General features: G+C 33.4%; 66 protein-coding genes (2 of these 66 running past the window's edge). 33 read left to right on the top strand and 33 right to left on the bottom strand.

Annotated elements, in window-relative coordinates; genetic code table 11:
• Nucleotides 1-533, top strand: the 3' portion of a protein-coding gene (locus CBF36_RS02830) for a glycosyltransferase family 8 protein (RefSeq protein WP_125956434.1). Its footprint begins 301 nt before the window's first position; 533 of the gene's 834 nt are visible here — the last part of the coding sequence; its start codon lies off the left edge, out of view; it ends in the stop codon at nt 531-533.
• Between the two features lie 38 nt (nt 534-571).
• On the opposite strand, the gene CBF36_RS02825 is transcribed toward CBF36_RS02830, so the two are convergent.
• From CBF36_RS02825 to CBF36_RS02815, 3 genes are all read right to left on the bottom strand, one after another.
• Nucleotides 572-1,777, bottom strand: a complete 1,206-nt coding sequence (locus tag CBF36_RS02825; RefSeq protein ID WP_125956432.1) for an amidohydrolase family protein — start codon at nt 1,775-1,777, stop codon at nt 572-574.
• Between the two features lie 132 nt (nt 1,778-1,909).
• Nucleotides 1,910-2,611 carry a nicotinamide riboside transporter PnuC gene (gene pnuC / locus CBF36_RS02820; protein WP_125956431.1) on the bottom strand — a complete coding sequence of 234 codons (702 nt, stop codon included), beginning with the start codon at nt 2,609-2,611 and terminating at the stop codon, nt 1,910-1,912.
• The gene (locus CBF36_RS02815; RefSeq protein WP_125956429.1) at nt 2,604-3,335 is read right to left on the bottom strand and encodes a nucleoside phosphorylase; all 732 of its coding nucleotides are present in this window, start codon (nt 3,333-3,335) and stop codon (nt 2,604-2,606) included. The genes pnuC and CBF36_RS02815 overlap by 8 nt, the downstream gene beginning before the upstream one ends.
• A gap of 183 nt (nt 3,336-3,518) precedes the next feature.
• Between CBF36_RS02815 and CBF36_RS02810 the strand changes: the two genes are divergently transcribed.
• Complete coding sequence (locus tag CBF36_RS02810) at nt 3,519-4,064, top strand: NADPH-dependent FMN reductase (RefSeq protein WP_125956427.1); 546 nt, start codon at nt 3,519-3,521, stop codon at nt 4,062-4,064.
• Between the two features lie 366 nt (nt 4,065-4,430).
• Here the strand turns inward: CBF36_RS02810 and CBF36_RS02805 are convergent, their stop codons facing one another.
• A complete protein-coding gene (locus tag CBF36_RS02805; RefSeq protein WP_125956425.1) occupies nt 4,431-4,904 on the bottom strand; it encodes an S-ribosylhomocysteine lyase in 474 nt (157 codons plus the stop codon).
• Between the two features lie 326 nt (nt 4,905-5,230).
• Between CBF36_RS02805 and CBF36_RS02800 the strand changes: the two genes are divergently transcribed.
• The 12 genes from CBF36_RS02800 to CBF36_RS02745 all read left to right on the top strand — a co-directional run bounded on the left by CBF36_RS02800 (nt 5,231) and on the right by CBF36_RS02745 (nt 13,183).
• Nucleotides 5,231-6,742, top strand: coding sequence for a metal ABC transporter solute-binding protein, Zn/Mn family (locus tag CBF36_RS02800; protein WP_125956424.1), 1,512 nt, complete (start codon nt 5,231-5,233; stop codon nt 6,740-6,742).
• Between the two features lie 14 nt (nt 6,743-6,756).
• The gene (gene rpmG, locus CBF36_RS02795) at nt 6,757-6,909 is read left to right on the top strand and encodes a 50S ribosomal protein L33 (RefSeq protein ID WP_125956422.1); all 153 of its coding nucleotides are present in this window, start codon (nt 6,757-6,759) and stop codon (nt 6,907-6,909) included.
• 13 nt (nt 6,910-6,922) lie between these two features.
• Nucleotides 6,923-7,192: a 30S ribosomal protein S14 gene (rpsN, locus tag CBF36_RS02790; protein WP_125956420.1), complete on the top strand. Its 270-nt coding sequence runs from the start codon at nt 6,923-6,925 to the stop codon at nt 7,190-7,192.
• A gap of 21 nt (nt 7,193-7,213) precedes the next feature.
• Complete coding sequence (gene rpmF, locus CBF36_RS02785) at nt 7,214-7,381, top strand: 50S ribosomal protein L32 (RefSeq protein ID WP_125956418.1); 168 nt, start codon at nt 7,214-7,216, stop codon at nt 7,379-7,381.
• Between the two features lie 12 nt (nt 7,382-7,393).
• Nucleotides 7,394-7,774: a hypothetical protein gene (locus tag CBF36_RS02780; protein WP_125956416.1), complete on the top strand. Its 381-nt coding sequence runs from the start codon at nt 7,394-7,396 to the stop codon at nt 7,772-7,774.
• Nucleotides 7,775-7,780: 6 nt separating this feature from the next.
• On the top strand, nt 7,781-8,752 hold the full coding sequence (locus tag CBF36_RS02775; protein WP_125956415.1) for a CobW family GTP-binding protein: 972 nt from the start codon (nt 7,781-7,783) through the stop codon (nt 8,750-8,752).
• A gap of 5 nt (nt 8,753-8,757) precedes the next feature.
• Entirely contained in the window at nt 8,758-8,874 is a 117-nt protein-coding gene (locus CBF36_RS02770; protein WP_125956413.1) for a putative metal homeostasis protein, read from the top strand.
• 115 nt (nt 8,875-8,989) lie between these two features.
• The gene (locus tag CBF36_RS02765) at nt 8,990-9,325 is read left to right on the top strand and encodes an antibiotic biosynthesis monooxygenase (protein ID WP_125956411.1); all 336 of its coding nucleotides are present in this window, start codon (nt 8,990-8,992) and stop codon (nt 9,323-9,325) included.
• A 27-nt stretch (nt 9,326-9,352) separates the two neighbouring features.
• On the top strand, nt 9,353-10,081 hold the full coding sequence (locus tag CBF36_RS02760) for a hypothetical protein (RefSeq protein ID WP_125956410.1): 729 nt from the start codon (nt 9,353-9,355) through the stop codon (nt 10,079-10,081).
• Between the two features lie 54 nt (nt 10,082-10,135).
• Entirely contained in the window at nt 10,136-10,795 is a 660-nt protein-coding gene (locus tag CBF36_RS02755) for a DUF2238 domain-containing protein (protein WP_125956408.1), read from the top strand.
• Between the two features lie 750 nt (nt 10,796-11,545).
• Nucleotides 11,546-12,262, top strand: a complete 717-nt coding sequence (locus tag CBF36_RS02750; protein ID WP_243637958.1) for an amino acid ABC transporter permease — start codon at nt 11,546-11,548, stop codon at nt 12,260-12,262.
• 39 nt (nt 12,263-12,301) lie between these two features.
• Complete coding sequence (locus CBF36_RS02745; RefSeq protein ID WP_125956406.1) at nt 12,302-13,183, top strand: transporter substrate-binding domain-containing protein; 882 nt, start codon at nt 12,302-12,304, stop codon at nt 13,181-13,183.
• 60 nt (nt 13,184-13,243) lie between these two features.
• On the opposite strand, the gene CBF36_RS02740 is transcribed toward CBF36_RS02745, so the two are convergent.
• Nucleotides 13,244-14,146, bottom strand: coding sequence for a prenyltransferase (locus CBF36_RS02740; RefSeq protein WP_125956405.1), 903 nt, complete (start codon nt 14,144-14,146; stop codon nt 13,244-13,246).
• 128 nt (nt 14,147-14,274) lie between these two features.
• On the opposite strand from CBF36_RS02740, the gene CBF36_RS02735 reads away from it, so the two are divergent.
• Complete coding sequence (locus CBF36_RS02735) at nt 14,275-15,255, top strand: polyprenyl synthetase family protein (protein ID WP_125956403.1); 981 nt, start codon at nt 14,275-14,277, stop codon at nt 15,253-15,255.
• Nucleotides 15,256-15,308: 53 nt separating this feature from the next.
• Here the strand turns inward: CBF36_RS02735 and lrgB are convergent, their stop codons facing one another.
• The 6 genes from lrgB to CBF36_RS02705 all read right to left on the bottom strand — a co-directional run bounded on the left by lrgB (nt 15,309) and on the right by CBF36_RS02705 (nt 20,617).
• A complete protein-coding gene (gene lrgB / locus CBF36_RS02730; protein WP_125956402.1) occupies nt 15,309-15,995 on the bottom strand; it encodes an antiholin-like protein LrgB in 687 nt (228 codons plus the stop codon).
• The gene (lrgA, locus tag CBF36_RS02725) at nt 15,995-16,423 is read right to left on the bottom strand and encodes an antiholin-like murein hydrolase modulator LrgA (RefSeq protein ID WP_125956400.1); all 429 of its coding nucleotides are present in this window, start codon (nt 16,421-16,423) and stop codon (nt 15,995-15,997) included. The genes lrgB and lrgA overlap by 1 nt, the downstream gene beginning before the upstream one ends.
• A 152-nt stretch (nt 16,424-16,575) precedes the next feature.
• Nucleotides 16,576-17,301 (bottom strand): LytR/AlgR family response regulator transcription factor, encoded by a 726-nt coding sequence (locus tag CBF36_RS02720; protein ID WP_125956533.1) that lies wholly within the window; start codon nt 17,299-17,301, stop codon nt 16,576-16,578.
• Nucleotides 17,302-17,318: 17 nt separating this feature from the next.
• Nucleotides 17,319-19,088, bottom strand: coding sequence for a sensor histidine kinase (locus tag CBF36_RS02715; RefSeq protein WP_125956398.1), 1,770 nt, complete (start codon nt 19,086-19,088; stop codon nt 17,319-17,321).
• Nucleotides 19,089-19,209: 121 nt separating this feature from the next.
• Nucleotides 19,210-19,767 (bottom strand): signal peptidase I, encoded by a 558-nt coding sequence (gene lepB, locus CBF36_RS02710; protein WP_125956397.1) that lies wholly within the window; start codon nt 19,765-19,767, stop codon nt 19,210-19,212.
• Nucleotides 19,768-19,849: 82 nt separating this feature from the next.
• On the bottom strand, nt 19,850-20,617 hold the full coding sequence (locus CBF36_RS02705) for a MerR family transcriptional regulator (protein WP_125956395.1): 768 nt from the start codon (nt 20,615-20,617) through the stop codon (nt 19,850-19,852).
• A gap of 125 nt (nt 20,618-20,742) precedes the next feature.
• On the opposite strand from CBF36_RS02705, the gene CBF36_RS02700 reads away from it, so the two are divergent.
• A complete protein-coding gene (locus tag CBF36_RS02700; RefSeq protein WP_125956393.1) occupies nt 20,743-21,795 on the top strand; it encodes an AI-2E family transporter in 1,053 nt (350 codons plus the stop codon).
• A gap of 42 nt (nt 21,796-21,837) precedes the next feature.
• On the opposite strand, the gene CBF36_RS02695 is transcribed toward CBF36_RS02700, so the two are convergent.
• The 6 genes from CBF36_RS02695 to yfmF all read right to left on the bottom strand — a co-directional run bounded on the left by CBF36_RS02695 (nt 21,838) and on the right by yfmF (nt 27,315).
• Nucleotides 21,838-22,374, bottom strand: a complete 537-nt coding sequence (locus CBF36_RS02695; RefSeq protein ID WP_125956391.1) for an HdeD family acid-resistance protein — start codon at nt 22,372-22,374, stop codon at nt 21,838-21,840.
• Nucleotides 22,375-22,495: 121 nt separating this feature from the next.
• Nucleotides 22,496-23,074, bottom strand: coding sequence for a CDP-diacylglycerol--glycerol-3-phosphate 3-phosphatidyltransferase (gene pgsA / locus CBF36_RS02690; protein WP_125956389.1), 579 nt, complete (start codon nt 23,072-23,074; stop codon nt 22,496-22,498).
• Between the two features lie 20 nt (nt 23,075-23,094).
• On the bottom strand, nt 23,095-23,994 hold the full coding sequence (locus CBF36_RS02685) for a helix-turn-helix domain-containing protein (RefSeq protein ID WP_125956388.1): 900 nt from the start codon (nt 23,992-23,994) through the stop codon (nt 23,095-23,097).
• A 29-nt stretch (nt 23,995-24,023) separates the two neighbouring features.
• The gene (gene ymfI, locus CBF36_RS02680) at nt 24,024-24,749 is read right to left on the bottom strand and encodes an elongation factor P 5-aminopentanone reductase (protein WP_125956386.1); all 726 of its coding nucleotides are present in this window, start codon (nt 24,747-24,749) and stop codon (nt 24,024-24,026) included.
• 7 nt (nt 24,750-24,756) lie between these two features.
• On the bottom strand, nt 24,757-26,028 hold the full coding sequence (gene yfmH, locus CBF36_RS02675) for an EF-P 5-aminopentanol modification-associated protein YfmH (protein WP_243637961.1): 1,272 nt from the start codon (nt 26,026-26,028) through the stop codon (nt 24,757-24,759).
• Nucleotides 26,029-26,052: 24 nt separating this feature from the next.
• Nucleotides 26,053-27,315, bottom strand: a complete 1,263-nt coding sequence (yfmF, locus tag CBF36_RS02670) for an EF-P 5-aminopentanol modification-associated protein YfmF (RefSeq protein WP_125956383.1) — start codon at nt 27,313-27,315, stop codon at nt 26,053-26,055.
• A gap of 267 nt (nt 27,316-27,582) precedes the next feature.
• On the opposite strand from yfmF, the gene mscL reads away from it, so the two are divergent.
• Complete coding sequence (gene mscL, locus CBF36_RS02665) at nt 27,583-28,041, top strand: large conductance mechanosensitive channel protein MscL (protein WP_125956381.1); 459 nt, start codon at nt 27,583-27,585, stop codon at nt 28,039-28,041.
• 30 nt (nt 28,042-28,071) lie between these two features.
• Here mscL and CBF36_RS02660 read toward each other — a convergent pair whose 3' ends face one another.
• The 11 genes from CBF36_RS02660 to CBF36_RS02610 all read right to left on the bottom strand — a co-directional run bounded on the left by CBF36_RS02660 (nt 28,072) and on the right by CBF36_RS02610 (nt 38,504).
• Entirely contained in the window at nt 28,072-29,043 is a 972-nt protein-coding gene (locus tag CBF36_RS02660; protein WP_125956379.1) for a ribose-phosphate diphosphokinase, read from the bottom strand.
• 91 nt (nt 29,044-29,134) lie between these two features.
• Nucleotides 29,135-30,547 (bottom strand): bifunctional UDP-N-acetylglucosamine diphosphorylase/glucosamine-1-phosphate N-acetyltransferase GlmU, encoded by a 1,413-nt coding sequence (gene glmU, locus CBF36_RS02655; RefSeq protein ID WP_416340688.1) that lies wholly within the window; start codon nt 30,545-30,547, stop codon nt 29,135-29,137.
• A gap of 42 nt (nt 30,548-30,589) precedes the next feature.
• Nucleotides 30,590-31,423: a pur operon repressor gene (gene purR / locus CBF36_RS02650; protein WP_125956376.1), complete on the bottom strand. Its 834-nt coding sequence runs from the start codon at nt 31,421-31,423 to the stop codon at nt 30,590-30,592.
• 114 nt (nt 31,424-31,537) lie between these two features.
• Nucleotides 31,538-32,362: a metal ABC transporter permease gene (locus CBF36_RS02645; protein ID WP_125956374.1), complete on the bottom strand. Its 825-nt coding sequence runs from the start codon at nt 32,360-32,362 to the stop codon at nt 31,538-31,540.
• Nucleotides 32,335-33,015: a metal ABC transporter ATP-binding protein gene (locus CBF36_RS02640; RefSeq protein WP_125956373.1), complete on the bottom strand. Its 681-nt coding sequence runs from the start codon at nt 33,013-33,015 to the stop codon at nt 32,335-32,337. Before CBF36_RS02640 ends, CBF36_RS02645 begins: the two co-directional genes overlap by 28 nt.
• 131 nt (nt 33,016-33,146) lie before the next feature.
• Entirely contained in the window at nt 33,147-34,004 is an 858-nt protein-coding gene (gene ispE / locus CBF36_RS02635) for a 4-(cytidine 5'-diphospho)-2-C-methyl-D-erythritol kinase (protein ID WP_125956371.1), read from the bottom strand.
• A 127-nt stretch (nt 34,005-34,131) separates the two neighbouring features.
• Nucleotides 34,132-35,202 (bottom strand): ABC transporter substrate-binding protein, encoded by a 1,071-nt coding sequence (locus tag CBF36_RS02630; RefSeq protein ID WP_125956369.1) that lies wholly within the window; start codon nt 35,200-35,202, stop codon nt 34,132-34,134.
• Between the two features lies 1 nt (nt 35,203).
• Nucleotides 35,204-36,037 (bottom strand): ABC transporter permease, encoded by an 834-nt coding sequence (locus CBF36_RS02625; protein ID WP_125956368.1) that lies wholly within the window; start codon nt 36,035-36,037, stop codon nt 35,204-35,206.
• Entirely contained in the window at nt 36,034-36,846 is an 813-nt protein-coding gene (locus tag CBF36_RS02620) for an ABC transporter permease (RefSeq protein WP_125956366.1), read from the bottom strand. The genes CBF36_RS02625 and CBF36_RS02620 overlap by 4 nt, the downstream gene beginning before the upstream one ends.
• 14 nt (nt 36,847-36,860) lie before the next feature.
• Nucleotides 36,861-37,946, bottom strand: a complete 1,086-nt coding sequence (locus CBF36_RS02615) for an ABC transporter ATP-binding protein (protein ID WP_125956364.1) — start codon at nt 37,944-37,946, stop codon at nt 36,861-36,863.
• Nucleotides 37,947-37,961: 15 nt separating this feature from the next.
• Nucleotides 37,962-38,504 carry a helix-turn-helix domain-containing protein gene (locus tag CBF36_RS02610; protein ID WP_125956531.1) on the bottom strand — a complete coding sequence of 181 codons (543 nt, stop codon included), beginning with the start codon at nt 38,502-38,504 and terminating at the stop codon, nt 37,962-37,964.
• Between the two features lie 196 nt (nt 38,505-38,700).
• Between CBF36_RS02610 and CBF36_RS02605 the strand changes: the two genes are divergently transcribed.
• Entirely contained in the window at nt 38,701-39,696 is a 996-nt protein-coding gene (locus tag CBF36_RS02605; protein ID WP_125956363.1) for a YhdH/YhfP family quinone oxidoreductase, read from the top strand.
• Nucleotides 39,697-39,744: 48 nt separating this feature from the next.
• On the opposite strand, the gene CBF36_RS02600 is transcribed toward CBF36_RS02605, so the two are convergent.
• Together CBF36_RS02600 and CBF36_RS02595 are read right to left on the bottom strand one after the other, a co-directional pair.
• Nucleotides 39,745-41,187, bottom strand: a complete 1,443-nt coding sequence (locus tag CBF36_RS02600; RefSeq protein ID WP_125956361.1) for a M20 family metallopeptidase — start codon at nt 41,185-41,187, stop codon at nt 39,745-39,747.
• Nucleotides 41,188-41,214: 27 nt separating this feature from the next.
• On the bottom strand, nt 41,215-42,501 hold the full coding sequence (locus CBF36_RS02595; protein WP_125956359.1) for an anaerobic C4-dicarboxylate transporter family protein: 1,287 nt from the start codon (nt 42,499-42,501) through the stop codon (nt 41,215-41,217).
• Nucleotides 42,502-42,861: 360 nt separating this feature from the next.
• Here CBF36_RS02595 and CBF36_RS02590 point away from each other — a divergent pair, with 360 nt between their 5' ends.
• The gene (locus tag CBF36_RS02590; RefSeq protein WP_125956357.1) at nt 42,862-44,064 is read left to right on the top strand and encodes a chloride channel protein; all 1,203 of its coding nucleotides are present in this window, start codon (nt 42,862-42,864) and stop codon (nt 44,062-44,064) included.
• 29 nt (nt 44,065-44,093) lie between these two features.
• Here the strand turns inward: CBF36_RS02590 and murB are convergent, their stop codons facing one another.
• Nucleotides 44,094-44,993 carry a UDP-N-acetylmuramate dehydrogenase gene (murB, locus tag CBF36_RS02585; RefSeq protein WP_125956355.1) on the bottom strand — a complete coding sequence of 300 codons (900 nt, stop codon included), beginning with the start codon at nt 44,991-44,993 and terminating at the stop codon, nt 44,094-44,096.
• Nucleotides 44,994-45,157: 164 nt separating this feature from the next.
• Here murB and CBF36_RS02580 point away from each other — a divergent pair, with 164 nt between their 5' ends.
• The gene (locus CBF36_RS02580) at nt 45,158-45,916 is read left to right on the top strand and encodes an exodeoxyribonuclease III (RefSeq protein ID WP_125956354.1); all 759 of its coding nucleotides are present in this window, start codon (nt 45,158-45,160) and stop codon (nt 45,914-45,916) included.
• Between the two features lie 12 nt (nt 45,917-45,928).
• Nucleotides 45,929-46,714 (top strand): type VII secretion protein EssA, encoded by a 786-nt coding sequence (gene essA / locus CBF36_RS02575; protein WP_125956352.1) that lies wholly within the window; start codon nt 45,929-45,931, stop codon nt 46,712-46,714.
• Nucleotides 46,715-46,760: 46 nt separating this feature from the next.
• Here the strand turns inward: essA and CBF36_RS02570 are convergent, their stop codons facing one another.
• Together CBF36_RS02570 and tsaE are read right to left on the bottom strand one after the other, a co-directional pair.
• On the bottom strand, nt 46,761-47,282 hold the full coding sequence (locus CBF36_RS02570) for a GNAT family N-acetyltransferase (RefSeq protein ID WP_125956350.1): 522 nt from the start codon (nt 47,280-47,282) through the stop codon (nt 46,761-46,763).
• Nucleotides 47,275-47,754: a tRNA (adenosine(37)-N6)-threonylcarbamoyltransferase complex ATPase subunit type 1 TsaE gene (gene tsaE, locus CBF36_RS02565; RefSeq protein WP_125956348.1), complete on the bottom strand. Its 480-nt coding sequence runs from the start codon at nt 47,752-47,754 to the stop codon at nt 47,275-47,277. Before tsaE ends, CBF36_RS02570 begins: the two co-directional genes overlap by 8 nt.
• A 197-nt stretch (nt 47,755-47,951) precedes the next feature.
• Between tsaE and CBF36_RS02560 the strand changes: the two genes are divergently transcribed.
• The 12 genes from CBF36_RS02560 to CBF36_RS02505 all read left to right on the top strand — a co-directional run.
• Entirely contained in the window at nt 47,952-48,800 is an 849-nt protein-coding gene (locus CBF36_RS02560; protein WP_125956346.1) for a MerR family transcriptional regulator, read from the top strand.
• Between the two features lie 582 nt (nt 48,801-49,382).
• A complete protein-coding gene (locus tag CBF36_RS02555; protein ID WP_125956344.1) occupies nt 49,383-49,667 on the top strand; it encodes a BMC domain-containing protein in 285 nt (94 codons plus the stop codon).
• Nucleotides 49,668-49,684: 17 nt separating this feature from the next.
• Nucleotides 49,685-50,689, top strand: a complete 1,005-nt coding sequence (locus CBF36_RS02550) for a DMT family transporter (protein WP_125956342.1) — start codon at nt 49,685-49,687, stop codon at nt 50,687-50,689.
• Nucleotide 50,690: 1 nt separating this feature from the next.
• Entirely contained in the window at nt 50,691-50,969 is a 279-nt protein-coding gene (locus CBF36_RS02545; RefSeq protein ID WP_125956341.1) for a hypothetical protein, read from the top strand.
• A gap of 44 nt (nt 50,970-51,013) precedes the next feature.
• Nucleotides 51,014-51,310: a BMC domain-containing protein gene (locus CBF36_RS02540; RefSeq protein WP_117972437.1), complete on the top strand. Its 297-nt coding sequence runs from the start codon at nt 51,014-51,016 to the stop codon at nt 51,308-51,310.
• A 16-nt stretch (nt 51,311-51,326) separates the two neighbouring features.
• Nucleotides 51,327-51,650 (top strand): BMC domain-containing protein, encoded by a 324-nt coding sequence (locus CBF36_RS02535; protein WP_117972438.1) that lies wholly within the window; start codon nt 51,327-51,329, stop codon nt 51,648-51,650.
• The gene (locus CBF36_RS02530) at nt 51,651-53,072 is read left to right on the top strand and encodes an aldehyde dehydrogenase family protein (protein ID WP_125956339.1); all 1,422 of its coding nucleotides are present in this window, start codon (nt 51,651-51,653) and stop codon (nt 53,070-53,072) included.
• A 26-nt stretch (nt 53,073-53,098) separates the two neighbouring features.
• The gene (gene cutC, locus CBF36_RS02525) at nt 53,099-55,639 is read left to right on the top strand and encodes a choline trimethylamine-lyase (protein WP_125956337.1); all 2,541 of its coding nucleotides are present in this window, start codon (nt 53,099-53,101) and stop codon (nt 55,637-55,639) included.
• 27 nt (nt 55,640-55,666) lie between these two features.
• Nucleotides 55,667-56,605 carry a choline TMA-lyase-activating enzyme gene (gene cutD, locus CBF36_RS02520; RefSeq protein WP_416340689.1) on the top strand — a complete coding sequence of 313 codons (939 nt, stop codon included), beginning with the start codon at nt 55,667-55,669 and terminating at the stop codon, nt 56,603-56,605.
• Nucleotides 56,606-56,629: 24 nt separating this feature from the next.
• Complete coding sequence (locus CBF36_RS02515; protein ID WP_125956528.1) at nt 56,630-56,974, top strand: BMC domain-containing protein; 345 nt, start codon at nt 56,630-56,632, stop codon at nt 56,972-56,974.
• Nucleotides 56,971-57,408 carry a EutP/PduV family microcompartment system protein gene (locus tag CBF36_RS02510; RefSeq protein WP_125956335.1) on the top strand — a complete coding sequence of 146 codons (438 nt, stop codon included), beginning with the start codon at nt 56,971-56,973 and terminating at the stop codon, nt 57,406-57,408. The genes CBF36_RS02515 and CBF36_RS02510 overlap by 4 nt, the downstream gene beginning before the upstream one ends.
• 29 nt (nt 57,409-57,437) lie before the next feature.
• On the top strand, nt 57,438-57,492 hold the 5' portion of the coding sequence (locus tag CBF36_RS02505) for a 1-propanol dehydrogenase PduQ (protein ID WP_243637957.1). Its footprint extends 1,088 nt past the window's final position; only the first 55 of its 1,143 coding nucleotides appear in the window; it begins with the start codon at nt 57,438-57,440; the stop codon falls past the right edge of the window.

Below are 57,492 nucleotides of genomic sequence, written 5' to 3'. Positions count from 1 at the left end.
AACGAGTTCTTTATCTAGACCCTGATATCCTAATATTAAATTCATTAGAAGGATTATGGCGTTTAAATTTACAAGGTAGTTTACTGGCTGCTGCAACTCACAAAGGTGTTACCAATATTAGTTCAGGGATTAATAACATCAGATTAAATACAGATCATGATTATTATAATTCAGGTGTCATGTTGATAGATGTGGATAAAGCAAGAGATATTATTAATATAGAAAGCATTAACGATGCTATTGAGAAGTTTGGGAATTTGTTATTGTTACCAGATCAAGATGTATTGAATTATTTATACGGTAAGTATATTAAAGAAATACCTGAGGAGCATTGGAATTATGATGCGAGAAAATACATGAGTTACTTAGCACGTAGTCGTGGAAATCATGACTTATTTTGGATGATGACTAATACAGCGATTCTGCATTTCTGTGGAGAGTCAAAACCATGGCAGAAAAAACATGACACACGATTTACAGCATTATATTTAGACTATTTAAAGGATTGTCGATTGTCTGTATCAAATATATAAAAGAGCTGAAAACAATCACTGTTTTCAGCTCTTTTATGCTATTCTTTTATAGGTATTCCCTTATAAAAACTAGCGGTGATAGGTGATTTTCTAGCCACAAATTCAGCAGAAGAATTCGCAGTAGTGAGTAGATAAGTCGCATCATCATTGACGTTAGGCCAAACAAGTTGACCATGTTCATCTAACGTTGTAATCCCATCTGTCATTAATCCTAAGAGTTGTGTTAAGTCCTCTTGATTTTTTATATTGAATAACTCGCCTAAGCGTGCCATTTTTTCTTGAAGTGAGCCATCACCATAAGGAGACCAACAATCATAAATATTATCACAACCTAAATGAACTTTTACGCCATATGACAGTAATTCCATAATCGGTGGGATAGTATTTGGGGTAATTGGCACACTGGTTACAATATGTACACCCTGTTCAGCAAGCTCTGTAAAGACCTGTTTTCTTTCTTCCCCAACAAAATCATTTAAACCAAATGCATGGCTGATAAATACGTTATCTTGCATATGATATTTTTTTGTTAATCGAATGATTTCCTTAATGGTGCTTTTTCCTGCCTCTTGTCTATCATGAACATGAATGTCAATGCCAACGTGATAGGTGGTAGCCAAACGAAATGTCTCCGCTAATGACGCTTTGTAGTCTCCATCTAGTGAATAAGGATCCACACCACCAACGAAATTAGCTCCCTTTTTTAGTGCTTCTTCAATTAGCTGACTACTGTTTGATCTAAGTAATCCATGTTGTGGAAAAGCTACGATGTCAATAGGGGTATTAACTTGATTTCTTAACTTAACAATAGCATCAAAGTAACGAAGTTCAGTGGCGGGCTCAATATCAATATGTGAACGAAACGAGGTGACACCATTTGCCACTTCAAGTTGATATAAATTATTAGCACGTTCACTAATGGATTTGTTTAAATTATCTAAAATAGGAATTTCTGTTTCAAAACGTTCGACAAGATTTTTTGCTGGAGTCACAGGAGTCCAAGGAGTTCCTAACTTACTTTTATCAAGATGACAGTGTTTTTCAACCAGTCCAGGAAGAAGTAATTGATGATTGGCATCCATACTATTTTCATTTTCTAAAGTCATCTCTTGTTGGGGGATAATATCGACAATTTTGCCATCTATAATGTGAATAGCAGATAATTCTGTTTGTGTTCCTTTTACCCAGTCTTTTTCTTTGATAAAATTTGTTTCAATTAGCACATTGGTTAACCAATAATTCATAAAATCACTCCTCTAGTTATTAGTGAAACTCTTTTCTATTTAAACGTACACTATTTTTTATAAAAAGACTAAATAAATGCCCATTAAAAATACACCTAAATCATATACTTGAGTTAGGTGTATAGTATAGAATTAATCTGTTTCATAGTCATTCCAAACTTTATTAGCGTAAATACTATTAAATAAAAGTGCAACTTGTAAGGCAATTTGTGACAGATAAATTCCCAAAGAACCAATATCAGATTTTCCTGTCCATGAATTAAAAGCTAACAAGGTCCAGTAAAATACATTGGCAATATTGACAAAAATCCATAATGACCAGTTTTCTTTGTATTTAAAAATATAAAGGGTTTGGGCGATGAGGGAAATCACAAGATTGGCACTATCAATATATGGCAGTTGACCACCAAAATTTCCAATCACTAACCAACCAATTAACCAAGCGATAATACTACCAATAAATAGTAATTGTTTCGTCTTTGGTTTAAATTGATGGACAGCTTCATCATTTCCCCATAAAAACCAGCCGATGGGTTGAGAAATGACATAAATAATATTCATCACAAATGATCCATAAGCATGACTTTGCCAAGCAATATAAGTCATAGCCAGACATTGAATAATCCCAAAGAAGAAAGTAATCTTTCTCCCTTTCATCCCGTAAACTAAACAAATGACACCTGCAACGCCACTAATCATGCCAATCACTGAATCCGGTGAGAGTAAGAATACAATAACTTGAAGTGCCAATAGTACAGACACATATTTGATTTCAAAAGGTTTCCAACCAACGAAAAGTTGATTGACTAACCAAGACTGTTTTTTTTCAGACATGTTTATTATCCACCTCATGTAAAATTTTTAAGGCTAGTTTGATTGATTGTAATTCTCCAAGAGCTACCATTTCTTCTTCATTTACAAGGTTATTAACCCCTTCATTTAAGTCTTCTTCATATAACACGACATTATTTAGAATAGATAATGCCCGAATATTTTTTAAACTAGCTAAAACATAGAGGGCACTACTTTCCATATCAGCTCCTAAAATACCAAAGTGTGACCAAAAGGCTTCATTTTTAGCGTTATCTTCCATATAAAAGCCATCATGTGAGCGAGTAATACCAAAATTAGCGTTAGGAGCAAACTGTTGAGCTAAGCTTAATAACGTTTCATTTGCAATAGCAGGAAAATCACTTGGAACATATTTTTTAGTTAGTCCTTCATCTCGCACAACTCCTGTTGGAATAATCAATTCTCCTAGGGGAATATGATGTTGCATTGCGCCACAACTTCCAACGCGAATAATAGTATTTATGCCAATATTAATTAATTCTTCTACCACAATAGCTGTAGAAGGTGCACCAATACCAGAAGAAATAACTAAGATAGGAGTTCCTTTGTAGTCTCCTTTAATTGAAATATAACCTCTATTTGAGCTAAGATTTTCTACGTTTTCTAAACAAGAGGCGATAATTGCCACACGTTTAGGATCTCCCACAATAATAGCTTTTGTTAAATGATCTATTTTTTCTAATTGGATATGTGCCTGTTTCGTCATGAATTTATTCCTTTCTTCTTTTGTTTATTATGTTTTTCTTTAGGTAATATAATACACTAAAATGATTAAAAGATATATTATTTTTTGTGTTGAGACAAAATAATTGCGTAAAAAAAAATGAGGTGTTACTATAATAATATAAAATATACTTACAAATTGTAAGCTAACAAGGAGACGATTATAATGAAAAAATATGGTGTTATTGTAGGTTCAACAAGAAAAAATTCTTACTCAGAAGCAGTTGCAAAAGCGATTGTAAAAGGTTTACCTGAAGATGCAGAGGTAACGTTCATTAAAATTAGTGATTTACCTTTATATAATCAAGATTTAGATGAAGATTCACCAGCTGAATACACACGATTTAGAAAAGAAGTTGCTGCTCAAGATGCGTTTATTTTTGTCACTCCAGAACATAATAGAAGTATTTCAGCTGCATTAAAAAATGCATTAGATGTAGCTTCAAGACCATGGGGACAAAATGTATGGGCAGGTAAACCAGCTCTAGTTGCTTCTCAATCAATTTCAGGCATATCAGGTGTCTTAGCACATCACATTTTAAGACAGTCATTAGTATTTTTAGATATGCCAACTATGCAACAACCAGAATTATACATTGGCCATTCTGATCAATTATTTGATGAAAATCTAGAACCAACAAATGATTCAACAAAAGAATTTTTAGCAAGTGCAGGAAAACAATTTAGTGAATTTGCAGCAAAATTTGCTTAATTAAAGAGGAATGAAGAGGCTGACCCAAAAGTCTTAAAATAGAAAAAATCCCATGAAATCCGTTAATTACAACGTTGTTTTCATGGGATTTCTATTTTATTAGTTGAATGATTTTTATTTAAAAAATTACTTTTTGGTCAGCCTCGTTTTTTATTGTCTTTAAGGGTGGTGTTGTGTCATAAAAATATATGGAAACATCTAAAATGATGTTTGTACATTAATGCTAATGCCATCAATTACCATTCTGTTTATGTTACCTATTGTATCGTATTGGGTTGTAGATGAAGAATCTATTACTATGATAGTCATAAAAAAATATTAGATAACCTTACCAAAGTGAGATAGGTTATCTAATAGAGGACTATTTTAAACAGGTTTACGCTCAAAGGCATCTGTACTGATTCCTTGATCTAATACAGTCTTAGCCCACTCTTTTGCAGAAAACAATGAATGGTCTTTATAGTTTCCACAACTTTTAGCATCAGTTCCTTGAACATCTTCCCAAGAAATCTCTTCTACAATTTGAGTTAATGTCTCTTTTAAAGCTTTTGCTACAACATCAGCAGGATAGCTATCCCATACAATTAAGTGAAAGCCAGTTCGACAACCGAATGGTGAAATATCGATGATTCCATCTAATCGATCTCTTAATAAATCAGCTAATAAGTGTTCTAAAGTATGAATAGCACCTGTAGGCATTTCTCCTTTATTCGGCTGAACAAATCGTAAATCGTAATTTGTGATAGAATCTCCTTTTTTCCCATTTTCTGTTGTAATTACTCGAACGTATGGTGCGATAACCTTGTTATGGTCTAATGTGAAACTTTCTACTTCTGCCATTTATATCATTCCTTTCATTATTATAAAAAGTAGTTTTTAGAGGGTAATTCAAGGATAACCTTTTTTTGAGTAGTGTCAATAAGGTGCTGAAAAATCCGCTAAAAATCTATTTTTTCAAAATAAGTTAATCACATTTTTTAGGAAAATAATTTTTTATCATCGTAAATAAAGAGCATTTTCTTTTTGTTGCAGATATGTAATCAACTACTGAATATTTTAAAAAGATAAAAATCTAGTTGACAATAAAAAAAATATTTGATAACATTCAAAAATACAAAACGTAATTATTACGATTTAAAAAAATAAAGTGAGGTAGATTAGTTAAAATGAAAAAGCAATGGTTGTGGGGATTATCACTTATAGCGATTAGTGTGTTAATAGGAGCGTGTTCTTCTGAAAAAAAAGCAGAAAAAAATGCTGATAAATTAAAAGTCATGACGACATTTTATCCTATGTATGAATTTACAAAAGAAATTGTAGGAGATGAAGGAGATGTAGATATGCTTGTATCAGCAGGTGTTGAAGCACATGATTTTGAACCATCTGCAAAAGACTTAAAAAAAATACAAGATAGTGATGTGTTTGTTTACAATAATGAAAACATGGAAACATGGGTTCCGTCTATTCAATCCGTATTAAAAGAGGGTGGCGTTCATGAAATTAAAGCAACTGAGAATATGGTATTGCTTCCTGGAAATGAAGAAGAGGAGCATGATCATTCTGAAGAAGGACATTCCCATGAGTTAGACCCACATGTTTGGTTAGCTCCAAGTTTAGCGATGAAAGAAGTTGAAGAGATTAGAGATCAATTAATTAAGCAATACCCAAATAAAAAAGAAGTGTTTACAACGAATGCTTCCAATTATTTGGAGAAGTTAGCCCAATTAGATACATCATATAAAAATACGTTAACGGATGCTAAGCAAAAAAGTTTTGTCACACAACATGCTGCTTTTGGTTATTTAGCGTTAGAGTATGGTTTAAAGCAAGTTCCGATATCTGGACTATCACCTGAAGAGGAGCCATCTCCAGCAAGATTGGTAGAATTAAATAAATTTGTTAAAGACAATGATATTAAATATATTTATTTTGAATCTAATGCAACAGACGCGATTGCTAAAACATTGGCCAAAGAAACAGGTGTGGAATTATTGGTATTAAACCCTTTAGAGGGGCTAAGTAAAAAAGAGATTGAAAATGGTGAAAATTATGTCACTGTTATGGAGAAAAACCTAGAATCTTTGAGTAAAACAACTGGTACATCATCAAAAAATATTGCAGTAAGTGAATCTGAAAAAACAGTCCAAGCAGGATATTTTGACGATAACCAGATTGAAAAACGTCCTTTGAGCAATTGGAGTGGAGAATGGCAATCTGTTTATCCGTTATTAAAAGATGGCACTCTAGATCAAGTATTTGATTATAAAGCTAAAATCAAACAAGATAAATCAGCGCAAGAATATAAAGCCTATTATGAATTAGGTTATAAAACAGATATAAAAGAGATTGATATAACAGACTCAACGATGACTTTTATTAATGAAAATGGTAAAAAAATGAGCTCTGAGTATAAATATGTTGGTTATAAAATATTGACTTATGAAAAAGGCAATCGAGGTGTCAGATATTGCTTTGAAGCTATTGACCCGAGTCAAGGCGCATTTAAGTATGTACAGTTTAGTGATCATGAGATAACAGATACTAAATCAGCTCATTTCCATTTATATTTTGGTAATGACAGTCAAGAAGCGTTATATAAAGAATTAGAAAATTGGCCAACTTATTATCCAAAAGAATTAACAGGAAAACAAGTGGCACAAGAGATGATGGCTCATTAGAAAGGAAGATACACATGAGGACACCAATTATTTTAGAATGTGCGGAAACAAAAGAAAGACTTTATCTAACTAGTAAAAACAAACGGAATACGCCGGATAGATTAGAATTAAAAAAATATTCCCCTAAATTGAGAAAACATGTAATATTTAGAGAAATGAAAAAATAAGGAGACGAGTTAATTGGCAAAAAAATCAAAAATAGCAAAATACACTAAACAAAAGCAATTAGTTGCAGAGTATGCGGAGCTTAGAAAAGAATTAAAAGCGAATAAAGATTATGAGGGATTGCGACAACTCCCTAAAAATGCTAATCCTAATCGTCTTAAGCTAAGAGATGAGATAGATGGTCGTCCAAGAGGATATATGCGTCAATTTGGTTTATCGCGGATTCATTTTAGAGAATTGGCACATAAAGGCCAACTACCAGGCGTTAAAAAAGCCAGTTGGTAAGAAAGTAAGGAGGAGTAGACAATGGCAGTACCTAAACGAAAAACATCAAAATCAGCAAAACATGCAAGACGAACTCATAAAAAATTATCATCTTCCTCAGTATCCTACGATTCTATATTGGGAGAGTACAAAAGAAGCCATTATATTTCACCTGATGGGTATTATAAAGGAAGGAAAGTTATTGGTTAGGAGGACTGTCAGATGAATATAATTTATCCACCACTTGTTGAAGAGAGTTTATCTTATCATTTTTCAGATAATAAAATTGTATTAGAAGATAAGGTACTCATGTATCAGTCCATGATTGAAGCAGGTGTGATTGATGAACAGGGATTTCCCACAAAAGAAGCACTAGAAAAAGGTTGGGTGAAGGACTTTTATGAAAAAGAACAGTTATCATTTGACGATTTTTTAGCTCTTTATCCAATCTTTAAATCTTATGATAAACGCAATTTTCACTTGATTGATGGGTTTTGGGAAATTAGCCATTCTTTCAAAGAAACATTGATAAAAGATATTCAGTCGGAAAAAATGGGGTATGATGATATACTACAAATTACCGAATACTTATCAGAGAGGTAGAATTTTATGGGGATACCAATAACAATTATTTCTGGCTTTTTAGGTTCAGGAAAAACAACGCTAATCAATCAAGTGATAAAGGGTAGTGGACTGTTACCAAATGAAGTTATTATTATTGAAAATGAGTTTGGTGAAGCAGGAATTGATCATGAGCTACTTATTCATTCAAAAGAAAATATCGTTCAAATGAATGGTGGTTGTATTTGTTGTAGTTTGAGAGGAGATTTGTTAAATGCATTAACAGCGACATTAGATGTGTTTGTAAAGCAAGGATATCCGATAAAACAAGTCATCATAGAAACCAGTGGGATATCAGATCCTCAACCGATTATTCAAACGATTGTCGCCACTCCTAGTCTACAACCTTATTTCTATTTAGATAGTGTGATAGGGGTAATTGATGCAGAAAATATTGAAGTTAATCTCTCTCATCATGAAGCAATGAAACAAATTATGATGTCAGATAGACTATTAATTTCTGAAAAAGGGGTGGCTAATTCAGAAAGTATTGAGCAAATAAAAAAACAAATGGCAGAAGTAAATCCATTAGCTGATAGTCATCTATTTTCATTAACTATGACAAATGAGAAATTGGCTGAACTAGTATTAAACAATCAGTTATTTAGTCAGTCAATTGATACAATTCATGATGAACATCACCACCATCATCATGAATTTGAGTCACTCATTATAGAAGGAAAAGGCAGTATCAAAGAAAGTTCATTACATAATTGGCTATCTTGGTTAATGATGACTTATCAAGAATCAATTTATCGGATGAAAGGATTTTTAAATATAGAAGACCAAGACTTTCAAACAGAAGTTCAAGGTGTGAATCAACTATTAAATTTTAATTTAACGAATCGATTAACAGAAATACATGATAATAAATTAGTCATTATTGGTAAAAATATTGATAAAGAAAAAATTATGGAAGCATTTCAATTAATTATGATTGAATCAAATGAAAGGAAATAATAGTAATGGAAAAAACAGATGTGTCGAGTGCCTATAGACGACTAAGTAGTCCTAATATCAAAACAAAAAAACGTGCACTAAAAATTATTAAAGAGGCTAAACGAAGTAAGCGTAGTAAATAGAGAGGAACGTCTTGAGAATATCAAGGCGTTTTTTAGTTGATAATAATTCTCAATTTTAAAAATATGTGTTAAACTCTAAAAAATATCCATTAAAAATAAATTGGAGGTAATTATTATGTATAGCGTAACCAATACTATTCATATAGAAACACCCTTTGCAGAAAATATGATTCAACGATTTACATCAAGTCATACAACGAGTGCGATGGAGAAGGTGGATGGCTTTATTCAGTTTCAGTTGATGACGCGTGTCTTACCAGAAGATGAAAATGTAACAGAATTAGTGGTGTTAAGCTTATGGGATTCTAAAGAACAACAAAAAGCTTGGGTAAAAAGTCAATCTTTTAAAGATGTTCATAAGAAAGAAGAGTCAACAGGAATAACAAAGGAAAAGCCAAAACGTCAAGGTTTTATAAAAAATAGTATTGCTGAATATGATGTATTGGTATAATATAATCATCTTTTAAGAAAGAACGTGATGATATTGTACGAAGAATTAATCAGAAAACAATTTGCAATTGATTTTGGTTGTTATCAATATGACTTTTCTGAAAATTTGTTTGTTACATCTAAACCTGGTGTCAATGCCAGACATGTTGCTAAAGGAAAAGCAAATATTGTGATGTATGGCAATCATTTATTTGTCCGAACGGAAGATGAAGAATTAACAAATAAGTTAGAAAAAGAATTTAGTAATCTGCCATCTGAATGGTTTTTTGAAATAAAAACGATTAATCGACTAATTGAGTTATTAAAAGAATATGACATGTCGATAAAAAATATCAGCCCTTTTTTTATTCCAAAAGAACCAATAAAGAGTACGGCAATCGACCAGTTTAAAGTATTACGAGAACAAGATATTTTAGCGTTTAAAGAAGATAAAAGAATAAAAATGTCTTTTGGGTATGACCTTAGTTATCCGGATAGATTAGGTCTAGCTTATTATGCAAACAATCAACTAATCGGGTTGTGCGGTGCTAGCGAAAGTGGGAAGTACACCTGGGATTTAGGAATAGAAATATTAGATAATCATTATGAAAAAAAGGGACTGGCAACAAGTTTGATCAGTGAGTTAATATCACTTATTCAAGAAGAGAACAAAGACATTGTTCCAGTTTATTCTACAGCATTTTCTCATGTTAAGTCGATGAATGTAGCCATTCGTTCGGGATGTGTAATAGGTTGGAGTGAAATATTAATAGATTAATTCTTTTTTTTTATTTATCGTGGTATAATCGATGGATAAAAAAGGGGTGTTTTAATGAATGATATGAAAAAAAATCAGCGAGTGTTAACGCTAATAGGTGTCCTTGTTTTATGTTATAACATTTACGAATTAATTATTTCAAAATTTTCTGTTAACCAAAGTGTGACACTAATCATTGAGGCGATGGCAGGGATTGTCTTAATTTATTTACCTAATATCATTAAAAAAATATTTAAAATTGTTTTTCCAGATGGGATTATTTTGTTTTATTGGTTTTTCTTATTGATTTCAGTCTTTTTAGGTACGTGCTTACACTTTATGTCAATTATTTCTTTTTGGGATAAAATTTTGCACTTTATTAGTCCAATGATTTTAACGATTACAGGATATGGTATTATTGCAGCTTTATTAAAGAAAGCAGATATATCTGACGTTAGTCCCTGGCTATTTTTAGTAATGGGATTCTCATTTGCTGGTGTATGTGGCGTTTTCTGGGAATTTTGGGAATTCTTTTGTGATCAATTTTTTAGTATGAATTTGCAACGCTATAATGCTTCAGGAGGCGTTCCACTTGTTGGAAGAGCAGCCTTAATGGATACAATGGGGGATTTATTAACAAATACTCTCGGCTCCTTAACTTTAAGTGTGATTGCCATGAAGAAAAGTCATCATCATCCAGAATGGTTTAATCATTTTAAGATTAAAAAAATATAGATTTGTTCGTAAAACGTATTATTTAAGTGGATGGTAGGATTCGAACCTACACCTCAGTAAATAGAGACTAATCAGTTGAGTAGTTTCTTTGAGTTATAACACCAGGTTCACCCACGAGATTAATTGATAAGATAATTGTATCTATTATATAGTGGAAAGTCACTCCGTCAAAAGTAGGATATTAAATATGCTCATAGTTGTACCACAAATTGGTTAATGGTTATCCAGTTTGTGGTATTTTAGTTTGTAAGCATTTCGACTATACTAGGTTCATAGATAAGACAAACACAGCAAACAGTAGCCGCTGATGTTGATGTTGTGATTATCGTTAAATCTATCTTCCTCCTAATAGAAGAATAGAATATATTAACCATTTACAGTTACTCCCTTTTCTGTAAGTGGTTTTTGTTTTTTTACAATAGAATAAATAATCAAATATTGGTTATTAAAAGACCAATTAACGGCATTTATTAATGGAATATTTTTTACTATACTAGGTTTATAGATAAGATAAACACAGCAAACAGTAGCCACTAATGTTGGTGTTGTGATTATCGTTAAACCTATCTTCCTCCTAATAGAAGAATAGAATAGATTAACCACTTACAGTTACTCCCTTTTCTGTAGGTGGTTTTTTTATATAAAAATATTACATTTTACATGTATAAAAATTCATAAAATGGTTGCTTTTTTTATTATTATGCATTATTATACATAGAAATAAGAATTTTTTAAAAAAGGAGGGGTATTATGCATATTATTTTGGAGATGGGAATCAATTTAGATTTTGGTAAAATGGTAAAATGGATTCCAACATTTATAGATGGAATGATTGTAACTATTACATTGTCGTTATTAACAGTAGTTTTTGGAACGATTTTAGGGTTAGTCGCAGTCATGTTAAAACAATCATCAAAAAAAATATTAAATATTTTAGCTAATATTTATACAAAAGTCATTCGAGGAACGCCATTATTAGTACAATTATATATTTGGTTGTATGCTTTTCCACTTATAGGAATCACACTTCCGGCGATACCAAGTTTAGGGGATACATTTGGGACAAGAGAATTTTTAACGGCAATTGTGGCATTAGCTATTAACTCTGGTGCATATATATGCGAGTTATTACGTGGAGGACTTGAGGCGATTGATAAAGGTCAAATGGAAGCAGGTAGATCACTTGGATTAAGTAAAAAGCAGACGATGAGATATATTATTATCCCACAAGCGATTAGGGTTATACTACCAGGTTTAGGAAATGAATTTGTGGCGATGATAAAAGAGTCTTCGATTGTGTCAGTTGTAGGTATTTTTGATGTTATGTATACGAGTAATATTGTTAAAGCTGCGACCTATTCAATTTTTGAACCATTAATTATCGTAGCATTTATCTATTTTATATTGACATCTATACTAACAGATTTAATGGGAAAACTAGAAAAGAAATTAAGTGTTTATGATTAGTTGTTCATTTAATGGATATTAATAATAGGAGATGATAGGATGAAAAAGTTAGGGAAATTAGTCAGTATGATGATACTCGTAGGGATACTTGTTGGGTGTTCTAATAGTAGTCAGTCAGAAACGTCTGCTACAGATAGCAAAAAAAATACAGGAGAGAATCAATTAGAACAAATAAAATCTCGTGGTAAATTGGTGATTACAACGTCGCCTGATTTTCCACCAGCTGAATTTTATATAGTAAAAGATGGAAAAAAAGAAGTAGTTGGAAATGATATTGCCCTTTCTCAAGCAATTGCTGATGAGATAGGTGTTAAATTAGAAATCAAAGCGACTGACTTTAGTAGTGTATTAGCAAATATTCAAACAGGAAGTGTTGACTTTGGTATTTCATCATTTGTTGGAACAGATGAAAGAAAAGAAGTTATGGATTTTTCTGATGGCTATTTTCAAGAATCATCTGATGGGTTTCAAGGGATTATGATGACCAAAGAAAATGCAAAAAAATATAAAACGTTAGATGAGTTAAAAAAAGCTAAGTTAACTGTCGGAGCTCACTCAGGCTCTATTCAATATGAGCTAGCTAAAACAATTACAGATGAAAATAAAGTCAAACATTATGGGACTACTGATGCTACCATTTTAGCTCTTAACTCAGGGGATGTGGATGCACTAACCGTTTCAAGTTCGAGTGTTGAGCCAATGCTTGATTCATTTCCTGATTTGACTATCTTGCCTCAAGATTCTTTTGATTTAGATAAAGAAGGGAAGTATTCATTAAATGTTATTGGTTTTCCAAAACAACATAATAATACAGAGTTAATTGAGATAGTTAATCGTGTCATTAAGGAAAATAAAGATAATGGAAACATTGCAAAATGGCGTGATGAATACACCAAATTATCCGCCGAAGCAGTCGAATAATAAAAACAAAAAAACATTGATAGCATAAGTAAGTCTTATGTTTCAATGTTTTTTATTATACTAGAACCATAGGCCAATAAAAAATAGAATGACTTGAAATAAAGCAATCATACCTAGATTTTTAATAGCTAATGGAAATGTTTTTGTTTTGATTTGCTTTTTTGAGTATATCAGTGTGTTTTGCCAGATTTTTGGGAAAACAATCCAAATACCAAGTAAAGTGATAGGAACAATATGTAATATCACGCCAATTGTGGCAAAAACAAATGATAAAATGACTAGTGTTTTAAATAAAGTGACAGCTCGTTTTTTACCAATATAGAAAACGAGTGTATGACGATTATTTAAAATATCTTCTTCCATATCACATGTATTGTTAGCTAACATCAAGTTTGAAATAGCTAGAGCTGTAGGTAATGATAAGATAGCCACATTTATAATAAAGTTCCAATTAAATGGTACAATATCAAATAGATTGAGATAAACACAAATTAAAGGAATGACGATACCCATTGTGATTCCAGATGTGATTTCACCAACAGGTAAACTAGAAAGTGGTTTTGGACCAGCAGAATAGCTAATTCCAATAAAATAGCTAAACATCCCTAACCATAAAATGACCCAATTTGTTTGTGAGGCAAGATACACACCAATGAGGGCAGAGATAATAATTAAACCTAACATGATATTACGTACAAGAGTGAGTGATAAATTTTCTCGTCCGATAATATTGGTTTCTTCTTTATAATTATGATGATCTGTTGCATGATGATAATCCATGTAATTATCCAAAATATCAACAGCCATATTAAATAATAGCATTGAGATAAAAAATAAGAACATGTATAATGGTTTAACTTGTTGATAGTGATACCACGAGTATAAAAATCCCATAATAAATGGGAAAACGCTCGCTGCTTTTGCTTTTAGCTCGATTAATTCGGCAAATACTTTAAAATTCATTCGTAAACTCCTTCACATTTTATCCACTGTTTATTATACTGTTAGAGTAAGGTTTTTTCAAAAATGAGTGATTGAAATTTAATGATTACTTGTTTATTGTACATTATATAAGTTTATAGGAGGCCGCTATGACTGTTCATCCATTGTGGGAGATATATCCTGCTGTCCAAAAAGATTTGATTGAAACAAAGCGTGTCATGGAAAAGTCAGTTAAAATTAGAAACAAAGAGATTACTGCAACACTGCAATTATTTTTTGGTGCTGGTGGCAAATTATTACGCCCAGCATATTTTTTATTGTTTTCAAAGTTTGGCACAATAGAGTCAGATAAAAAACGTTATCGTATGGCAGCCTCATTAGAAATACTCCATGTTGCAACGCTTATTCATGATGATATTATTGATGATTCTCCAGTACGCCGCTCAATGCCGTCTGTTCAAGCATTGTATGGTAAAGACATTGCTGTTTATACAGGGGACTTTTTATTTACAGTGTACTTTCATTTATTGACTAACGCGACAAATGATTTAAAAACCATATCGTTAAATGCCCAAAGTATGAAACGTATCTTAGTTGGAGAATTAGATCAAATGAATTTACGCTATAATACGGATATTACAGTGAAACAATATTTTCAACATATTAAAGGTAAAACGGCTCAGTTATTTGAGTTTTCTTGCTATGAAGGAGCGCATTATGCTCATGCTCCTAAGACAATTCAACTACAGGCTAAACGAATTGGGTATAATATTGGAATGGCATTTCAAATTATGGATGATATTCTTGATTATAAATCGACAGAAGAAGACATGCAGAAACCTGTTTTTGAAGATATGAAAAATGGCTATTACACGTTACCACTTATTTTAGCAATGAATGAAAATCGTGCAGCATTTTTACCCTATTTAGAGAAAAAAACAGACTTGTCTAACCAAGAGATGAAGGAAGTCCAAACGTTAATTGAAACATATAAAGGTATTGAAAAAGCAGAAGTCATTGCAGAGCGTTTCACTAATAAAGCTTTAACAAGTATCAACAAATTACCAGATAGAGAAGAAAAAGATATTTTGTATCATGTGACAGAAGTATTATTAAATCGAAATAATTAAAAACATCATCTAACTTTCAAGTAGGGGAAGTTAGATGATGTTTTTTTATCTGGTTAAGCGAGTTGTAGTAAACTTGCAGAAAGAGGGACAACGATGACAGTAATGACTCCCACTAGAATCATAGAAATACTCGCCATGGCAGCTTCTGTTTCACCAAGTTCAATTCCAACTGATACTCCTAAAGCATGTCCGGCAGATCCAAGAGCTAGACCTTTGGCAATAGGGTTGTTAATATGAAAGAATTTTAAAGCCATCTTACCAGTTGCGTAAATGATAACAGCATTGAAGATCACCGCAAAAGCGGTTAAAGACACAATCCCATTCATTGATTCAGAAATTGGAACAGCAATAGCTGTTGTTGCTGCTTGCGGTAGGAGAGAGACCATCATTTGTGGATGCATACGAATTAATTTTCCCACAGCGACAATACTTGTGACAGATACAGCTGATCCAATAGTGATGGCAGCCACAATTTCCAACCAATATTTTTGTAATAGCTCTCTTTTTTTATAAAGAGGAATAGCAAAGGCAATGGTTGCAGGTTCTAAAAAGAAGCTAATCACATTACCACCTTGATTATATTGCTCGTAATTAATACCTGTTACTTTTAAAATAATCACACCTAAAATCATGGCAACAAATAGTGGTGTGAATAAGAAAAATCCTTTTGTTTTTTTGAATAAAAAGGTTCCAATTCCAAAAGCAACGAATGAAATAACAATCCCAATGTATGGAGTCATTATCTTTGCACCTCCTCTAAATGTTGTTTTTTAAGAAATGCCAATTTTTTCTCTTTAGAACTAGATTTTTCTTTAACTCCTAATAGGTAAGATGCACTCCAACCAGTAATAGCAAGAATGACAAAGGTTGCAATAAAAATGACTGCTAAAATTGGTACACCGTAAACTTTTAAAATATCTAATGAGTTGTATAAAGAAATACCAGAAGGAACAAATAGGAAAGAAATAATACCAGTTAAACTTGTTCCTAGTCCTTCAACTTGCTCTAGCTTCACAACATTAGTGCTTAATGCGACAAATAGAAGAATTAACCCAATAACAGATGCTGGCATAGGGATAGGTAAGATGAAGGCAATTCCTTTAGAAATGAGCATAATGGCTGCAAAAATAAATGCTTGGTGTAAGAATGAATAAACTTTTTTTTCCATTTGTAAAACTCCTTTTCACTGATTCATTTGATACATTGAGTATAGGTTAGAAGCGCCGATTTGTGTGGCATTTGACGTGAAACGTAAAAATGTAAGCGTATAATACAAAAAATCACTCCCAAAATGCATGAAGCAAAAAGGAGTGATTTTATTTAGGATAAGCCAATCATTTCTTTGAATGGTTTGACGTAGGATCTGCTGACAGGTACTTTTAATCCATTATCTAGTGTGACTTGTAATGTATTGTTAAACCATGGCTGAATTTCTTGGATTTTTGTCGTATTTAAAATAAAACTTCGATGCGTTTTGATAAAAATATCTGTTGGTAATCGTGTTTCGATTTTACTTAAACTACCGCTAGTTTGATAGGTTTCATTTTCTGTATGGACGCTGAGTTCTTTATCTTCAACAGAAACTAAATAGATATCTTTTGGATGAACTAAGAAAATACGGTCTTCACCTTGTATAGGAATAGCGTCAATTGACTCTGTTTTCTTTTTGGGAGAGGTGTCAGAAACCTTAATGATAGAAATGGCTTTATCAAGCGCTTCATGGACAATAGCCTCATCAAATGGTTTTAAAATATAATCCATAGCATTGACCTTAAAAGCTTTTAATGCATAGTCATCGTAGGCAGTAGCGAAAATTAGATAAGGAGGTTTCTTTAATTTTTTTAATTTAGTAGCTAGATCAAACCCACTTTCATCGGTCAAATGAATATCTAAAAAGATAATATCTGGTTTTTTATCCATTATTTGCTCCATTGCTTCTTCAACAGAATCAGCTTCGGCAGTGGAGGAAATACTAGGATGTTGCATCACTAAATAAGCGAGTTCCTCGCGAGCAAGAGGTTCATCATCAACAAGTAAGACATGTATCATAAATTATCATTCCTTTAAATTAAAGTGGTTGAATTGTTTGTTTCGATTAGTGGCATAGTTAAAGTAAATACTGCACCACTATCTAAATTATTCTGTACATTAAACTCAGCTTGTTCACCAAACAAATTAGTCATCCGTTTTGAAAGATTTTCTAGTGCTGTGCCAGTTCCTTTTTTTGACACAACAGCTTCTTTTCCTAGATGAGTTAATCTCTCATCAGGGATACCTAAGCCGTTATCTTTCACACTGATAATCAATTTTTCTTGTTTTTTATAGATTGAAACGTGAGCATGATTCTTTTCTTTTCTTGATCCAAAAGCATGTTTGATGGTGTTCTCCACTAAAATTTGGACGGCATATGGAGGAACAACGTAGTGCGTCAAGGTATCATCAACATCAAAAGTAACCGTGTAGCGATTTGGAAATCGTGCTTGCTCTAGTGACAGGTAGGCATCTACTTGTGCTAATTCCTGTTTTAAAGGAATGAGTGTTTGTCTTGCGCCTTGCAAATTTCCTCTAAAATAAGTACTTAACTGAAGTAAGAGTGTTCTAGCTTTGTCACTATCTTTTCTCATTAATGCAGAGATGGTATTGATTGCATTAAAGAAAAAATGTGGATTTACTTGTGCTTGTAATGATTTAATTTCTGCTTCTTTTAATAACTTGGATTGCACTTCTGCTTCACCTAACTCGATTTGTGTGGAAAAAATAGTACCCAATCCCTTGGCAAGTTGTTCTTCTACATGAGTAAGTTGACTAGCATCAGTAAAATACATTTTTAACGTTCCTACAATTTTTTTATGAACAAATAGAGGAATCACAATCGCCGCTTCGAGAGGGCAATTTGGATTTGAACACCCAATATGTTCTTTATGATGAACGATAGAGAGCTTACCATGTTTCAATACATCTTTTGATAACTCAGTAATTACTTCTAGTTCAGGAATATGGTGATCACTGCCCGCACCATAATGAGCAAGTATTCGGTGAGTATCTGTTATACTAATCGCGCTCACCTTAGTATAATGTTGAATAATAGTTGCAACTTCTTGTGCTGAGTGTTCATTTAAACCTTCCCTAAAGTAAGGCAGTGTCGCAGCAGCTAACTCTAATACATCGTGTGTTTGAACGGCTTTAGCTTGCTCTTCTTGTTGTAAGGTAGTAGTCAAAATAGATAAGAATATAAATGTTCCAGTACTATTTAATATAATCATAGGAAGGGCAATAAAGCTTACTAAGTTCATCCCTTGTTGTAAACTTCCACCGCTAAACAACATAATAAATAACATTTGAACTACTTCCATAAGAGCTCCAATAAGAGCTGCTTGAGTCGCAGTAGGAAACTGTCCCTTTTTGGTTAGTTTTTTTCCAAGCCAACCTGATAAAAAACCAACTAGAAGAGAGGAGGGAATATAAAATAGACTGTAATGACTCCCTTGAATAAAACGATGGGTTCCAGCAATTAACCCCACCATCCCACCGACAAAAGGTCCTCCAACAATACCTGAAACCCCAATAGCTAATGTTCTTGTATTAGCTATTGAGACATTATCATGTAGATTCGTTAAAATGCTACTAGGAACAATTTGATTGTCTTTGATTTCAATTCCAGTAAAATTTGAAATAATGGCAAATAGGCTAAAAATAATTGCAAGCTGTAACTTAGATTGATATTTGTCCCGACTTAATAGTATTTTTTTAAAGTAGGGGACGTTTACTAATAAAAAAGCAAGCAGAATAATTAATCCGACACGCTCCATCATTAGGATAAATAATTCCACCATAATGTTAAAACTCCTTTAATGATTTAGTCATAGTGTAGCATAAAAAATTTTCAAAAAGAGGAAACATAACACAAAAAAAAACGCATTGATTGAGAAATTCTCTTTCAATACGTTTTTTAAATTATTTAACCATACCCCATTTACTAGGTGGCCAAAAGGCAATTTTTGACTTGCCGATAATATTTTCTTTTGGAATAAATCCCACTTCAGGGAAACGACTATCTTTTGAATTTTGGCGATTATCTCCCATTACAAAATAAGTATTTTCTGGGACTGTGTCCTTACCAGTTACTGATTTTAATGTAAAATCATACGTTAAGTTGTCATTAGGATTTGTTTCTTTTAAATCAGCTTTTTTTTCATCTAAGTAAGGCTCGTCTACTTTTTCTCCATTAATATATAAGACATCGTCTTTGTATTCAACAGTATCACCAGGCATTCCGATAACACGTTTGACGTAATTTTTTGATGGGTCATCTGGGGCCACTAAAGAGACAATGTCAAATCGTTTTGTGTCACCCATTTTTAAAGCGATATTTCTTTCGCCATCTACAAGTGTTGGCATCATTGATTCTCCACTAACTGTCACGGGAGTAAATACAAAGACACGTAGTAACACAAGTGCGATAACTAAGAAAATATACCAGATTAAATCCTTAATCCATGTTGATTTAGTCATAATAAACCTCCTATTCATTTAGTTCCTATTTCGCAGAATAGATAACTAACAAGGATTATTATACGATAGATTAAACAGAAAGTCATTTAATTAATGTGTAGTAATAGACAATTTCTTTTAAGAATATTAAGCTATTTTTTGAAATGTGTTTAGTATAATACTTAGTAAAACGGTCATCTGCTAGATACATATCAAGCATTTGTCTATGATAGTCAGGAGAGTAAATAGGGCTAGCAAGTGATAACCATTCTTTATGTGATAAAAAAGCGTCTTTTGCTAATGGATGAGTAACATCAGTAATGGATTGTTTTTCTAAGTCATTTAATTGAATAAAAAGCGTTTCTTCTACTTTTTTTAGTTTAGAATAATCTTCCTCAGATAAGTTCATCCAGTTATTATTATATTGTTCAATGGTTTCTTCATCATAGTTTTGCTGTAATTCCTCACCATATATTTTCTTGTTGTCTTGTAGTTGTTGTTGTTTAAATGCAGTAAATTTTTCTTCATTTGTCATAGTAATTTCTCCTTTATAGTAATGAATGGTTTGGTCTAAAGAGTGAATTAAAGTCTCTAGTTGTTCTTTTTGTGTGACAAGTTTATCAAAATGCTTAGATAAGGAATCAACTACTTGAGTAGTATCTGTTGATATAAGTAACTTAATTTCATCTAATGGAAAATTGAACTGCTTATAAAATAAAATTTGTTGAAGTAAATCAAGTTCTTTGTCATCGTAAAAGCGATAGCCATTCTCAGCTATACTAGCAGGTTTTAATAAATCAATACTGTCATAGTAGCGTAATGTTCTTGTTGTGACTCCAGATAATTTAGCTAATTCAGTTATCGAATACACTGTATTTCCTCCTTTCAATAAGTAGTATATGGCTTGACGTTGCGTCAAAGTCAATAAATGAAATACTATCTTTTAATTTGTTTTTATCGTAGAATAAGTTATATAACGTTCAGTGGGGTGAGAATATGGTTGACTTGTGGCGACGCATGAAAGCAAATGATAGTGTTCGACGAACGATAGTTTTATTAATCATTTGTTCAGGATTATATTTGATACGTAATATACTTAGTTTGATTTTATTAACGTTTATTTTAACGTATTTAATCATTCGAGGAGTAGAGGGCATACACCATTTAACCAAACTACCTAAAAAGTTAGTTGCCGTAGTGATGTATTTATTGATTATCATTTTTTTGTACTTCTCAATCACAGTATATGTACCAAAATTATTTAATCAAACCATTCAGATGATTGAAGAGGTATTTACATTTTATCAAAAAGCCGATACTAATAATAAATTATATGAATGGATTGCTAAAAATGTTGGATTTAATGAAATAAAACAACAATTAACAACAGGTGCTAAGGTGGTATTTACTACTATTACAAGTATTGGATCGATGGGAATTACGTTTGTGATGTCTTTGATATTGAGTTTCTTCTTTATTATTGAAAAAGACTGGGTGACAGAATTTGGTCAGGCTTTTTTCAAAAGTAAAATAGGATTATTTAGTCAAGATGTTGCTTATCTAGGTAAAAAGTTTGTTAATACGTTTGGTGTTGTCATTGAGGCACAATTTATTATTGCGATAGTCAATACTATATTAACTATCATAGGATTAATTTTTATGAAATTTCCGCAAGACCAATTACTTAGTTTAGCATTGATGATATTTATATTAAGTTTGATACCGGTAGCTGGCGTCATTATTTCTTGTATTCCGTTATCACTTATTGCTTACACGGTGGGTGGTATTCAGGATGTTATCTATATTTTGATTATGATTATGATTATTCATGCAATAGAGTCTTACTTATTAAATCCTAAATTAATGAGTAGTAAAACAGACTTACCTATTTTTTATGTTTTTGTGATTTTGATGTTTTCAGAGAAGTTTTTTGGAGTGTGGGGATTGGTCATTGGAATACCAGCCTTTGTTTTCTTACTTGATTTATTAGGTGTTAAAGTAGATCATAAGAAACCACCAGTTATTCCACAAATAAATCAACCTAAATAAAAAAGCGTTGTTTTCTTTTTTCAAGAGAACAACGCTTTTTATTTAAAATACATCAGGGTTTTTATAGTTCCGTAATTTAATTGCCGTAATAAGTTCTGAAATACCTGAGAGTGCTAGAACAATACCAAAGAATTGAAATAGAACAATCAAACTACTAAATGGTTTAAACAAGATGACAATACCTGCTATGAGTAAAGCAACCCCATAGATCAACATAGGAACATAGCTAATATTGACATATTGCCTTAAATTTAATGCACGAGAAATGCGTGTTGCCCCACCAATGATAATTAAAATACCTAAGAATACAGGTAAAATGCTAGCAATTGGTTTAGCAAACAACCAAATAATCAAGGCAATAATGAAGTAAAAAATGCTCATAGATATTTGGTTGTTTTGTTTGTTTTTTAGTGAACTGATTAGGTTGATAATTCCTAATAAAACATTGTACCCAGCAATTAAATAAACAGCCATGTTAAACAATTGGTTTGGTCTTAAGACAATTAAAATACCTATTAATAAATAGATAATTCCCCGTGAAAAGGCATGACGTTGGATGGAACGAAATAGTGAAGACATACAATCACTCCTTAATTAGATTCGTTTAGTGTTATTATACGTGTGTTTCAAAAAAATAACCAATAAAAAGATAAAACTACCCTACTTCATGTTATTCCTTATCAGAAGTAGGATAGCCTCATTACATAGAACCTTTAAAAACGTGTTTATTTTTTACAAAATAGTCAATACCAGAGTAAATGGTAGCAGCTAAGCAGACATATAAGAAAATTTGATCAAGTGGTAGATTAATGGCATTAAATGGCACATTGCCTAACAATAATAAGATGATAGCAACCATTTGAGTGGCAGTTTTTATTTTACCAGGCCATGCAGCAGCCATCACTTCACCATCTTCTACTAATAATAAACGTAAGCCAGTAACAGCTAGTTCACGACAAACAATGATAGCAACCACCCAAGATGGTGCAAGACCTTGACCAACTAATATGATAAAAGCAGTCATGACTAACATTTTATCTGCTAGAGGATCAGCAAACTTTCCAAAATTTGTTACTAGATTATGTTTTCTAGCAATTTTTCCATCTAACCAATCTGTAATACTTGCTACAGCAAAGATAATGGCAGCAACTAGTTGGGAAATAAGTAGTGGGCTTCCTAATACATCAATTGTCCCCCAATTTAGTGGAGCCAAAGCGACAATCATAAATAATGGAATCATACATATTCTGATAACTGTCAACTTATTTGGTAAATTCATTTATAAAACAACCTTCCTTTTTATTCATTTTCTTTAGTGGTGGTAGCAAAATCAATGGTAATGATTTTTTTACCAGTTGTTGGATTAGCTTTGTTAAAAGCTAATTCTTGATCGTTGACTTTAACAGATAGATTATTAGAAGCACCAACAATAATATCAATTCCTGTTGCGTCTTCAGGTACAATGGAACTAATTTCTTCACCGGGTTGTAAAGTATATTGATAATAAATGGCATTTGTTCCACTTTGCTGTAAGCCGATCCAAACAGGTCCTTCTAAAGCAGTGAAATCCAATTTTATAGGAGTGGACACATTACTTCCAGAATAAGTCACTAAATCAATTGAATCTGACGTGATTTTAAACTTATTATCAGTTGTCTTCTTTTTAGAAGAATCTTTTGTTTTTTCACTACTTTCAGTAGAATCAGGTTGCGAACTACTTTCTGTCGTACTTTCTTTGGAATCATTCCCAATAACAACTGCTTTTTCAGGTTTTGGTACTAAAGGCCCACTAGCAATATCTAATCGCATAGCATAAATAATGGTTCCGATAATCGCAATAACAACTAAAGAAAGCAGTGTTACGGGTAGGTAATCTTTAAAAGTGGGTTGTTTTTTCTTTTTTTTACGGTGTTTTTCTTTACGAGAACCCCTTATAGGCTTAGTTTGAGGTAGTTCCTCTTGTGTATCATCAGGCTTTCCTTCAAATCGGCGAATTAGGGGACGAGCGTTTAGGCCAACAGCTTCAGCATATTGTCTAATAAATGTTCTCGTATAGTAATCACTAGGCATTGCATCAAAGTCATTAGCTTCAATAGCAGATAGGTAGCGACGCTGAATTTTTGTGATTTTTTGTAAATCTTCTATTGTTAGCCCTTTTTCTAGTCGGGCTTTTTTTAATTGTTCACCGATTGTATCCACGGGAGCTTACACCTTTCTTTCTCATTTTATTAAATAGACCAGCCACCTGTTAGTGGAATCGTTGTGCCTGTCATGTAAGATGCGTCACTACTAAGTAAATAGGAGACAAGTGAGGCAACTTCTTTTGGATGAGCTAGTCGATTAAGTGGTATGTCTGAGCGTAGTGTTTCTTTTTCTTCTTTAGACCATAAAGCATTCATGTGGGTATCTACTGCTCCAGGAGCGACAGCATTTACAGTTAAATTCATGGAGGCAACTTCTTTTGCGTAGGATTTAACAAAAGCAATTTGAGCCCCTTTAACTGTACTATACATAACTTCCATTGAACTGCCAATCAGACCATAGACTGAACTGATAAAAACAATTTGACTATGGGAGTGTTGCGTTAATTTTGGTTGGCATAATTGACATAACCTGATGGGATTGTAAACATGAGTAAGCCATAAATATGTCATCTCATCAGGTGTTGTGTCAGAAAGTAATTTGTATACCGTATCTCCATGAGCAAAAACAATAGCATGAAGTTGAAACATATTTTGGATTAGTTCTTCCACAGAATTTGGAGAGCTTAAGTCAGCTTGAAGAGCAAAGAAATCCTGTTTTGGGTATTGCAAGATCAAGTCAGATAGTAACGACTTCATTTTTTGTTCATTGCGAAAATAATGGCAATAGACTGAATAACCTTTCTTTGCTAACTGTTTTACACATGCTTCACCAATGTCACCACTTGCACCAGTTACTAAAACATATTTCATTATTTTGCTACCTTTCTTCGGGATAAATGAAGAAACGACTTAGTGCTTCTGGTCTGATAAATGATTGTTGGACTGCTTTAATATCACTTAATTCAATACTGTTAATGACAGTAACTAAATCAAATAACGTAGTCTCACCATATTTCATACCACTAAATTGGTTGGCAATATATTCAAGTGAATCTAAAGATTTTAAATGTTTTCCAATCATTTTTTTCTTAGCTAAATCTAAGTTTTGTTTTGTTAATTCAGGACTATCCTCAGATTTTAATAAGTAATTGATAATTTGATTGGCAAATCGTTCTGGCTCATCTGTATCTGAGCTAAAATCTGCAAAATGGAAGCTACGATCGAACGAAAATTCGAAAGAGAAGCTATCATCAATTAAACCACTATTATACATAGCTAGATAATTTTTAGAACTCATGCCAAACAATAATTGTAATAATAATTGAATGGTTGTCTGGTATTTCAATCGTTCGAAACCATCATCAGGTGGTGTGTCAAGTCCTTTTAAGCCAACAACAGCCTTAGGTCGATTGACAGATAATGTAATGCTATCTTCTTTAATAATATCTTCAACGGTTTCTTTAGGAAAATGACGTTTAATGTCAGTCGCTTTTGGAAATTCTTTTGCAGCTTGATTCTCTTTAATAAAAGCCATCATTTCTTCAGGATTCATTTTACCAACAATAAAGAGGTTCATGTTACTTGGGTGATAGAAGGTGTTGTAACATAAATACAAATCTTCAGCAGTGATTGGTTCAATACTTTCGATTGTCCCTGCGATATCGATATGTAAGGGATGTTTCGGATACATATTATTTAAAATGCCAAAAAATAATCGCCAATTTGGTTCATCTTGATACATTTGAATTTCTTGACCAATAATCCCTTTTTCCTTTTGAACAGATTCTTCTGTAAAGTAAGGACTTTGAACAAAATCGATTAATGTTTCGACATTTTGCATCACATTATCAGTACTTGAGAATAGGTAGCTTGTGCGAGTAAAACTTGTAAAAGCATTTGACGCAGCTCCTTGTCGTCCAAACTTTTGGAAAACATCTTCGTCTTCTTTTTCAAATAACTTATGCTCCAAAAAATGAGCAATGCCATCGGGAACAGTTACTAAGTCTTTCTGCCCAATAGGAACAAACTCACTATCGATTGAACCATAATTTGTTGTAAATAATCCATATGTTTTATGGAAGTCTTCTTTTGGTAGTAACATGACTTCTAAACCATTAGGTAGGACTTCGGTATAAAGTGTTTCGTTAATTGAAGGATAATAGTTTTTTTCATGTTATTTTCCTCCTTCCATGAAATAAACTGCTTGTAGATTGATTCCTGTTGCTACATCTTGTACATCTTCTTTTGTGACAGCGTTCATTTTCTTCATCCATTCCTCTTGAGACAAATCTGCGTAAGGAACATTTGAGAACAGATAGTGTTGTTCGACAACAGCACGTTGATTATCAGATGATAGTAAGTATTGATTGATTAACATTTTTTTTGTTTGCTCAAGTAATTCATCTGAAAACTCACCAGCAGTCATGTCTTTTAATTGCTCATTAACCAAACGTAAAACACGTTCACGATTTGAACTATCAATCCCAGTTTGGACACTAATAAATCCACGGAAAGGGTCAATTGAACTACTAGCATAATAAGCTAAACTATGTTTTTCACGAACATTTAAGAATAATTTGGAATGTGGAAATCCTCCAAATAGTCCGTTAAAAACCATTAAAGGAAAATACATGTCATCATGATAATAAATATCACAGTGGTATCCGATATTTAATTTTGATTGAACAACTGGTAACACTTCACTTTTTTGTTGGATAATATTTTTAAAAGGTTGCTTATAAAATAAGTCAGTTTTGATTTCATCTCTATCAATAAATCCAAAATCTTTAAAACAACGTTCGACATAGCCCTCTTCAACATCGCCACTTACTAGAATATCAATTTTGTCATGAGCAATCATGTCGGTATAATATTCAGCAATAGACTCAGGTGTTTCTTGTTTGATTTGTTCAATATCTCCAAAACTTGGTGTTTTTTGATTTTTATTATCAGAAAAGAAAAGATTTTGTAAAGACATGGCAGCATAAGTTTGCTTATCGTCAAAAATTGATTCAATATCAACTATTAAGTTTTCTTTTTCACGAGCAAAGGTTTCAGTATCAAAGGCATTATTTTTAATATTTGGGTTAAAAATAATTTCCTTTAAAAATTCGACAGAATCTTCTAAAATAGACACGCCATTTGGTGCGATGTTATCATTTATCACATTTAAACCGATGCTTAAATAATGTTGATTACCTGTACGATTCACACTAACATAAAACCCTGCACCGTATAATTCAGCTAATTTTTTACTAAGTGCTACTTGATCAGGAAAGTTTAAACTATTTGTTTCCATTAAACTGGCAAGTAAAGAACGTTTACTACTTGTTATCGCATCAAGAGGTGTAGCGAAACGAACGACAATACGAACAGTTTTGTATTTATTTGTAGGAATAATATGTAAATTCACTTGGTTATTTAATTTAATTGTCATAAAAAAAACTCCTTTAATTATCGTCACATGATGTCTTTCTAAAATGACGATACACTCTCTAGATTACCAAAAATAAGCAAGGTAAGATAGGAAAAAACATTGAATTTCATGTTTTTGATTAAAACTTAACAAAATTGTAATGCTCACAATAAATATACATGATTACAATATATTATCATATATTACAACAGTGTTACATGTCAATTTATTATAAATGATTTTTTGAAAAAAGTTTGCTATAATATGGAAATGATTGGAGGGGTATAAATGGTAAAAGAATTTAAGGAATTTATCGCACGTGGTAGTGTGATAGATATGGCTGTTGGTATTATTATTGGGGGTGCATTTACAAGTGTTGTCAATGCATTAGTTGATGGGATGATCACGCCGATTATTGGTGTGATAATTAGTTTTCTATTCCCAGGAGCAGAAACAGTAGAAGATGCTACGAAAGGTTTGACATTTATCGTCAATGGCGTAACGTTTGACTATGGTAAACTGATTTCAGCTATTATCACATTTTTAATTACAGCGTTTGTTTTATTTATTATTGTTAAGTCTGTTAATAAAGCAGAAACATTAATGAGTAAACCAGAAGAAGAGGCTGAACAAAAAGAAGAAGAAACAGCCGAAACAACAGAAGATGTGTTAAAAGACATTCGTCAATTGTTAGCTAATCAAGCAGCTGATACAAAAGAAAAAGAAGTAACTGAAGACAAAAAATAAACCATGAGGAGTTTAACTCCTCATGGTTTTTTATTTACGTTTTTTTTCAAATAATGGACTAACTGGTTTGTTCTCATGGATGCGTTTGATTGCATCTCCCATTAATTCGCCAACACTTACTGTTTCGATTTTATCAGATTTTTTCTCTTCTGGTAAAAGGATAGAGTCTGTGATGATTAATTTTTCAATCGCAGAGTTGTTAATGCGATCAATTGCTGGGCCTGATAGAACAGGGTGAGTACAACATGCAACGACTTCTGTTGCACCTTTTTCTTTAAGAGCTTCTGCAGCTAGGGTAATCGTACCAGCTGTATCAATCATGTCATCGATAATAACACATTTTTTCCCTTTAACTTCACCAATGATATTCATTACTTCAGCAACGTTTGCTTTTGGACGACGTTTGTCGATAATTGCGATTGGTGATTTTAAGTTTTCTGCTAATTTACGTGCGCGAGTTACACCACCATGGTCAGGTGATACAACCACTACATCATCACCTTCGTAACCATGATCGATGAAATAGTTTGCAAGTAATGGAGCAGCCATTAAATGATCCACAGGAATATCGAAAAATCCTTGAATTTGAGCAGCATGTAAGTCTAGTGTTAGTAAACGAGTTGCTCCAGCTGTTTCAAGCATATCAGCAACGAGTTTAGATGTAATTGGCTCACGAGAGCGTGCTTTTCTATCTTGTCTTGCATAGCCATAATATGGCATAACGATATTAATAGTTTGTGCACTAGCACGTTTTAGAGCATCAATCATAATAAGTAATTCCATCAAATGGTCATTTACAGGGTTACTTGTTGATTGAATTAAGTAAACGTGACTTCCACGGATACTTTGTTCGATATTGATTTGAATTTCACCATCACTAAACTTTCTTACTTCAGACTTACCAAGTTCCACACCAACTGCATCCGCAATTTTTTGTGCTAAAGGTTTGTTTGAATTTAACGAAAAGATTTTTAACTTTGGATCAAAGTAATGATTAGACATGAGAACCTCCACTTTCTTGTTTTAACTGAGTATACACTTACATACAAATAGTAGTCATTTTCTACTAATAAATCAAGTGTTTGTTTGGAATTTATTTATTATATGGTAATTTTTTAGCATAACCGTCTAGATTTTCCTGTCTAGCACGAGCGATTCCTAAATCATATTCGTTAATGTCTTTAGTAATAGTTGAACCAGCAGCGGTCATGCTATTGTCTTCTAATGTTAACGGAGCAACAAGAATGGTTCCACTGCCGATGAAAACATGATCTCCTACTGTAATATGATGTTTGTTTTTTCCATCGTAATTAGCAAAAACAGTTCCACATCCCGTATTAATATCTTTTCCTAAAGTCGCATCTCCAACATAAGATAGATGACCAACTTTTGACCCATTGTCGATAGACGCATTTTTCACTTCAACAAAATTTCCAATATGAACGTGCTCATTTAAAACAGCATTAGGACGTAGATGAGCATAAGGTCCTACATCAGAATAATCACCAACAGTGGCTTGTTGAAGAGTAGACGATTTAATTTCTACATGATGACCAATCACACTATCAATGATGGTTGAATTTGAGCGAATGAGACAATTTTCACCAATGGTTGTGTTACCTTTAATCATAACACCAGGTTCAACAACAGTATCCGAACCAATAACCACATCTGACTCAATATATGTATTATCCGGATCAATAAATGACACGCCTTGTCTCATATGATGTTCATTGATTCGTTGTTTCATTAATTGATTTGCTTTAGCTAATGCAACACGATCATTCACTCCCATGGATTCTTCTTCTGAGTCCATAGTATAGGCTGTTACGACTTCACCTTGTTGTTTTAAAATACTAATCACATCGGGTAAGTAGTATTCCCCTTGGGCATTGTTGTTTCCAACCTTTGTTAAAGCATCAAATAAAAATTGGTTGTCAAAGCAGTAAGTTCCTGTATTAAATTCTTTTACAGCAAGTTCTGCTTCTGAAGCGTCTTTTTGTTCAACGATTTTTTCGACTAAATTTTCATCATTTCGAATGATCCGACCGTATCCTGTTGCATCTTCTGCCACTGCAGAGAGAATGGTTGCTTTGGCGTTTAATTGTTCATGATGATTGACTAATTTGGTTAATGTTTCTTTTGTGAGTAGGGGAGTATCACCACAAATTACTAGAGTTGTTCCTTCTTTATCTTTTAATAAATCAGCTGTTGCTAAAACAGCATGGCCTGTTCCTAATTGCTCAGTTTGTAAAGCGTATTTTGAGCGGTCGCCTAATTGTTCTTGCACTTTTTCAGCGCCATAGCCTACAACAGTTACAATATCTGTCGTATTTAATGGTTCGATTTGCTCTAAAACATGTTCGACCATTGGCTTTCCGGCAACAGGGTGTAACACTTTATATAGTGAGGACTTCATACGAGAGCCTTTTCCTGCCGCTAAAATAATAGCATATCTATTTTTCACGTTATTGACACTCCTTAAGTGTAGTTTTAAACACTTCATTCTAACAAAAAAAGAGCTTGATATTCAAGCCCTTAATTTTATCTAGTTATCTTCTTCCATGACTGAAAAGTAATTTCCTGGTACAACAGTGATGTTTTTAGTTTTTGTATCGACTTCTTTTACACAAATAAGTGAGGTATAATCTTCTACCATACGGCGACCACTGAATGTTGATTCTGCAAAAACAGTAATCCCGACTAATTCTGCTTCAAATTCTTCGATTAAGGCTTTCATACCATTAACCGTTCCGCCACCTTTCATGAAATCATCCACAACTAATACTCGAGAGCCACGTTTTAAACTACGTTTAGACAACTCCATTTTTTCAATTCTCTCAGATGATCCAGATACATAATTTACACTTACTGTTGACCCTTCTGTGATTTTTGAATCGCGTCGAACAATGACAAATGGAACATTTAAGTAGTAAGAGACTGCTTGAGCGATAGGCACACCTTTTGTCGCAACTGTCATAACAGCATCAATGTTTTTATTAGCATATTGTGTTGAAATAATTTGCCCAATTTGTTTTAGCAGTTGAGGTTCTCCTAACAAATCTGACAAGTAAACGTAACCACCAGGAAGTAAGCGGTCTTGTTCAGATAAGCGTTCACATAAAGAATCAATCATAGTTTTTGATTCACTAAAAGGAATAGAAGGCGTAAAAATAACGCCACCAGCTGCTCCAGCAACGGTTTCAAGAACACCAAACCCACGCTCTTTAAACGTTTTTTTAATAATAGTTAAATCCTCACTGATTGAAGATTTTGCTGATTCGTATTTTTTAACAAAATAAGTCAGAGGAGTCAATGTATGGGGATGATTTAAGATATAAGCAGTCATATCAATCAATCGTTCACTTCGTTTTATTTTCATTTATATACTCCTTTTAAAGTTAAATTTAAGTAATATAAACTATTATAGTATGAAATTTCAAAAAAGCAAAGTATTTTTAAAAATAAATAAAAAATGTTCGTAAAAACGAACAGATTATTTAGAAATCTGTCTGTTTTTTTTACGAACATTAGTTAGTAAATTGATTAAAATAAACAGTACAATAAAAATTAATGTAATGGTTGCACCAGGTGGTGTATCTAATTGGTATGAAGTAATCAGTCCTGATGTCATACCAATAAAACCAACTACAATACTACTTAATATAACAGTTGAGAATGTTTTTCCTATCTTCATAGAGATTGTTGCAGGTAAAATCATGATAGCCGATACAAGTAATGCACCTGCAATAGGAATCATAACTGTAATAGCCACACCAGTGATTACGTTAAACAACATGGAAAGTAGATGAATAGGTAGACCATCTACATGAGCAGTATCTTCATCAAACGTTAACACATACATTGGCTTTCTTAAAGCAAAAAATAAAATGACAATGATAACAAGTAAAATAGCAAGGATTTTGACTTGTTGCCAATTAATTGTCACAATTGAACCAAACAGGTATTGTTGGATATTCATGGAATTTTTTCCTTTAGTTAAATTCATTAAAACTAAAGCAACAGCTAATCCACCAGACATTAAAATAGCTGTTGATACTTCTGAATAAGATTTATATAAATTTTTGATGTATTCCAAAACAAAAGCTGAAGCAATCACTACAATTAACGTAGTAACAGTTGGATTAACATTAATAAAAAATCCTAAAGCAATCCCAGCTAATGATACGTGGGATAGTGTATCTGCTAAGAGAGATTGTCTACGCAGTACCAAAAAAACACCTAGAGAAGGAGCAATGACTGCCATCATGGAAGCAGCGATTAATGCTCGCCTCATGAACTCATATGAAAACATCTCCATTCAGTTTCCTCCTTTCTAACAAGGTGGATATGTCGATCCATATATTCTTTGATTTCTTCATGATCATGTGTCACCATTAAAATCGCTTTATTATGCTCTTTGACACTATGTTGAAGTAGTTTATAAAAATCATTACGAGATGACTCATCCATACCTGTTGTTGGTTCGTCTAAGACAAACAAATCAGGATCAGTTGCAAATACGCGTGCTAAACAGACGCGTTGTTTTTGCCCACCAGATAAATCACCAATCCGTTTTTTTCTCATATCCCACATACCGACAGAGTTCAGTGCTTTTTCAACATGTTGATGGTCAATCGTATCTAATCGTTTAAACCACTTTCCACGTTGAAAACGACCTGATTGAACAAATTCTAAGACAGTGCTAGGAAATCCAGCATTGAAAGAAGCAATTTGTTGAGGAATATAGCCAATTGTTAATTTATCTCCATTTATATTAGTCGGAGAGATATAGATGTCTCCTTTATCAGGTTTTAATAAGCCTAATGTATTTCGAATAAGAGTTGATTTTGCCGCACCGTTTTCACCAGTTAAAATAACAAATTCTCCCGGACTAACAGTATAAGAAACGTCTTCTAGGACGGGTTCATCGTCATAATAGAAAGTGAGATGCTGGACATCAATATAATTCATGGTAACCTCCTTTAATCGTAAGCATTACGTTTTGAACAAAAAGAATCATAGCATGAGTACAAAAATAAAGCAAGAATAGTCGATTGAGACATAAGATAAAACAGATAAAAAGTAAAGTAAACTCTTACTTTTTACCTGTTTAACGTTCTGACTAAATATACTTCATCGCAAAAGCCTTTTAGGGCATTTGCAACATGGATAGCCCGTGAGCGTTTTTTACAAAGAGCTAAAACAGTAGGACCACTACCGCTCATGACAGCTGTATCTGCACCAAATTCTAACATTTTTTCTTTGACGTATTTGACAATAGGAAAAACGTCCATTGTGTATGATTCTAGTGAATTACCTAAGTGTTGAATCATCTCTTGATAGTCTTGATTTTCAATTGCTTGATAAATTGCATGAATATCAGGATGCGATAGAGAATCTACTTGTATCTTTGAAAACACACGAGGAGTAGATACGCTGATTTTAGGTTTGACTAAAACAACCCAGCATTGTGGCATAGGATGAGACAAAGGTTTCACACAATCTCCTACACCAGTAACAAGAGCTGTTTGTCCATAAAGACAATAGGGAATATCTGTCCCTATAGGAACAGATAATTTAGCCATTTCCTCAAGAGAGGCACCTATATCAAATAAGCGATTAACACCTCTAAATGCAGCAGCAGCATCACTACTACCACCACCAAGTCCAGCAGCTACTGGTAAGTTTTTCTTTAAATTTACTTCAACACCTTGAGTAAACCCATATGTTTTTTTCATGACATCAATCGCCTGATAGATATTATTTTTACGGTCTACTGGTAGGAAGCCATTATCTGTTTTAATGATGATATCATTTGTGTTAGTTGGCGTAAAAATTAAACGATCAGATAAATCGACGCTCGCCATAATCATTTCAAGTTCATGATACCCATCATCGCGTTTATAAAGGACATCAAGTCCCAAATTTATTTTTGCTGGGGCTTTTTCGATGATTTCCATTGACTACCTCCACTTCTTAAAAATTGCCGTTTGCTTGATTATACATGAAAAAAGAGCGAATATAAAACATTTTAGACGATTGATTTGTAGATTTTACGATAAAAAAAGATAGGATAATTTCCTATCTTTAACGATACATTTTAAATTTTAAAAATAAATCATTGTAAAGCTCTAAATAAGTTTGACCTAAATCATCATACACTTCTAAATGTTCAATGATTTTGTCGCTCGGGTAAAACTGCGGATCACTTGTAATTTCTTTTGGTAAAATTTCTAATGCTTTTTTATTAGGTGTAGAATAACCAATATATTCAGCATTTTGAGCAGCAATTTCAGGTTTCAACATGAAGTTAATAAAATCATACGCTCCATCAATATTTTTAGCCGTTTTTGGAATGACGAAATTATCAAACCAAAGATTAGAGCCTTCTTCAGGAATGACATAATGTAAGTGGTCGTTTTCTTCTAGCATACTAGCAGCTTCGCCAGAAAACGTCACAGCTGCAGCACTTTCACCATTAATCATATACATCTTGATTTCATCAGCAACAATGGCTTTCACATTAGGAGTAAGTCCATCTAATTTTTTTGAAGCATTTTCTAATTGTTTATCGTTTTTGCTATTTAATGAATGACCATCACTGTTAAGTGCCAGTCCAATGACTTCTCTAGCACCATCAATTAACATCACATTGTTTTTTAATGAGGGATTCCATAAATCATCCCAATGTTTAATCTGACCTTCTTTAACGAATTCATCATTGTATATAATTCCCAGTGTTCCCCAAAAATAGGGGATAGAAAATTTATTTTTAGGATCAAACGGAATATTTAAAAATCGACTATCAATATTTTCTAATCCTTTGATTTTTGAATGATCAAGAGGAATGAGCATATCTTGTTTGACCATTTTTTGAATCATGTATTCACTAGGGATGGTCAAATCATAGGCTGTTCCACCTTGTTTGATTTTTGTCATCATGCTTTCGTTCGAATCAAAGGTTTCATAAATCACTTTGTAGTTGTATTCTTTTTCAAACTGTTTGATTAATGAAGGATCTATATAGTCTCCCCAATTATAAATCGTCAAAACGCGGCTTCCAGAAGCACCACTGGTTTTTGCAAGATTAAAAGAAGTAACAGCTAAAAGGACAATGATAAGAAGAATACCTGAAAAAAGAGCATTAAGTTTCTTCATATTATTTTCCTCCTATCTTTTGTGCTTTTTTCTTTTTATATTTTGGTTTATTGTCTTTACTGATAAAGTAATAACCAGTTACTAATAAAATAGAAAATAAGAATAAAAGAGCACTCAAAGCATTGATTTCTAAACTAATTCCTTGTCTAGCACGTGAATAGATTTCAACAGATAAAGTACTAAATCCATTACCCGTTACGAAAAACGTCACAGCAAAATCATCTAGTGAATAGGTAAACGCCATAAAATAGCCAGCAATGATACCAGGAGTCAAGTAAGGTAAGATAATCTGCTTTAATACTTGCCAGTTGTTGGCTCCTAAATCTCTCGCAGCATCAATGAGTGATGGATTCATTTCTTGCATTTTTGGTAAAACCATTAAGACAACAATCGGGATACTAAAAGCAATATGAGATAACAGTACAGACATGAACCCTAATTGAAATCCAAACCATGTTCCTAAGAAAGTAAATAAAATTAAAAAGCTAGCCCCAATAATAACATCAGGAGAAACCATCAAAATATTATTTAAACTAAGTAACGTATTTCTCATGCCACGTTGTTTAGTGTAATGAATTCCCATTGCCCCAAATGTCCCAATAATCGTGGCTATTAATGCAGAGAGAAAAGCGAGTAGAAAGGTATCAACCACAATCCCTATCAATCTTGTATCTTCAAATACAGCTTGGTAATGCTCTAAAGTAAATCCTGTGAAAGACGTCATCGATCCACCAGCATTGAATGAATAATAAATCAGATAAAAGATTGGGGCATAGAGAATAATGAAAACTAAAATCAAATAGAGATGACTCCAATTAAATTTACGTTGGCTCATTTTTTCTTCGCTCCTTTCTTTTTCTTCTCACCTGTTAACATCATAATGACAAACATGGCAATAATCAGAACAACACCAATGGTTGATCCCATTCCCCAGTTTTGTGTTACAAGGAAATGCTGTTCAATAGCTGTCCCTAACGTGATGACACGGTTACCACCGATTAATCGCGTTAACATGAACAAGCTGAGTGATGGGATAAAGACTGCTTGAACCCCACTTTTTACCCCGTTTAAAGACAGTGGTAAAATAACTCGTCTAAATGTTTCAAAATTACTCGCTCCTAAATCACGGCTGGCAAACACAAGAGAGGGATTAATTTCTTCTAAGGCATTAAAAATAGGCAAAATCATAAATGGAATTTCAATATAGGTCGCAACAGTTAAAAAGCTAAAATTTGTAAAAAGTAACTGTTGTGTTCCTATTCCGATTGTATCTAGAAAATTATTGATTCCACCATGAATACTAAAAATACCAATAAATGCATAAGCTTTTAACAACAAGTTAATCCATGTCGGTAAGATGATTAACATTAGCCAAAGTTGTTTGTGCTTTAATTTAGTTAAAAAATAGGCCGTTGGATAGCTAATGACTAACGTAAATAAGGTAATAAGTAAAGCGTAGAATAATGAATTAAAGGTCATACTTAGGTATGTTCCACTCGTTAAATATTGTTGATAATTACTCAATGTAAATTGCCCATTAATATCAAAAAATGATTGGTAAATAATTAAAATTACCGGTGCGATAACAAATAGAGCTATCCATAAAAAATATGGAATCGTGTAAAAACGTTTTGATTGTGTCACTTGTCACGCCTCCTTTAATCGTCATAGCTTTCTAATCTAGCATCAAAATCTTCTTCAGACTCATTAAAACGCATGACGTGAATATCTTCTGGTTCGAAAAATAACCCAACAGCTTGACCTTCTAATGGTTTTTTCGTTGAGTGAACCACCCATTCATTTCCTTCAGAGTCAATACAGAAAATTTCATAATGAACCCCTCTGAATAATAAGGTATCAACTGTCGCTTTTAATTTTCCTTGTTCGACAGGTACTAGGGAAATATCTTCAGGACGCATCACGATATCAACTGGCTCATTTTCTCTCATCCCACCATCAACACACTCAAATTGTTTGCCTACGATTTCGACTAAATTATCTTCAATCATAATGCCTTTCACAATATTACTTTCACCAATAAAATCCGCCACAAATCGGTTGATAGGTTCATCATATATATCAGAAGGAGAGCCACTTTGTTCGATTTTTCCATCATGCATAACAAAAATTTCATCACTCATAGCTAAAGCTTCTTCTTGGTCATGAGTAACAAAAATAAAGGTAATGCCTAAACGTTTTTGTAGTTCACGTAATTCTGACTGCATGGCTGTTCGCAATTTTAAGTCAAGAGCCGATAAAGGTTCATCTAATAGTAAAATTTCAGGTTCATTGACAAGCGCACGTGCAATTGCGACACGTTGTCGTTGTCCACCTGACATTTCACTAATTTGTCTTTCTTCTAAGCCAGATAATTGCACTAAACGCAGAGCTTCACGTACTTTTACATCAATTTGTTCTTTTGGTAATTTTTTGATTTTTAAACCAAATGCGACATTTTCATAAACATCCATATGAGGAAAAAGAGCATAATCTTGAAAAACGGTATTTACTTTACGTTTATTTGCGGGAACTTTGTTAATGACTTTTCCATCAAATAAAATCTCTCCTGAAGTTGGTTCGCTAAAACCAGCAATCAAACGTAAAATCGTTGTTTTCCCACAACCTGATGGGCCAAGTAAGGTGTAAAATTTTCCTTGCTCAATTTCAAAACTCACGCTTTTTAACACAGTTGTGTCATCGTATTCTTTTACAACATCTTTAAATTCAATAATTGTATGACTCATATTTTCCCACCTTTACTATAAATAAGAATTTGTTGCAACAATTAACAATTGACTCGTTCCATCATGTGCGTTGGAAATATTATGTGTGCTTAATGCTTGATAATAGATACTTTCTCCTTGCTCAGCAATGTAAGTATCTTCTCCAATGGTAACACAGATTTTTCCTATTAACACATATCCAAACGTTTCAGATTGTGATGGTTCAAATTCTTTGTACTCTCCTTTTTTTTCTAATGTTAAAAGAATAGGCTCCATCTCATTTTCATTCGAATTAGCGACTAGCCAATTAATCTCATACCCTTTGTCCTCATCTATATGAAGGGTTTGTTCTTCTTTTGGGTAAACAACCTGTTGTTTTTGATTTTTTTCATCAAAGAATTGTTTGGGTGATACACCTAATACTTCAAGAATAGAGAAAAATGTTTCGAGTGAAGGGGAGCTTAAGTCCCGTTCAAGTTGAGAAATATATCCTTTAGTTAAATCTGTTCGCTCACCAAGTTCTTCTTGAGTTAAATTTTTTTGTAGTCTTAGATTTTTTATTTTTTGACCAATTAGAATAATAACCACCTCCAAAAAAATGTTTATATATACTAAACTTAAAAAGATAGAAGTTTTCTTATATTAAACATTATGTTTACTTTCTCAAGGTAGTATACAAGATGATTTTCAACAAATCAATTTCTTTTTTCATCAAACATTGTTAAATTATTTGTGATAAAATAAGGGTATCAAAGAGATAAAGGAGATAAGTAATATGTCAGATAAAATATTCAAAGCATTAATTGTAGATGAACAAGATGATAGCGTTATCTCAAGTGTAAAAGAGTGGTCAGTTGATAGATTATCAGAAGGTGACACACTTGTTGAAGTAGATTATTCTGCGATAAATTATAAAGATGCATTAGCAACGATAAAAAATGGTGGAGTCATTCGTTCTTATCCTATGATTCCAGGAATCGATTTTTCAGGCACAATTATTGAAACAACACATGATGGCTTAAAAGTGGGAGATAAAGTGGTTGTGACTGGCCAAGGTACTGGTGTTAGTCATACAGGAGGATTTAGTGAAATAGCGCGTGTTCCTGGTGAATGGATTCAAGTTGTTCCACAAGAGATGGATTTAAAAGTAGCGGCATTTGTTGGAACAGCAGGAATTACAGCAGCACAAGCGATTCATCGTTTAGAATCAATTGGATTAAATGATAAAGAGGCCAGTATTTTAATTACAGGTGCTACAGGTGGCGTAGGTAGTATGGCAATTAATTTATTAAAAGCACACGGATTTACCAATATTACGGCATTATCACGTAAAAATTCAACAGACTATTTAGAAACACTAGGGGTTCAACACATTATTAGTACAGATGAGATGTTAGAGAACACTCGTCCACTTCAAAAACAAGAATTTGATTACGTGATTGATACGATTGGTGGGGTTACTCTAGAAGCTATTTTACCTAAAATTTCTTATGGTGGCGGTATTGCCTTATGTGGCAATGCAAGTGGCATTAAATTTAATACAACCGTGTTACCATTTATTTTACGTGGCATCACGATGTTTGGGATTGACTCCGTTCAGTTAACATCAGATGAAAAGAAAGAGTTATGGCAAACGATTAATCAATCAATAACCAAAGAGATGGTTGATTCAACTATTTCAAATGAAGTGTCTTTAGAAGGGATTCTTTCAGTTACAAAACAGTTATTGGAAGGAACACATAGCGGTCGAACTATTGTGAGTATAAAATAACAAAAATAAAACAAGGCTGAGGCCATATGGCTTCAACCTTGTTTTATTTTAAAATTTCAAGCTATTTGGTTTTACTTCTTTTGGTATAGGATTAACGTATGGCGTAATATCAGTTATGGCTTTTAATTCAGCTTTTGCTTGGTCAATGTACTCAGGTTCTTCAATGACTTTCACAGCAGTTGCAGCCATAATTTTAGCAGCTTGTATCATTCCTTTTTTAGCAATTCCGCTTTTTCCATTTGTTACCCATTGCCAAGTGTGCATTGCAGTATTTTGTACTTCTGTTGCCACAATACATTGAACAGTTGGGACAATCCAACTAACGTCTCCAACATCAGATGAGCCAGGTAAGGTCACGTTTGTTAAGACTTCATTAAAAGGATAAACATAATCAGCTAATACTTTTCCTGGATTTTCAGCTAGAACTTTTTGTTCAACAGGAGTAGCTGGAGGGACCATTCTAAATTGTTTTTCTTCTTCAGTTAACGTATCGTGAATGGCTTTAGCAAATACTTGATCTTCTTCATCAAATTCAGGAGCACCGTAATTCATCATCACATCTCCCATGATTCGTGAATAAACAACGTTAGGAATATAGTTTGAGCAAGCTTTATCAAAGTGTACTGTTACTTCAGTTTCAGTCATTAATGCAGCACCTTCAGCGATTTTACACAAACGGTCATAAATTTCTTTTGCTTGACTTCCTTTAGGAGCACGAATTAAATATAAAAGTTTTGCATGATCCTGCACGACACTTGGAGCTAAACCACCAGCATCCATATAAGCATAATGGTAGCGTGCTTCAGGAGTAACATGTTCACGTAAATAATTTCCACCAACATTCATTAATTCACAAGCATCAAGTGCGCTACGTCCCATATCAGGAGCATTAGCTGCGTGGGCAGATTTCCCTTTGAATTCAAAAGCAGCTTGAATATTAGCTAATGTTTTGACACCCCAAATAGTATTGTCTGTTCCAGGATGCCAACAAATTGCCATATCTAATCCATCGAATGCACCCGCTCTAGCCATAAATGTTTTTCCAGAACCACCTTCTTCAGCTGGACAACCAAAATATTTAATTTGTGCAGGTATATTGTGCTCTGTAATATAATCTTTTGTTGCGATTGCTGCGGCAAGTGAAGCTGTCCCTAATAAATTATGACCGCAACCATGACCATTTGTGTTATCTGTATCTGGGTTAGGTTCTTTTTTTGTTGAGCCAGATTTTTGTGTCATGCTAGGTAGTGCATCGTATTCACCTAAAAATCCAATAACAGGGCCTTCATTTCCAAAACTTGCGATAAAAGCTGTGTCAATATCTCCAATTGTTTGCTCAATTGAAAAGCCTTCTTCTTTTAGCACATTAATCAACACGTCTGCTGATTCTTTTTCATGGAATTTTGTTTCGGCGATATCCCAAATTTTATCACTTGTGTTAAAATATGTTTCTTGTTTTTGATTGATTAATTCTTCGATTTGTTTATACATAATATATATCCTCCTAATATTGAATATTTAGATAAATAGTGTCATACCATAAGAGAGTGCAATAGAAAGAGCCGTTACAATTATTCCTGGTATGATGAAACTAAAGACCTTCGTTCGTCCAGTTCGATCTAATTCAACTGCTAATAGTAAAGTCGGTTGGGCTGGTATAACAAAGTTAACATTTAAACACTGAACAATAACAATTAACAGCATTGGTGAAATACCAAGTGTTAAGGCGAGTGGAAAAATAATTGCCGCAACAGCTGTTTGAGCCCCAATAATCATAGCAACAAAGGCACAGATGAAAATAATCACCCATGGATAATCAGCTAAAACTTGTCCCACGCTTGATACTAAAACAGCTTGGTTTTTTGGAGCACCAAAGATAGTCGAGCCAACCCATCCAAGTCCTAATACAATTAGGGTGGCACCAAGAGCGTTTGCAGTCGCAGGGGCATGGAGAATATCTTTAGATTTAACTCTAAATAACATAATATTAATCGCTGCAGATAAGTACATAAACATTTGGACTAAGTCAGCGGTAGCAATTTTAACAGGATCGCCATTTACATTATACTCCGGTAACAGGCTTGGGAACAACCCAAGAACAATAATCGCTAAAACACATAGTAAAAATACTACGGTTGATTTTTTTGCAGCAGGAGCTAATTCTTTTTCCTCATCTTCAATAATCATATCTTCTAAAACAGATTCATCAAATGGTAATTTTTTGTTAACGATAGTTAATATTATACTTAAAATGATAATCGATAGTAAAGTAGCAGGCAAAGCAATCGCTAAGTAAGTTCCTAAAGATATACCATAGGCTGCTAATAATGTTACCACATAAGCAGTAGATGATGAAGCAGGGCTACAAAGTAATGCCATATTGGATGCTAAAACGGATGATACTAAAGCACCTTTTGGATTTACCTTTGATTTGAGAGCTGTTTCAGAAATAATTGGCTCAAGAGATAGTGCAATCATTGCTGTTCCCATACCGAAAACAAATAAGAAACAAACAAGTGGTGCGACTATTGTAATCGCTTTCGGGAAACGCTGGATAATTTTTGTTGCCACGCTAATCATATAATCCATTCCACCAGATGCTTGCAAAGCCCCACTTGCAATTCCAATAGACATAATGATTAAGACAGCAGTGACAGGTGGAGATGATGGTGGTAGTTTAAAAATAAATAGCATGATAAACAAGGCAACAATTGCTGAAACGCCAGAACCTAATGCCCCACCTTTCATCAAACCATAGATAATAGTCGCTACCATGATAACAATTTCAATTAGTAGTAAAGCCATGTGATTCCTCCTAATAAATAGAATATAATGTACTGAAAATGAATATTTCGCTAAACCTCCTCAAAAAATTCGAAAATTGAATACATGTGGATATTATCAGTTGAATGTGTAGAATATATTTATTTTGTATGAATTTTATTAGACTTTTTAAACATTAAAAAATAATTAGTGTTATAATTATTTTGTTATGATAAGTATGAGTCTATTGATATTTCTCATTTAAATGCTTAAAATGGGACTAGCTGATAGAGAAAAATTATTTCTTTGAGTGATTGTTAACTAAAGTTGATACTTAGCTAATGATGTCTACATGCTTGTTTTAGTATGTGGATTTTTTTGTGTGGAAAAGAAGGGTGAGAGATGGGGAAAGTAAAAAGACATATTCAGTGGATGATGTTTGGACTGATTATTGGTGTTTTGGTAGGAATATTAGAGGTTATTTTTGGTAAAGTATTATTAATAGCAACAAATATTAGAATAAACTATTTCATGATTCTTATATTTTTCTTACCAATAGTAGGAGTATTTATTAAATGGTTATATAGTGTTTACGGAAAAGAGAGCAACAAAGGAATGACATTGTTATTTGAGGTGGGACAGCACACACGCGAGGCAATCCCTGCTAGGTTGATTCCAATTGTTACACTGAGTACATGGTTAACTCACCTGATTGGTGGAAGTGCTGGTAGAGAAGGAGTCGCTATTCAAATTGGTGGGACATTTACGAATTGGTTTTCTAATCATGTCTGGAAAGATTTTTTACCTAGCCATGAAAAAAAACAACAAATGATTTTAGTAACAGGTATGGCAGCGGGATTTGCTGGATTATTTCATACGCCGATTGCAGCAACATTTTTTTCAATGGAACTGTTAGCTGTAGGGCATTTATCTATCGAATCACTTCTTTCTGCCAGTATTGCAGCTGTGACATCAAGTTATGTGTCGCAATTTTTAGGGTTAGCTGCTTTTTCTACAACGATAGATTATTATCCGAAGTTAACCATCCAATGGGTAATATTATTATGTTTATTGGGATGTGTATTTGGGTTAGTTGGACGAATTTTTTCAATTAGTTTACACAAAGTAAAGGGATGGGTTCAGTTAATACAGTTACCCATTTATAAAAAAATGTTTTTTCTTTCTTTGATTTTAATGATTGGATTAATCGTTGCCGGACGTGGAAGATATTCTGGGCTTGGTAGTAATCTTGTTGAAGCCGCATTTCATGGTGGGACAATCTACTCATTCGATTTTTTATTAAAATTATTATTTACTGTGTTTACATTAGCTATCGGATTTCAAGGTGGGGAAGTAACCCCGTTATTTTCAATAGGGGCAACTTGTGGTGTGTTTTTAGCTCAGTTGTGTGGACTACCGGTTGAGTTTCTTGCGTCATTGGGATTTGTTTCTGTTTTTTCAAGTGCAACCAATACCTTAATTGCACCATTATTAATTGCTGGAGAAATATTTGGTTTTGATTTATTGCCGTATGCCTTTTTTACTATTATTGCTTCTTACATCATTAATAATAATGACTCGATTTATCCTAAACAAAAAGTGTGACATTGCCAATTTGACAATGTCACACTTTTTTATTTTCTTCCAATAATTCTAACTTCAGGTTCAAGAACTACATCAAATTGTTCCAAAATAACTTGTTGGATGTGTTGGATGAGCGTTACATAATCAGTTGCTGTCGCTTCATTTATGTTGACAATAAATCCAGCATGCTTCGTAGAGACTTGAGCGCCACCAATAATATGTCCTTGTAAGCCGGCATCTTGTATTAATTTTCCGGTAAAATGTCCATGTGGTCGTTTAAAGACACTGCCACAAGAAGGGTACTCAAGTGGTTGTTTTGACTCGCGTAGATAAGTTAATTCATCCATTTTTTCTTTAATTAAGAGATGTTCTCCCTGTTCAAGATGAAATGTTACTGAGAGCACGATCCCTTTTAATTCTTGGATAACACTATGACGATAAGAAAATGCCATATCTTTTTTATAAAACGTTTTGATTGTCCCATCTGCTAATATAACGTCAGCTGAATAAAAGACATCTGCCAGTTCACCACCGTAAGCCCCCGCATTCATATAGGTGGCTCCTCCAATACTTCCAGGAATTCCACACGCAAATTCTAGCCCCGTTAAGTCATGTTTTAAAGCATCATAAGTGACATCAATTAGTTTAGCACCAGATTCGGCAATAATGGTTGTTTCTTGGACAGTGACTTGATTCATTTTAGTTAGCATAATCACCACATCTTTAATACCACCATCTCGAACGATTAAATTACTGGCATTTCCTAGACAAATCCATTCAAGGTTATTTTCTTGGCAAAAATTGATTAAAGATTGAACTTCTTCTTTTGATGTAGGAAAAGCTAAAAAATCAGCTGGACCACCAGTTTTTGTGTATGTATAATGTGATAATGGTTCATCTGTTAAAATGGTTATATTTGGAAATTGTTGAACAATATTTTTTTTGGTCACGCTAATACCCTCTCTTACTTGAAATAATCTTAGTGATATTATTCTAACATAAAATAGAAAAGAACGAGAGTTTTATAAAGGTTTGTTTATTTATCGGATAAAAATCACAAAGGGTTACTCTTTTATGATAAAATATGACTACAGTGAATTTTAGGAGGAACACCATGAAACTTATTTCTTGGAATGTTAATGGCTTACGTGCTGTTGTAAAAAAGAATTTTTATGAAGATATAAAACAAATAGATGCAGATATTATTTCACTGCAAGAAACTAAGTTACAAGAAGGACAAATTGAGATGGAGTTACCTGATTATTATCAGTATTGGAATTATGCTGAGAAAAAAGGATATTCAGGTGTCGCTGTTTTTACAAAAATAAAACCTATATCTGTTAAGACAGGGATGGGAATAGCAGAATTTGATACAGAAGGCCGTTTATTAACGCTTGAATTTGACACCTTTTACTTAGTGAATTGTTACACACCTAATGCTCAGGTAGAATTAAAACGTCTTGATTTTCGTTTGGATTGGGAAAATCATTTTAGAGAGTATTTAGCTGACTTAGATAAAGAAAAACCAGTCGTATTATGCGGGGACTTAAATGTTGCGCATGAAAATATTGACTTAAAGAATTGGAAAACGAATCGAAAAAATCCTGGTTTTTCTGATCAAGAACGAGAAGCTTTTACGCAATTGTTGGATAGCGGATTTATTGATACATATCGTTATTTTTATCCTGATAAGGAAGGGGCTTATAGTTGGTGGAGTTATCGCTTTAATGCCCGAAAAAATAATGCTGGATGGCGTATTGACTATTTTTGTGTATCAAAACAATTAGAAAATAAACTACAAAGTGCAGATATTTTATCGACAGTATTGGGAAGTGACCACTGCCCAGTAGAATTAATAATTGATGTGGAATAGAAAGGAAAAGACATGTTAAAAAAATGGAAAAAAGTGATTATAATTGGATTTTTAGCGTTAGGGTTAGCAGGATTTTCAGCTACAACATATGCAGCTGATACTGATAAGCTTCTTTATGACTTAACCTATGATAAAGAAAGAAATGTTCTAACAGGAAAGACAACACCAAATGCCAATATCTTTTTAACAAATCTTGCTGGTTCTATTGTAGCAAATGATAAGGGTGAGTTTGAAGTTCCTATTCCTAAAGGAACAAAAGAGGCAATGGTTGGGATGCTTGATGCTGAAGGAGACAAGTCAACAGATGTTCGTTACAATTTTGAAGAAGGAAAAGTAATTGAAACCGAAGAAACAAAAGAAGCAGATAAAACACAGGAGTCTGAAGACAAAATAAAAGATAGTGCAGCTGCGGCAAGTGGAACAGATGAATCTGATAGCCAAGGGACTAGTGCCTCAGAAGCAAATGAGAGTAATGCTTCATCAAATGCAGCCGATGACAAAAATAGTAGTGATAAAACAAAAGAACAAGAAAAAAAATCATCCTCTAAGCTATTATGGATAGCAGCTGTAGTTGGTGTTTTACTTGTTGTAGGGATTATTGGTTATGTTGTGAAGAGAAAGAAAAAGTTAAAAAAACAAAATAAAAGAAAGAAAAAATCAAAAAGTCATAATAAATCAACGTCATCTCACTCAAAATCAAAGAGTCATAAAAAATCCCATTCAGATTCTAAGAGGAGTCATGATCCTAAGAAAAAAAGTAAATCAAAACGCAAAAAGAAAAAATCATCTAAAAGATAAACAAGATTCAACGACTACACTTATGAAGTCGTTGAATCTTATTTTTTTAAAGTAGCAAGTAGCTTAATATCGCAATATCAATCAATTCATTTTGTTCAGATAAAAAGGCCTTTTTTTTGATTCCTTCTAGAGAAAATCCCATTTTATCATACAAACGAAGAGCTCTATCATTACGAGTCTGGACATTTATTTCGATACGTTTAGTGATTTGGTAATCCAAACATAATTGGATTAGCTCTTCAATCATGGCAGTTCCTAAACCGAGTCCCCAAAATTCTTTTTTTATGGTAATTCCCAATTCACCAACGTGTTGAAAAGCAGTATCATCATCACTTACAATCGTTGCAACCCCAATAATATCATTGTGATTTAACGCTAGTAGAATAAATTGATTTGGCGCATTATAAATATAGTCTATTTCATGAGCCATAGTATCTGGTGACATGTTTAAAGCATGAGGGCTGACAACGAGATAAGGAGTTTCCTGATTAAGGAGGCCAATAGCATGGATTAAATTTGTTGCATCATCAGGTATGGCCTGACGAAGTGTAATATTAAATTCAGTCATTTTTTTGATCCTTTTCTAGAGTAGTCATTAATGCATTAATTTGATTATAACGCTCAGTTGCCCCATCATGCTCAACTGTTAAAAATCGTGTATCTTCAGGCGTTTTATGAAGAATAAGCTCTATAAACTCGTTATCCATTGTATCTTTAATTAATTCTCCCCATTCAATTAAACACACACCCTCACCATCTAGATATTCTTCTAACCCTAAATCATCACCTGCTCCTTCAAGGCGATAGACATCCATGTGGTACAAAGGAAGTCGTCCACTATCATATTCGCGAATAAGTGTATAAGTGGGACTTTTTATCATTTGTGTAATGCCTAAACCTTTTGCAAATCCCTTTGAAAAAGTTGTTTTACCAGCACCTAACTCTCCAGTTAAAATAAAAATATCTCCTGGCTGTGCTAATTCTGATAATTTTTCTCCAATAGATTGAGTATCTGCATCATTTTTTAAATAAAACGTCATTTGAATGCTCCTTTGATAGTCTTTGTCTGTAAGTATATCGCAGAGTTGAAAAATAAAAAAGGAAGTCGAATAATTAAAAACATAGAAAAAATAATACAATGTAAAAATACGACATAATTAAAAAATGATGGCATTTTTTTAATGTCTTGTGGTATATTTAGTTTATATAGTGTTAGTTGTGTGGAATGGAGATTCAAATGAGTGAGGTAAGGGATTGTAAGGGAATGTACTCGATTGGAGAGGTAGCAAAAATGTGTAATGTTTCCCGCAAAACATTACGCTTTTATGAAAAATTAGGATTAATCATTCCAGATTATGTTAGTGAAAAAAATGGTTACCGGTATTACAAAGAAGAAACGATGAATTTAATTCCTATTATAAAATATTACAAGCAAATGGGGTTTAAATTACAAGAAATGGGTAACGTCCAAAAAACATTGGATAGTTTCTATAAAGAGCCAAAATTTTTAACGAAACAATCAGAATTAAAAGAAGAAGAACAGCGTATAAAAAATAGTTACTTAGCAATCACAGAATGGGTCGAATTATTAAGAGAAGGTTCTATAGCAATCGAAAATAATATTCAAAATGTTAATATCAAATATTTTGATTCACTTGATTATGTGTACCTAGAACAAGAATTTCATCAAAATTACATGGATGCTGTGATTAATATTCCATGGGTAAATTATTTAGAGACGATTGATTGTCAAATTAGTGGACCGGTGATCTTATATTATGAAAATGGTCAGGAAAAAATGTCTAATGATGCCTCTAAAATGAAAGTATTACAAAAGCCTGTTAATAATTTATCATCAAGTGTTCCTACTATGTCATTTGGAGGGAAACTTTTTTTATCAAGTTATCATATAGGAGATTTGACTCAGATTAGTAAGCAATATACGAAAATGTTGGATTGGGCAAAAGAAAATAACTATGAATGCTCCAATGAATTATATGAGCGTTTTGTTATTGATTATTGGTCAACAATGAATACGGATACATTTGTTGTAGAATTATTAGTACCCGTAACCAAGAAGAAGTAATTTAATGAGCAATTTTGGCGCAAGGTCATTATCTTGAGCTTAAAAATTGCTTCTTTTTTTGTCGTAGTATATGATAATGAATATCAATTAGTGTGTTATTGAGCATAAGTTGTCCTAAGGGGAAGGTTTTGAATCGTGTGTTTGATTTTTTAAAAATCATGTATTATAAAAATATATAGATGTTGTAATATAAGGGTTTGTGACCGTTTTTTAAAATTTTAAATTGTTATGCGTCAAAAAAACATAAAAATATTTGTAGTGAAAAATAATATAAAAGAAAATTAAAATAGTTATTTATTTTTTTAATGTGAAAAACAACACAATTATCTGTGTTGTTTTTTATTTTTTTATTTAAAGATAAATAATAATGATTAAAAATAGAAAAGCATAGAAATCATCTTATATGTGTGTGAATTAACAGAGTATTCTCAATTACTCCAGTTAACTGAAAAATCAGATCTTAGTAGTACAGGGAGTTTGGTGTATCAGTCATAAAAATGTGTTTGACTCTCACCTTAAGGGGATGTTCTAGATTATAACTATAAACAAAAAAGAAAACGCTTTATACTAGGAGGAAAAAAGATGAAGTACGATGCATTAGGAATGGTGGAAACAAAAGGATTAATTGGTTCAATCGAGGCAGCAGATGCCATGGTGAAAGCAGCAAACGTGTCATTAATTGGTCGTGAATTTGTTGGAGGCGGTATTGTAACAGTCATGGTAAGAGGAGATGTTGGAGCCGTTAAAGCTGCAACAGATGCTGGAGCAAGTGCTGCAGAACGTGTAGGTGAACTTCTTTCTGTACATGTTATCCCTAGACCACATGGTGAAGTTGAAAACATTTTACCATTAAGAAACAACAACTAAATTAAGGGGGAACATTAATGGAAACTCAGAAAAACATGGTATGTTCATCCGCAGATACAAAGATGAGCTTAGTGAATAAAAAATTTAGAATGAAAGGGATTACTAATGGATTAATATCTGGTATTACTTATGCCGTTTATTCAACCCTTGTGGTGGTAGCTAGTGGTTATGATCCTTTAACCAGTGCAGCTGGTATTTTAGCAGCTCCTTTTGTTTGTTCAGGGTTAAATGATTTTTTTGCCGGAATCTTTTTATTATTTTATAACGCTAAAGAAGGTAGATTAAAAGAAATTATTCGTATGGTTAAAACCAAACCGGGGAAAATGTTAGTTGTTGGATTTTTATTAGGAGGACCTATTGCAAATGGTGCCTATCTTGTTGGATTAGCTTTAGCAGGAGCATATGCTATTCCCATTTCAGCAACTTGTAGTTTGTTTGGCGCATTATTTTCTTGGATCTTTTTAAAACAAAAGCCAACATTAAGAATTGTGATGGGCATGATTATTTGTGTATTTGGTGCTATTACGATTAACATGGTAGCTCCAGAAGGCGCACCAAACTTCACTTTAGGAATTATTTGTGCATTAGTTGCTGCAGTATGTTGGGGATTAGAGGGTGTGTTCTCAAGTTTTGGTGGCGCAATGATTGATACAGATGTTGCCGTTAATTTACGTGAATTAGTATCAGGTCTTGTTGTAATTATTTTTATTTTACCAGTTATTGGTGGCGTTGATTTATTATTTAATACACTATCTGCTGTTACGCCAGTTATTTGGTTGATTTTCTCAGGATTAAGTGCTGGAATTTCATTTTTAACTTGGTATAAAGCAAACGCCATGGTTGGAACGGCCGTTGGAATGTCATTAAATGTTACTTACGCTTTTTGGGGTGTCATATTTAGTGTTCTATTTTTAGGAGATACACTGACACCAACCATGATTGTTGGATCGATTTTAATTGTTATGGGAGCTATTTTAGTGACAATGAACCCACTTGATTTATTCAGAAAGGGGGAAGCGTAATATGCTTTTACCTGCAAGAACAGCTGTTTTAAATCAAATGTACGATAGAAAAAAATATAATGTCCAAGAAGTGATGGCACAATTGAAATCACAATATGGTGAAGAAAAACAATTTAATCAAAGGTTGTTTTCAGAACACCTTATGGCACTTGAAGCCAATGGTTTAGTTGAGTTAGATAGTTACAATCTTGATGGAAATGATGAGTTATTGATGTATTACATCATTACTGAAGAGGGAAGAAAAACAGTGGATAAATATGTTGATAAGGCATACAGATAATGTTTTCTAATAACTTGTGAATTGGATAATAAGGGGGATTGAATTTGGTATACAGAGGCCAAGAAGCGTTAGGTTTAGTCGAAACAATCGGCTTAGTACCTGCATTAAAAGCATGCGATGAAATGTTAAAGGCAGCAAACGTTGAATTAATTTCATATGAAAATATCGGATCGACATTAGTTACTATCATGGTTAAAGGTGATGTGGCGGCTGTTGAGAGTGCAGTAGAAGCTGGGGCAAGAGCGGCGAAAGAAATTGGGACACTGACAGCACATAACGTCATGCCAAGACCTATTGAAGCAATCGGAAAAATTGTATCGGTTCACAGTATTGATGGATAAAGAGGAGGGGATGCATATGCAAAGTTTTGAAGCAATTGGCGCAATCGAAACATTTGGTTTGGTATTTGTATTAGAAGCATGTGATGCCATGTGTAAAGCGGCAGATGTTGAGTTAGTCGGCTATGAAAATGTTGCATCAGGGTATATTTCAGTCATTGTAAAAGGTGACGTTGCTGCGTGTAAAGCAGCAGTTGAAGCTGGAACATCAGCAGTTGAAAAACTAGGAGCGGAAGTTTATAGCTCGGTAGTGATTGCTGGACCACATATGGATTTAAATAAAATCATTCAGTATTATCAATTACTTGATGAACCGCTTCAAGAGGAGGGAGCTGCTGTTTAGATGAGTAGAGCAGATAAAGATCTGTTATCAATCCAAGAGGCAAGAATTCTTGTAGAAAATGCAAGGAATGCTCAATTTTTAGTTAAAGATTATAAGCAAAGTTACTTAGATAAAATCATTAATCAATTAATAGATGATATAACAATTGAGTTAGCACACTTTGTAGACATGGAAGTCAATGAAACAAAACGTGGGTGTAAAAAAGACAAGGAATGGTTATTAAATACTTTTTTATCTCAATTAAAAAAAGAGTTACCCAACCAACAGTGTATTGGAGAGCTTTTAAAAGATTCTGCGGGGAATATTTTAAAAGTAGGTGTGCCTTTAGGAGTGGTAGTAGCCTTCCCTTCTGAAAATAATGTCGTCCTAAACACGTTATATAGTCTTATTATTGGTATTAAATCAGGAAATAGTATCATTATTATTCCAGATAATCAAGCCTATTGTACAACCATTCATATTGTAAATAGTGTTAAAAATATTTGTGAAAAATATGGTTTGCCAGTGGGCTGTATCACATGTCTTGAGAGTACTTCTGAAAGTGGCATATTAGAAATAGTGACACATAAAAACACTTCTATGATTATTTCGGCTGGAAAAATAACCAACACAACTAACACTCAAAAGCCGATGATTTATGGAGGAACAGGTGGAACACCAGTTTTTATTGAACACACAGCTAATATTTCAAATGCCGTACAGTCAGTGATAGACAGTCGTTCGCTAGATAATGGGATGTTACCAGGTTCAGAACAATATTTAATTGTTGAACAAAGCATCGCAAGTGAAGTGAAAAAACACTTTCAACAAAAAGGGGCTCATTTTCTATCTGAAGAAGAAGAACATCAGTTGCTTAATCTGTTACAGCCTAAAAATAATGGCATTAATCCTATATGTGTTGGTAAAAATGCTAGAGAATTAGCTAAAATGGCTCATTTTTCTGTTGAAGAAAGTACCAACATTCTAGTATCGGAAAAAAATTATGTGCATGAACTAGATCCTTTTGTTAATGAAATGAAATGCCCAGTGATTGCTTTTTATTTAGAACCTGATTGGATGCATGCCTGTGAAAAATCGATTCGGTTATTAAAGGAAAAAAATAACGGTCATACGATAGCAATCCATTCAAACAATATAGAAGTATTAAACCAATTTGCCTTAAAGAAACCTGTCGGACGAATGATCGTTAATTCACCGTCGTCCTTAGCTAGTATGGGAATTGATTCAACGTTATCAATTTCTTGTTTATTAGGTGGTTTAACAACTGGTAAAGGTATTAGTGCTAAAAATATCACAGCATCAGATTTAACGTATATGAGAGAAATTAGTCACTCAATAAAGTGTGTTGAATATACTAGCAGAGTTGAGGAAGAATCACATGAAAAAATGTTAGAAGAGATTTTACGAAAAATTTTAGCTTAAAACATTATGTAAAGTGAGGAATTAAGATGGATATTAAAGAATTTTCAGCTAAATTGGCTGAAGCAACAAAAGAATTAAGTACAGAAGAACAGCAAGCCTTGATGAAGATGTTTGCTTCTGTATCAGATGATATTACAAAAACAGATTCAGTTGATTTAACTTTTGTAAGCGGTAATCACACAGATATTCCCAATGGTATTACACCTAGGTTAGAAGCGTTGAAAGAAAATTATTTAAAACAAAAACCGACTATCACAACTCATAAAGCGCGCGTAATGACCGAAATAGCTAGAGAAAATCCTGGAATGCCTAAAAATATTTTGCGTTCAAAATCATTTAAGAAAAGTTGTGAGACAGCACCATTAGTGATTCAAGACAATGAATTAATTGTGGGAGCACCAAATGGCGCACCAAGAGCTGGATCTTTTTCACCAGATATCGCATGGCGTTGGATGGAAGAAGAAATTGATACTATTTCTAGTAGACCACAGGATCCATTTTATATTTCTGATGAAGACAAACGCATCATGAAAGAAGAGTTATTCCCATTTTGGAAAGGCAAATCAATTGATGAATATTGTGAAGATCAGTTTAGAGAAGCTGGTGTTTGGGAAATCTCTGGTGAATCATTTGTATCAGATTGTTCTTATCACGCAGTAAACGGTGGGGGAGATTCTAATCCTGGTTATGATGTCATCTTAATGAAAAAAGGGATGCTTGATGTTCAAAAAGAAGCACAAGAACAATTAGATAAATTAAGTTATGACAACCCTGGAGATATCGAAAAAATTTATTTCTATAAATCAATCATTGAAACAGCTGAAGGCGTAATGATTTATGCTCGCCGCATGTCAGAATACGCAGCACAACTTGCAGCAAAAGAAACGAATCCACAACGTAAAAAAGAATTACAAAAAATTTCAGAAATAAATGCAAAAGTACCAGCTCATAAACCTGAAACATTCTGGGAAGCAATTCAAGCCGTTTGGACCATTGAATCTCTACTTGTTGTTGAAGAAAATCAAACAGGTATGTCAATTGGTCGAGTGGATCAATACATGTACCCATTCTTTAAAAATGATATCGAAACAGGTCGAATGAGTGAATATGAAGCATTCGAATTAGCGGGTTGTATGTTAATTAAAATGTCAGAAATGATGTGGATAACAAGTGAAGGTGGTTCTAAATTCTTTGCTGGTTATCAACCATTTGTCAATATGTGTGTGGGTGGAGTGACTCGTGAAGGGTATGACGCAACAAACGATTTAACTTATTTATTAATGGATGCTGTGAGACATGTAAAAGTGTACCAACCATCATTAGCTTGTCGTATTCATAATCGCTCACCTCGAGAATACTTGAAAAAAATTGTGGATGTTGTTCGTGCTGGAATTGGGTTCCCTGCTTGTCATTTTGATGACACACATATCAAGATGATGTTAGCTAAAGGTGTGTCGATTGAAGATGCACGTGATTACTGTTTGATGGGTTGTGTCGAACCACAAAAATCAGGAAGACTTTATCAATGGACTTCTACAGCTTATACACAATGGCCAATTTGTATTGAATTAGTACTAAATAGAGGCGTTCCTTTATGGTATGGTAAACAAGTTTGTCCAGATTTAGGCGATATATCACAATATAAAACATATGAACAATTTGAAGAAGCTGTTAAAGAGCAAATCAAATATGTAACGGAATTATCATCCATCGCAACGGTTATCACTCAACGTGTTCACCGAGATTTAGCACCAAAACCATTAATGTCAATCATGTATGAAGGTTGTATGGAAAATGGAAAAGATGTATCAAGTGGTGGAGCGATGTATAACTTTGGTCCTGGTGTGGTTTGGTCAGGATTGGCAACGTATACAGATTCAATGGCAGCTATTAAAAAATTAGTTTTTGAAGAGAAAAAATACACCCTTGAAGAACTAAATACAGCATTAAAAGCAGACTTTGTTGGCTATGAACAAGTCAGAACAGATTGTTTAAATGCACCAAAATATGGAAATGATGATGACTATGCAGATTTAATTGCAGCAGATCTTATTCACTTTACAGAAAAAGAACATCGTAAACACAAAACATTATTCTCAGAATTATGTCACGGAACGTTATCTATTTCAAACAACACACCTTTAGGTCAGTTGACAGGAGCATCTGCCAATGGTCGTAAAGCATGGATTCCATTATCAGATGGTATCAGCCCAACACAAGGAGCAGACTTCAAGGGACCTACAGCGATTATTAAATCTGTTTCTAAAATGGCCAATGACACAATGAATATGGGAATGGTTCACAACTTTAAAATTATGTCAGGTATGTTAGATACAGAAGAAGGCGAAAATAGTTTAATTACATTACTTAAAACAGCCAGTGTGTTAGGAAATGGCGAAATGCAATTTAACTACCTTGATAATGAAACCCTTCTAGATGCACAAAGACATCCAGAACAATACCGTGATTTGATTGTCCGTGTGGCAGGATATAGTGCATTCTTCGTTGAATTATGTCAAGACGTTCAAGATGAGATTATCAGCCGTACAATGATAACAAAATTTTAGCAATAAGTTAGAAAAGTGGTGAATCAATTGATAGATTCAGTCGAAAGACAGGTGATGGTTTTTAATATCCAAAAATATAGTCTTTATGATGGACCTGGCATCCGGACGATTGTATTTTTTAAAGGCTGTCCCTTAAGATGCCAATGGTGTGCTAATCCAGAGGGGTTAGAACGAAAATTTCAAGTCATGTATAAAGAAAGTATTTGCAGTGATTGCCATGCTTGTGTGGATGCTTGCCCAGTTGGAATTCATTACATTGACGAAAAAGGTAATCATCAAGTGAATCGTGATATTGCTTGTACAGGATGTCAAGAATGTGTGGCAGTTTGTCCGATGTCAGCCTTAAACATTACAGGAGAAATTCGTTCCATTTCAGAAGTGATGGAAATCATTCATGAAGATGATGAATTTTATGAACAATCTGGTGGTGGGGTGACATTAAGCGGTGGAGAATGTACAGCTCAACCTGAAGCAGCTCTTGCTTTATTGCAAGCGTGTAAAGCAGATGGTATTAACACAGCTATTGAAACATGTGGTCACTCACGAATGGATCGATTGATGGCAATTGCTGAATATGTTGATTTGTTTTTATATGATTTAAAACATATGGATCCAGTGAAACATAATAAACTAACAGGTATTAGTAATGAACGAATTTTAGAAAATCTAACGCAATTATTAGAAGATGGGCATGATGTTCATATCAGAATGCCAATGTTAAAAATGATTAATGATAGTAAACCAGAAATAGAGCAAATTATTAACTTTTTATTACCATACAAAGATTACCCTAACTTTAAAGGGATTGATTTATTACCTTATCATAAATTGGGTGTGAACAAATACGGTCAATTAGGTATGGAATATCCAGTCGATGGCGATCCGTCATTATCCGATGACGAATTAGATCAAATTGAAAGTTGGATTAAAGAATATGACTTCTTTGTAAAAGTGGTGCGACATTAAAATAGTCAAAAAGGAGTGGTTAAACTGTTGGATGATACTGTTAAACGAGTGATAGAGGAGTCAGTTCCAGGAAAGCAAGTGACATTAGCTCATGTTATTGCGTCTCCTATTGAAGAAATTTATGACTCTTTAGGCATTGAAAATGAAGGTGCAATCGGGATTTTAACCATTTCTCCCTTTGAAACAGCTATTATTGCCGCAGACATTGCAGGAAAAAGTGCTGATGTACAAGTTGGATTTCTCGACCGGTTTACAGGGTCTGTATTGATTTCAGGAGATGTTCAAAGTGTGGAAGAATCGCTTCAAACAGTTGTCAATGTGCTAAAGCAGACGTTGAATTATGAGGTGGTTAAGGTGACACGCACATGAAAAAGCGTGTGTTGATTATTGGACCTAAACAAAGTGGAAAAAGGGAGATTGCTCAATATATTGAGCAGTCTCAAACAGGAATAAAAAAAGTAGCGAATGTGTTATACACAGAAAAAACAATGATTGTTCCTGATACTTATTTAGAAAGTCCTTGGATGCATAAACATATTATTGCCTTACAGCAAACAGCTTGTTGTGCGTTGTTTTTAGTTCCTATTCAATGTTCTAAAGTGAGTTATCCACCAAATTTTTCAAAAGTTTTTCGTGTACCAGTTTTAGGAATCATAACAAATCGCGGAGAAGTTTATACAGAAAAAGAGCAAAAACAAGCAGTTAACGTTATTGATAAGATTGGGTTATCTAAAAATTGGAACCAAGTAGACTTAGAGAAAGAGTCAGATTTAGAGTATCTAATAAATACTTTAACGTTTTAAAAGAATGATGTTAGAGGGGAGGTGTTATTTTGTTAAATGAATTTCAAATGGCGACTAAAATAGTTTCTGGAAAAGATTCTTTAA

This window comes from Vagococcus bubulae, from assembly GCF_003950315.1.
GTDB lineage: Bacteria > Bacillota > Bacilli > Lactobacillales > Vagococcaceae > Vagococcus > Vagococcus bubulae.
The sequence above is the reverse complement of the archived record's forward strand: the minus strand, read 5'-3'. Positions and strand labels throughout refer to the sequence as shown.

Bases quoted from the DNA above. Each gene is read 5' to 3' on its own strand.
- CBF36_RS02825 (WP_125956432.1), bottom strand. From the start codon at position 1,777: ATGAATTATTGGTTAACCAATGTGCTAATTGAAACAAATTTTATCAAA.
- pnuC (WP_125956431.1), bottom strand. From the start codon at position 2,611: ATGTCTGAAAAAAAACAGTCTTGGTTAGTCAATCAACTTTTCGTTGGT.
- CBF36_RS02815 (WP_125956429.1), bottom strand. From the start codon at position 3,335: ATGACGAAACAGGCACATATCCAATTAGAAAAAATAGATCATTTAACA.
- CBF36_RS02810 (WP_125956427.1), top strand. From the start codon at position 3,519: ATGAAAAAATATGGTGTTATTGTAGGTTCAACAAGAAAAAATTCTTAC.
- CBF36_RS02805 (WP_125956425.1), bottom strand. From the start codon at position 4,904: ATGGCAGAAGTAGAAAGTTTCACATTAGACCATAACAAGGTTATCGCA.
- CBF36_RS02800 (WP_125956424.1), top strand. From the start codon at position 5,231: ATGAAAAAGCAATGGTTGTGGGGATTATCACTTATAGCGATTAGTGTG.
- rpmG (WP_125956422.1), top strand. From the start codon at position 6,757: ATGAGGACACCAATTATTTTAGAATGTGCGGAAACAAAAGAAAGACTT.
- rpmF (WP_125956418.1), top strand. From the start codon at position 7,214: ATGGCAGTACCTAAACGAAAAACATCAAAATCAGCAAAACATGCAAGA.
- CBF36_RS02780 (WP_125956416.1), top strand. From the start codon at position 7,394: ATGAATATAATTTATCCACCACTTGTTGAAGAGAGTTTATCTTATCAT.
- CBF36_RS02775 (WP_125956415.1), top strand. From the start codon at position 7,781: ATGGGGATACCAATAACAATTATTTCTGGCTTTTTAGGTTCAGGAAAA.
- CBF36_RS02770 (WP_125956413.1), top strand. From the start codon at position 8,758: ATGGAAAAAACAGATGTGTCGAGTGCCTATAGACGACTAAGTAGTCCT.
- CBF36_RS02765 (WP_125956411.1), top strand. From the start codon at position 8,990: ATGTATAGCGTAACCAATACTATTCATATAGAAACACCCTTTGCAGAA.
- CBF36_RS02760 (WP_125956410.1), top strand. From the start codon at position 9,353: ATGATATTGTACGAAGAATTAATCAGAAAACAATTTGCAATTGATTTT.
- CBF36_RS02755 (WP_125956408.1), top strand. From the start codon at position 10,136: ATGAATGATATGAAAAAAAATCAGCGAGTGTTAACGCTAATAGGTGTC.
- CBF36_RS02750 (WP_243637958.1), top strand. From the start codon at position 11,546: ATGCATATTATTTTGGAGATGGGAATCAATTTAGATTTTGGTAAAATG.
- CBF36_RS02745 (WP_125956406.1), top strand. From the start codon at position 12,302: ATGAAAAAGTTAGGGAAATTAGTCAGTATGATGATACTCGTAGGGATA.
- CBF36_RS02740 (WP_125956405.1), bottom strand. From the start codon at position 14,146: ATGAATTTTAAAGTATTTGCCGAATTAATCGAGCTAAAAGCAAAAGCA.
- CBF36_RS02735 (WP_125956403.1), top strand. From the start codon at position 14,275: ATGACTGTTCATCCATTGTGGGAGATATATCCTGCTGTCCAAAAAGAT.
- lrgB (WP_125956402.1), bottom strand. From the start codon at position 15,995: ATGACTCCATACATTGGGATTGTTATTTCATTCGTTGCTTTTGGAATT.
- lrgA (WP_125956400.1), bottom strand. From the start codon at position 16,423: ATGGAAAAAAAAGTTTATTCATTCTTACACCAAGCATTTATTTTTGCA.
- CBF36_RS02715 (WP_125956398.1), bottom strand. From the start codon at position 19,088: ATGGTGGAATTATTTATCCTAATGATGGAGCGTGTCGGATTAATTATT.
- lepB (WP_125956397.1), bottom strand. From the start codon at position 19,767: ATGACTAAATCAACATGGATTAAGGATTTAATCTGGTATATTTTCTTA.
- CBF36_RS02700 (WP_125956393.1), top strand. From the start codon at position 20,743: ATGGTTGACTTGTGGCGACGCATGAAAGCAAATGATAGTGTTCGACGA.
- CBF36_RS02695 (WP_125956391.1), bottom strand. From the start codon at position 22,374: ATGTCTTCACTATTTCGTTCCATCCAACGTCATGCCTTTTCACGGGGA.
- pgsA (WP_125956389.1), bottom strand. From the start codon at position 23,074: ATGAATTTACCAAATAAGTTGACAGTTATCAGAATATGTATGATTCCA.
- ymfI (WP_125956386.1), bottom strand. From the start codon at position 24,749: ATGAAATATGTTTTAGTAACTGGTGCAAGTGGTGACATTGGTGAAGCA.
- yfmF (WP_125956383.1), bottom strand. From the start codon at position 27,315: ATGACAATTAAATTAAATAACCAAGTGAATTTACATATTATTCCTACA.
- mscL (WP_125956381.1), top strand. From the start codon at position 27,583: ATGGTAAAAGAATTTAAGGAATTTATCGCACGTGGTAGTGTGATAGAT.
- CBF36_RS02660 (WP_125956379.1), bottom strand. From the start codon at position 29,043: ATGTCTAATCATTACTTTGATCCAAAGTTAAAAATCTTTTCGTTAAAT.
- glmU (WP_416340688.1), bottom strand. From the start codon at position 30,547: ATGAAGTGTTTAAAACTACACTTAAGGAGTGTCAATAACGTGAAAAAT.
- purR (WP_125956376.1), bottom strand. From the start codon at position 31,423: ATGAAAATAAAACGAAGTGAACGATTGATTGATATGACTGCTTATATC.
- CBF36_RS02645 (WP_125956374.1), bottom strand. From the start codon at position 32,362: ATGGAGATGTTTTCATATGAGTTCATGAGGCGAGCATTAATCGCTGCT.
- CBF36_RS02640 (WP_125956373.1), bottom strand. From the start codon at position 33,015: ATGAATTATATTGATGTCCAGCATCTCACTTTCTATTATGACGATGAA.
- ispE (WP_125956371.1), bottom strand. From the start codon at position 34,004: ATGGAAATCATCGAAAAAGCCCCAGCAAAAATAAATTTGGGACTTGAT.
- CBF36_RS02630 (WP_125956369.1), bottom strand. From the start codon at position 35,202: ATGAAGAAACTTAATGCTCTTTTTTCAGGTATTCTTCTTATCATTGTC.
- CBF36_RS02625 (WP_125956368.1), bottom strand. From the start codon at position 36,037: ATGAGCCAACGTAAATTTAATTGGAGTCATCTCTATTTGATTTTAGTT.
- CBF36_RS02615 (WP_125956364.1), bottom strand. From the start codon at position 37,946: ATGAGTCATACAATTATTGAATTTAAAGATGTTGTAAAAGAATACGAT.
- CBF36_RS02605 (WP_125956363.1), top strand. From the start codon at position 38,701: ATGTCAGATAAAATATTCAAAGCATTAATTGTAGATGAACAAGATGAT.
- CBF36_RS02600 (WP_125956361.1), bottom strand. From the start codon at position 41,187: ATGTATAAACAAATCGAAGAATTAATCAATCAAAAACAAGAAACATAT.
- CBF36_RS02595 (WP_125956359.1), bottom strand. From the start codon at position 42,501: ATGGCTTTACTACTAATTGAAATTGTTATCATGGTAGCGACTATTATC.
- CBF36_RS02590 (WP_125956357.1), top strand. From the start codon at position 42,862: ATGGGGAAAGTAAAAAGACATATTCAGTGGATGATGTTTGGACTGATT.
- CBF36_RS02580 (WP_125956354.1), top strand. From the start codon at position 45,158: ATGAAACTTATTTCTTGGAATGTTAATGGCTTACGTGCTGTTGTAAAA.
- essA (WP_125956352.1), top strand. From the start codon at position 45,929: ATGTTAAAAAAATGGAAAAAAGTGATTATAATTGGATTTTTAGCGTTA.
- CBF36_RS02570 (WP_125956350.1), bottom strand. From the start codon at position 47,282: ATGACTGAATTTAATATTACACTTCGTCAGGCCATACCTGATGATGCA.
- tsaE (WP_125956348.1), bottom strand. From the start codon at position 47,754: ATGACGTTTTATTTAAAAAATGATGCAGATACTCAATCTATTGGAGAA.
- CBF36_RS02560 (WP_125956346.1), top strand. From the start codon at position 47,952: ATGAGTGAGGTAAGGGATTGTAAGGGAATGTACTCGATTGGAGAGGTA.
- CBF36_RS02555 (WP_125956344.1), top strand. From the start codon at position 49,383: ATGAAGTACGATGCATTAGGAATGGTGGAAACAAAAGGATTAATTGGT.
- CBF36_RS02550 (WP_125956342.1), top strand. From the start codon at position 49,685: ATGGAAACTCAGAAAAACATGGTATGTTCATCCGCAGATACAAAGATG.
- CBF36_RS02545 (WP_125956341.1), top strand. From the start codon at position 50,691: ATGCTTTTACCTGCAAGAACAGCTGTTTTAAATCAAATGTACGATAGA.
- CBF36_RS02535 (WP_117972438.1), top strand. From the start codon at position 51,327: ATGCAAAGTTTTGAAGCAATTGGCGCAATCGAAACATTTGGTTTGGTA.
- CBF36_RS02530 (WP_125956339.1), top strand. From the start codon at position 51,651: ATGAGTAGAGCAGATAAAGATCTGTTATCAATCCAAGAGGCAAGAATT.
- cutC (WP_125956337.1), top strand. From the start codon at position 53,099: ATGGATATTAAAGAATTTTCAGCTAAATTGGCTGAAGCAACAAAAGAA.
- CBF36_RS02510 (WP_125956335.1), top strand. From the start codon at position 56,971: ATGAAAAAGCGTGTGTTGATTATTGGACCTAAACAAAGTGGAAAAAGG.